Source organism: Desulfobacula phenolica, assembly GCF_900105645.1.
In the GTDB taxonomy this organism is placed as follows: domain Bacteria; phylum Desulfobacterota; class Desulfobacteria; order Desulfobacterales; family Desulfobacteraceae; genus Desulfobacula; species Desulfobacula toluolica.
Map to the genome: position 1 here is coordinate 57,672 of NZ_FNLL01000010.1, position 57,671 is coordinate 115,342.

Annotated in this window: 47 protein-coding genes and 1 tRNA gene (2 of these 48 cut by a window edge); 23 read left to right on the forward strand and 25 right to left on the reverse strand. The window is 42.9% G+C overall.

The genetic code is table 11. The features are described 5' to 3' along the window. The 3 genes from BLT94_RS16000 to BLT94_RS16010 form a co-directional block, all read left to right on the forward strand. Positions 1-506: the 3' portion of a radical SAM protein gene (locus BLT94_RS16000; RefSeq protein ID WP_092236309.1), read on the forward strand. 364 nt of this gene lie to the left of the window's left edge; the window shows 506 of its 870 coding nt (coding positions 365-870); its start codon lies off the left edge, out of view; its stop codon occupies positions 504-506. 30 nt (positions 507-536) lie between these two features. Continuing rightward, complete coding sequence (gene tkt / locus BLT94_RS16005; RefSeq protein WP_092236312.1) at positions 537-2,540, forward strand: transketolase; 2,004 nt, start codon at positions 537-539, stop codon at positions 2,538-2,540. Positions 2,541-2,635: 95 nt separating this feature from the next. Next, a complete protein-coding gene (locus tag BLT94_RS16010; RefSeq protein ID WP_092236315.1) occupies positions 2,636-3,022 on the forward strand; it encodes a secondary thiamine-phosphate synthase enzyme YjbQ in 387 nt (128 codons plus the stop codon). Positions 3,023-3,116: 94 nt separating this feature from the next. On the opposite strand, the gene BLT94_RS16015 is transcribed toward BLT94_RS16010, so the two are convergent. After that, positions 3,117-3,365: a type II toxin-antitoxin system ParD family antitoxin gene (locus tag BLT94_RS16015; protein ID WP_092236318.1), complete on the reverse strand. Its 249-nt coding sequence runs from the start codon at positions 3,363-3,365 to the stop codon at positions 3,117-3,119. 236 nt (positions 3,366-3,601) lie between these two features. Between BLT94_RS16015 and BLT94_RS16020 the strand changes: the two genes are divergently transcribed. Both BLT94_RS16020 and BLT94_RS16025 read left to right on the forward strand, forming a co-directional pair. Continuing rightward, a complete protein-coding gene (locus tag BLT94_RS16020; RefSeq protein ID WP_092236321.1) occupies positions 3,602-3,853 on the forward strand; it encodes a type II toxin-antitoxin system Phd/YefM family antitoxin in 252 nt (83 codons plus the stop codon). Further along, positions 3,850-4,104, forward strand: coding sequence for a Txe/YoeB family addiction module toxin (locus tag BLT94_RS16025; RefSeq protein WP_092236323.1), 255 nt, complete (start codon positions 3,850-3,852; stop codon positions 4,102-4,104). The genes BLT94_RS16020 and BLT94_RS16025 overlap by 4 nt, the downstream gene beginning before the upstream one ends. A gap of 65 nt (positions 4,105-4,169) precedes the next feature. On the opposite strand, the gene BLT94_RS16030 is transcribed toward BLT94_RS16025, so the two are convergent. The 11 genes from BLT94_RS16030 to BLT94_RS16080 all read right to left on the reverse strand — a co-directional run bounded on the left by BLT94_RS16030 (position 4,170) and on the right by BLT94_RS16080 (position 15,665). After that, positions 4,170-4,868: a type II secretion system protein gene (locus tag BLT94_RS16030; RefSeq protein ID WP_175530380.1), complete on the reverse strand. Its 699-nt coding sequence runs from the start codon at positions 4,866-4,868 to the stop codon at positions 4,170-4,172. Positions 4,869-5,021: 153 nt separating this feature from the next. Then, complete coding sequence (locus BLT94_RS16035; protein ID WP_092236329.1) at positions 5,022-5,756, reverse strand: type II secretion system protein; 735 nt, start codon at positions 5,754-5,756, stop codon at positions 5,022-5,024. A 126-nt stretch (positions 5,757-5,882) separates the two neighbouring features. Next, the gene (locus tag BLT94_RS16040; RefSeq protein WP_092236332.1) at positions 5,883-6,512 is read right to left on the reverse strand and encodes a pilus assembly FimT family protein; all 630 of its coding nucleotides are present in this window, start codon (positions 6,510-6,512) and stop codon (positions 5,883-5,885) included. Then, positions 6,513-7,751, reverse strand: coding sequence for a type II secretion system F family protein (locus tag BLT94_RS16045; protein ID WP_139169051.1), 1,239 nt, complete (start codon positions 7,749-7,751; stop codon positions 6,513-6,515). Between the two features lie 31 nt (positions 7,752-7,782). After that, entirely contained in the window at positions 7,783-9,438 is a 1,656-nt protein-coding gene (locus BLT94_RS16050; protein ID WP_092236337.1) for a GspE/PulE family protein, read from the reverse strand. An 18-nt stretch (positions 9,439-9,456) separates the two neighbouring features. Continuing rightward, positions 9,457-9,942, reverse strand: a complete 486-nt coding sequence (locus BLT94_RS16055; RefSeq protein ID WP_092236340.1) for a hypothetical protein — start codon at positions 9,940-9,942, stop codon at positions 9,457-9,459. Continuing rightward, entirely contained in the window at positions 9,939-11,291 is a 1,353-nt protein-coding gene (locus BLT94_RS16060; RefSeq protein WP_092236343.1) for a tetratricopeptide repeat protein, read from the reverse strand. The genes BLT94_RS16055 and BLT94_RS16060 overlap by 4 nt, the downstream gene beginning before the upstream one ends. 2 nt (positions 11,292-11,293) lie before the next feature. Then, on the reverse strand, positions 11,294-12,916 hold the full coding sequence (locus BLT94_RS16065; RefSeq protein ID WP_092236346.1) for a hypothetical protein: 1,623 nt from the start codon (positions 12,914-12,916) through the stop codon (positions 11,294-11,296). A 23-nt stretch (positions 12,917-12,939) separates the two neighbouring features. Then, entirely contained in the window at positions 12,940-13,650 is a 711-nt protein-coding gene (locus BLT94_RS16070; RefSeq protein ID WP_092236349.1) for a hypothetical protein, read from the reverse strand. Next, positions 13,647-14,228 carry a hypothetical protein gene (locus tag BLT94_RS16075; protein ID WP_092236352.1) on the reverse strand — a complete coding sequence of 194 codons (582 nt, stop codon included), beginning with the start codon at positions 14,226-14,228 and terminating at the stop codon, positions 13,647-13,649. Before BLT94_RS16075 ends, BLT94_RS16070 begins: the two co-directional genes overlap by 4 nt. 12 nt (positions 14,229-14,240) lie before the next feature. Beyond that, positions 14,241-15,665: a hypothetical protein gene (locus tag BLT94_RS16080; protein ID WP_092236356.1), complete on the reverse strand. Its 1,425-nt coding sequence runs from the start codon at positions 15,663-15,665 to the stop codon at positions 14,241-14,243. Between the two features lie 744 nt (positions 15,666-16,409). Between BLT94_RS16080 and carA the strand changes: the two genes are divergently transcribed. The 4 genes from carA to BLT94_RS16100 are packed head-to-tail and all read left to right on the forward strand — an operon-like array spanning position 16,410 to position 23,190. Next, positions 16,410-17,552, forward strand: a complete 1,143-nt coding sequence (gene carA, locus BLT94_RS16085; protein WP_092236359.1) for a glutamine-hydrolyzing carbamoyl-phosphate synthase small subunit — start codon at positions 16,410-16,412, stop codon at positions 17,550-17,552. Then, positions 17,539-20,769 (forward strand): carbamoyl-phosphate synthase large subunit, encoded by a 3,231-nt coding sequence (gene carB / locus BLT94_RS16090; protein WP_092236362.1) that lies wholly within the window; start codon positions 17,539-17,541, stop codon positions 20,767-20,769. Before carA ends, carB begins: the two co-directional genes overlap by 14 nt. 4 nt (positions 20,770-20,773) lie before the next feature. Further along, positions 20,774-22,189, forward strand: coding sequence for an amidophosphoribosyltransferase (purF, locus tag BLT94_RS16095; RefSeq protein WP_014959635.1), 1,416 nt, complete (start codon positions 20,774-20,776; stop codon positions 22,187-22,189). A gap of 5 nt (positions 22,190-22,194) precedes the next feature. Further along, positions 22,195-23,190, forward strand: coding sequence for a radical SAM protein (locus tag BLT94_RS16100; protein ID WP_092236364.1), 996 nt, complete (start codon positions 22,195-22,197; stop codon positions 23,188-23,190). 54 nt (positions 23,191-23,244) lie between these two features. Here BLT94_RS16100 and modC read toward each other — a convergent pair whose 3' ends face one another. Genes modC through modA form a run of 3 tightly spaced genes read right to left on the reverse strand, consistent with a single transcriptional unit; the run spans position 23,245 to position 25,461 of the window. Next, positions 23,245-23,958: a molybdenum ABC transporter ATP-binding protein gene (gene modC / locus BLT94_RS16105; protein WP_014959633.1), complete on the reverse strand. Its 714-nt coding sequence runs from the start codon at positions 23,956-23,958 to the stop codon at positions 23,245-23,247. A 7-nt stretch (positions 23,959-23,965) separates the two neighbouring features. Beyond that, on the reverse strand, positions 23,966-24,667 hold the full coding sequence (gene modB, locus BLT94_RS16110) for a molybdate ABC transporter permease subunit (RefSeq protein ID WP_092236367.1): 702 nt from the start codon (positions 24,665-24,667) through the stop codon (positions 23,966-23,968). Next, positions 24,667-25,461: a molybdate ABC transporter substrate-binding protein gene (gene modA / locus BLT94_RS16115; protein WP_092236370.1), complete on the reverse strand. Its 795-nt coding sequence runs from the start codon at positions 25,459-25,461 to the stop codon at positions 24,667-24,669. Before modA ends, modB begins: the two co-directional genes overlap by 1 nt. Positions 25,462-25,833: 372 nt before the next feature. On the opposite strand from modA, the gene BLT94_RS16125 reads away from it, so the two are divergent. Further along, entirely contained in the window at positions 25,834-26,952 is a 1,119-nt protein-coding gene (locus BLT94_RS16125) for a substrate-binding domain-containing protein (protein WP_092236598.1), read from the forward strand. Positions 26,953-26,968: 16 nt separating this feature from the next. Here the strand turns inward: BLT94_RS16125 and BLT94_RS16130 are convergent, their stop codons facing one another. Next, positions 26,969-28,204 carry a DEAD/DEAH box helicase gene (locus tag BLT94_RS16130; RefSeq protein WP_092236376.1) on the reverse strand — a complete coding sequence of 412 codons (1,236 nt, stop codon included), beginning with the start codon at positions 28,202-28,204 and terminating at the stop codon, positions 26,969-26,971. 109 nt (positions 28,205-28,313) lie between these two features. Beyond that, on the reverse strand, positions 28,314-30,512 hold the full coding sequence (locus BLT94_RS16135) for an acetate--CoA ligase family protein (RefSeq protein ID WP_092236379.1): 2,199 nt from the start codon (positions 30,510-30,512) through the stop codon (positions 28,314-28,316). A 236-nt stretch (positions 30,513-30,748) separates the two neighbouring features. Between BLT94_RS16135 and BLT94_RS16140 the strand changes: the two genes are divergently transcribed. Continuing rightward, positions 30,749-31,654 carry an NUDIX hydrolase gene (locus BLT94_RS16140; protein WP_092236382.1) on the forward strand — a complete coding sequence of 302 codons (906 nt, stop codon included), beginning with the start codon at positions 30,749-30,751 and terminating at the stop codon, positions 31,652-31,654. A gap of 55 nt (positions 31,655-31,709) precedes the next feature. Here BLT94_RS16140 and BLT94_RS16145 read toward each other — a convergent pair whose 3' ends face one another. From BLT94_RS16145 to BLT94_RS16165, 5 genes are read right to left on the reverse strand one after another with little or no spacing between them, the layout of a single operon-like run. Beyond that, the gene (locus tag BLT94_RS16145) at positions 31,710-32,783 is read right to left on the reverse strand and encodes a divergent polysaccharide deacetylase family protein (RefSeq protein WP_092236385.1); all 1,074 of its coding nucleotides are present in this window, start codon (positions 32,781-32,783) and stop codon (positions 31,710-31,712) included. After that, positions 32,773-34,143, reverse strand: coding sequence for a S41 family peptidase (locus BLT94_RS16150; protein WP_092236388.1), 1,371 nt, complete (start codon positions 34,141-34,143; stop codon positions 32,773-32,775). Before BLT94_RS16150 ends, BLT94_RS16145 begins: the two co-directional genes overlap by 11 nt. Before the next feature lie 2 nt (positions 34,144-34,145). Then, the gene (locus BLT94_RS16155) at positions 34,146-35,576 is read right to left on the reverse strand and encodes a peptidoglycan DD-metalloendopeptidase family protein (RefSeq protein WP_245743152.1); all 1,431 of its coding nucleotides are present in this window, start codon (positions 35,574-35,576) and stop codon (positions 34,146-34,148) included. Further along, positions 35,543-36,418, reverse strand: coding sequence for a permease-like cell division protein FtsX (gene ftsX, locus BLT94_RS16160; protein WP_092236391.1), 876 nt, complete (start codon positions 36,416-36,418; stop codon positions 35,543-35,545). The genes BLT94_RS16155 and ftsX overlap by 34 nt, the downstream gene beginning before the upstream one ends. Before the next feature lie 13 nt (positions 36,419-36,431). Further along, positions 36,432-37,127 (reverse strand): cell division ATP-binding protein FtsE, encoded by a 696-nt coding sequence (locus BLT94_RS16165; protein WP_092236394.1) that lies wholly within the window; start codon positions 37,125-37,127, stop codon positions 36,432-36,434. Positions 37,128-37,334: 207 nt separating this feature from the next. Between BLT94_RS16165 and BLT94_RS16170 the strand changes: the two genes are divergently transcribed. Next, positions 37,335-38,120, forward strand: a complete 786-nt coding sequence (locus BLT94_RS16170) for a TatD family hydrolase (RefSeq protein WP_092236397.1) — start codon at positions 37,335-37,337, stop codon at positions 38,118-38,120. Between the two features lie 84 nt (positions 38,121-38,204). Here BLT94_RS16170 and BLT94_RS16175 read toward each other — a convergent pair whose 3' ends face one another. Both BLT94_RS16175 and BLT94_RS16180 read right to left on the reverse strand, forming a co-directional pair. Next, entirely contained in the window at positions 38,205-39,398 is a 1,194-nt protein-coding gene (locus BLT94_RS16175; protein ID WP_014959620.1) for a vWA domain-containing protein, read from the reverse strand. A 13-nt stretch (positions 39,399-39,411) separates the two neighbouring features. Then, complete coding sequence (locus BLT94_RS16180) at positions 39,412-40,263, reverse strand: AAA family ATPase (protein ID WP_014959619.1); 852 nt, start codon at positions 40,261-40,263, stop codon at positions 39,412-39,414. Positions 40,264-40,498: 235 nt separating this feature from the next. On the opposite strand from BLT94_RS16180, the gene tatA reads away from it, so the two are divergent. From tatA to BLT94_RS16215, 7 genes are all read left to right on the forward strand, one after another. After that, positions 40,499-40,690 carry a twin-arginine translocase TatA/TatE family subunit gene (gene tatA, locus BLT94_RS16185; protein ID WP_014959618.1) on the forward strand — a complete coding sequence of 64 codons (192 nt, stop codon included), beginning with the start codon at positions 40,499-40,501 and terminating at the stop codon, positions 40,688-40,690. Positions 40,691-41,257: 567 nt separating this feature from the next. Further along, on the forward strand, positions 41,258-43,891 hold the full coding sequence (gene glnD, locus BLT94_RS16190; protein ID WP_092236400.1) for a [protein-PII] uridylyltransferase: 2,634 nt from the start codon (positions 41,258-41,260) through the stop codon (positions 43,889-43,891). Further along, positions 43,878-44,216: a P-II family nitrogen regulator gene (locus tag BLT94_RS16195; protein WP_014959616.1), complete on the forward strand. Its 339-nt coding sequence runs from the start codon at positions 43,878-43,880 to the stop codon at positions 44,214-44,216. Before glnD ends, BLT94_RS16195 begins: the two co-directional genes overlap by 14 nt. Before the next feature lie 35 nt (positions 44,217-44,251). Continuing rightward, a complete protein-coding gene (gene glnA, locus BLT94_RS16200) occupies positions 44,252-45,664 on the forward strand; it encodes a type I glutamate--ammonia ligase (protein ID WP_014959615.1) in 1,413 nt (470 codons plus the stop codon). A gap of 302 nt (positions 45,665-45,966) precedes the next feature. Continuing rightward, complete coding sequence (locus tag BLT94_RS16205; protein ID WP_245743153.1) at positions 45,967-46,839, forward strand: lytic murein transglycosylase; 873 nt, start codon at positions 45,967-45,969, stop codon at positions 46,837-46,839. Between the two features lie 11 nt (positions 46,840-46,850). After that, positions 46,851-47,057 (forward strand): PLDc N-terminal domain-containing protein, encoded by a 207-nt coding sequence (locus BLT94_RS16210; protein ID WP_092236403.1) that lies wholly within the window; start codon positions 46,851-46,853, stop codon positions 47,055-47,057. A 58-nt stretch (positions 47,058-47,115) separates the two neighbouring features. After that, positions 47,116-47,190 (forward strand) — tRNA-Glu (locus tag BLT94_RS16215). 608 nt (positions 47,191-47,798) lie between these two features. On the opposite strand, the gene BLT94_RS16225 is transcribed toward BLT94_RS16215, so the two are convergent. After that, entirely contained in the window at positions 47,799-48,308 is a 510-nt protein-coding gene (locus BLT94_RS16225) for a hypothetical protein (protein WP_092236409.1), read from the reverse strand. Positions 48,309-49,305: 997 nt separating this feature from the next. Here BLT94_RS16225 and BLT94_RS16230 point away from each other — a divergent pair. The 4 genes in view from BLT94_RS16230 to BLT94_RS16245 are tightly spaced (at most 11 nt apart) and all read left to right on the forward strand, a layout consistent with a single transcriptional unit that may run on beyond the window. After that, positions 49,306-51,021 (forward strand): hypothetical protein, encoded by a 1,716-nt coding sequence (locus BLT94_RS16230; protein ID WP_139169052.1) that lies wholly within the window; start codon positions 49,306-49,308, stop codon positions 51,019-51,021. Further along, positions 51,022-52,578: a DISARM anti-phage system protein DrmE domain-containing protein gene (locus tag BLT94_RS16235; RefSeq protein ID WP_092236415.1), complete on the forward strand. Its 1,557-nt coding sequence runs from the start codon at positions 51,022-51,024 to the stop codon at positions 52,576-52,578. Between the two features lie 11 nt (positions 52,579-52,589). Next, entirely contained in the window at positions 52,590-54,317 is a 1,728-nt protein-coding gene (locus BLT94_RS16240) for a nuclease-related domain-containing DEAD/DEAH box helicase (RefSeq protein ID WP_092236418.1), read from the forward strand. A 2-nt stretch (positions 54,318-54,319) separates the two neighbouring features. Further along, positions 54,320-57,671: the 5' portion of a helicase-related protein gene (locus BLT94_RS16245; RefSeq protein WP_175530381.1), read on the forward strand. The gene runs 95 nt beyond the window's last position; 3,352 of the gene's 3,447 nt are visible here — the first part of the coding sequence; it begins with the start codon at positions 54,320-54,322; the stop codon falls past the right edge of the window.

The window sequence follows — 57,671 nt, forward strand, 5'->3', positions numbered from 1 at the left end:
GAGTAAAAATCGCTTATATGGGGCTTGAATCAGGGGATGACCAGGTCTTAAAGGATATAGTAAAAGGTGCGGATTCCGCTAAAATGATCAAAATGGGAAAACGGGTTAAAGCATCCGGCATTAAATTGTCCGTCACTGTTATTATTGGTATCGGGGGCAAAAAAAGATCTGAAATCCATGCCGGCGAAACCGGAAGGGTCCTGTCTGCAATTGATCCTGATTTTGTGGGGGCGTTAAGCCTTATGCTGACTCCCGGCACTGAACTTTATGATCAGTATGAAAGAGGTGAATTTGAACTTATCACCCCAAAGCAAATGCTTGAAGAACTGGGTCTGATGTTTGCTTCAACCCATCTTTCAAACGGATTTTTCCATGCAAATCATGCTTCCAACTATCTTCCCATCCGGGCGAAACTGCCCGAAGAAAAAGAACAAACCCTTGAACTGATTTCACAGGCCCTTAATGGAAAACTGGCACTTAGACCGGAACACATGAGAGCTTTGTAACACCAAATTATTTTACAGGAGAAACACACGATGGCCCAAGCCGAAACAAATCTTGATCAGTTAACCGTAAACACTATCCGGACACTTTGCATGGATGCGGTTCAAAAAGCAAATTCCGGACATCCGGGCGCACCCATGGGCTTAGCGCCTTCGGCATATGTTTTGTTCAAACGCTTTTTAAAGCATAACCCCAAAAATCCCGCCTGGATTGACAGGGACCGCTTTGTGCTGTCCGGCGGTCATGCATCTTCTCTGCTTTACAGCCTTCTGTACCTGTTTGGTTACGGGCTTGAACTGGATGACCTGAAAAATTTCAGACAATGGAAATCCAGAACCCCGGGACATCCTGAATACGGCGACACTCCGGGGGTGGAAACCACAACAGGCCCTCTGGGTCAGGGAATTGCCAATGCCGTGGGCATGGCCATTGCCGAACGTCATCTTGCCGCACGATTTAATATGGAAGAAACAGAACTGATCAACCACCATACTTATGTGATGTGCGGTGACGGTGATTTGATGGAAGGGGTTGCCCTTGAATCCATTTCCCTTGCAGGACATCTGGGGCTTGGAAAACTGATTCTTTTGTATGATGACAATTCCATTACCATTGAAGGAAAAACCGACATTGCATTTACAGAAGATGTCGGAGCAAAATTCAAAAGCCAGAACTGGCATGTGGTTACGGTTGAAGACGGCAACGACCTGGATGAAATTCAAAAAGCCATTCAGGCCGGTAAAGACGCGGTTGCCCGCCCCACCCTTGTACAGATAAAAACCCACATTGCCTATGGCAGCCCGAGCAAACAGGACAGCTCGGATGCCCATGGCTCACCCCTTGGCGAAGAAGAAATAAAACTGGTCAAACTGTTTTACGGAGTGCCTGAAGACAAAAGCTTTTATGTCCCTGAAGAGGTTCTGGAAAACTGCAGAAAAGCCCTGAACTATGGAGAAGGGTTTGAACGAAGCTGGCAGGAAATTTTTGATGAATACAAAATTGAATACCCTGAGCAGACAACCGAGTTTGTAGACGCCATCAGTGGATTTTTAACCCAGGGATGGGATGCCAAGATTCCTCAGTTTAATCCTGAAGACGGCCCTGTTGCCACACGGGCTGCATCAGGCCAGGTGCTGAACGCCATTGCAGAAAATCTGCCAACATTAATGGGTGGATCTGCAGACCTTGCTCCTTCAAACAAAACCTATCTTAACTGCTCAACCGATTTTCAAAAACAAGCCCGGGACGGTCGTAACATCCGGTTCGGCGTTCGTGAACATGCCATGGGCGGCATTATGTCCGGCATGTATCTTCATTCCGGCATCCGGCCCTTTGGCGGAACCTTTCTGGTGTTTGCAGACTATATGCGCCCGGCCATCCGTGTGGCCACCTTGATGAACCTGCCGCTGATTTATGTGTTTACCCATGACAGCGTGGCTGTAGGAGAAGACGGCCCCACCCACCAGCCGGTTGAACATGTGGCATCATTACGGGCCATCCCGGGCCTTACCGTTGTCAGACCGGCAGATGCCAATGAAACCGCCTTTGCCTGGAAAAAGGCCCTGGAAACGCTTGACTCGCCAACTGCATTGATCCTGAGCCGTCAAAAGCTGCCGACCCTGGATGTATCCCAGCGGGACGGTGAATTTCAGTACGGGGCATATACGGTAAAAGCCATATCAGATCCTGAAATGATTCTCATTGCCACAGGATCTGAAGTCCACATTTGTGTGGAGGCCGCCCAAATTCTTGAAGAAACTCACAACATCAAAGCAGCCGTGGTATCCATGCCGTCCTGGGAATTGTTTGAAAAAGCACCTGCCGCCTACAGGGAAAGAATTCTGCCTTCAGGTGTGACAAAAAGAATCGCTGTTGAAGCCGGTATTTCCATGGGATGGGAAAAATATACGGGCACGGAAGGAACAATCATCGGGATTAATAAATTCGGGGCATCCGCACCCGGTTCAACAGTCCTGCATGCCTATGGATTTTCTCCGGAAAATATCGTTAAAAACGCTCTTGACCTGTTAAAATAATCCGCGTTCAAGAATTATCCTGTTAAATGATTACCCCGGCCCGGTGATGAAACCTGGTTTCAACATCGGGCCGGGATCGCAAAAGGAGGTTGATGATGCAGATCAGCGTCAAAACAAATGCCCGAACCCAGATGGTTGACATTACGTCCCAGGTTCGGGATGCGGTAACAGAATCCGGGATAAAAGACGGCCTTGTCCATGTGTTTTCCATGCATACGACAGGTGCTGTGACCATCAATGAAAATGCAGACCCTGCCGTTGAAACTGATATTTTAAATACCATCAACAAGGTGATTCCCTGGGATGACCATTTCAAACACATGGAAGGCAATTCTGCGGCACACATAAAGGTCAGCCTGTTCGGGCCGTCGGAAATCATCCCACTGGAAAACGGCTCACTTGTCCTTGGAACCTGGCAGGGGATCTATTTTTGTGAATTTGACGGCCCGAGAAACCGGAAGGTGAATATCAAAATCATCTGATGATCATACAGATGCCTTGTTTTTGCCCCAGACTTCAACGGTGTAATTCCAGATTTTCAGTAAATCTTCTTTTGCCGCCGGTGTAAGGCGGTATTTAATCATTCCCGGCCTCGGCAATAATATCACTTACGGATTGATCGACAAACCTGCCCTGTTCAGCTTGATCTGCCCCGATTGCCAGGCGGTTTCGCAAAGTTTCAAGTTTAATGTATTGTACCAGCTTTTCATTGGCTTCCCAAAATCGTAACGCATCCCGGACCACCTCACTGGCATTGTTGTAATAACCTGATTTTACTTTTTGCCTGATACCGGCCTCAAGTTCCGGTGTTAATGAGATATGCATATCATGCCTCCTTTTTTTACGGTAATGATAACACACCTACAAAGATTATCAATCTTTGTAAAAAGGCAAAAAATAACTCTTGAAATAATCCACATCGCCAGGTCCATGTTCAAAGAATCCCTGCGCAGCAGGATTTTCCGACAACTCCAACTGTTTGCCGGATAGCTTTTGTCTTTTCGTTGGGGTCTTGACATATTTCGAACAGGCTGTACAATAAACTGTACAGGAGGTGTCATATGGACGCAATAACGTATACTGCAGCAAGGCAAAACTTTGCAAAAACAATCGATAAGGTCTGCACGGATCATGTGCCGATCATTATAACCCGGAAATCATCCAAGGCTGTGGTTATAATGTCATTAGAATACTATGAAGCCCTTGAAGAGACGGCTTATCTTTTGAGATCGCCTGAAAATATGAAAAGGCTGATTGAGTCGATTGCACAATTGGAAACCGGCGGAGGAGACGAAAGGAACCTCATAGATTGAATCTAATCTTTTCAGATCATGCGTGGGAGGACTACCTTTATTGGCAAAGAACGGATAAAAAAATTATGCGTCGAATCAATACCATAATAAAGGATATCAAAAGGACTCCCTTTGATGGAATTGGTAAGCCTGAACCACTAAAACACGCCTTATCAGGCTATTGGTCACGCAGAATCAATAATGAACACAGAATAGTCTACAAAATAAAAAATGAATCAATTTTGATCGCTCAGCTTCGTTATCACTATTAGAGCCCTGACCTACCGGATAAAATTTTTGTTCGTTTTTCACACGATTCATTCTTTTTGACGAAGTCTTATTCGTGCCGGGGGGCGGGCAGTCTTGCCACGAACATGCCGTTTCTGATGCCGTTTAAACTGTCGGTTCCCATCTGTCCGTGCCAGGCATTTTCCGTTCCTGTATAGATGAAATAGAACTCGATAAAGGCCGACAAAGGGGCTTTGGCAGCAGCAGGAGATGAGTTTTGATCAGAAGAGGGGTCTTGAACGGTTTTGTTCTGTTGTTGTGAAATATTTTGCCGGTTAAGGTTTTGTCGGAAAAGATCTGCGGAAGAGACCAGATAGAGAAGGCCGGGCTTTTCACTCGGAATTTTTGAATCATCGTTTTCTTCATCAAAATAAGAAGTTTTGTTAAAGGGGTTTGACAGGGTTGAACTCAAAGATATGTTCTGTTTCACTCCCTGGAAAACCGGGTTCCCGGTGTAGTGGTTCACAAGGGAAGCACTGGCCGGACCTGTTTGATCATACAGGGTAGGGTACAGCAGGTAGGAGGCGGGTGTATATGAACTTGCATCGGCTTTGCCTGAACTCATGTTCTGGGCATATTCAATTGTATAACTGCCGATTTCAGTGGCAGCCTGGCGGACCAGGCTGATTTTTGCCGCATTAAATGTCCGCTGGGTCCGGGGCAGAATCAGCAGCATCATGCCCCCGATGATAGCGACCACCAGGATGAGTTCCAGAAAGGTAAATCCTTTGTTTCCAAGCCTATGCATTGTTTGATTCCAGTTTTGCCAAGTCATTAAATACGGGTTGGTGAAGAAATCCGGTACGCATCCCTGAAGCATTTTTTCAGATGCATGGGATGCGTACCGGATTGATTAAAACTATACACAACTAAATTTTATTACTATGCTGTTCTCGGTTAATTAGTTAGCATCAGCATATCTAGCCACAAAAATACCGTTTCTCAGGCCTTCAAGATCGTCATGATTCATGTTTCCATGAAAGGCTCTTGTACCTTTTGTCGCTGCTGTCAAATCGTATGTTTGAGCATCAGTTCCCTGGAAGAGGAGAGCATAATAATTAAAATTTGCGTTGCCGGTTTCCCCTATATATCCCATGGCCAGGGCACCGGGTACGGGAAGACCACCCGTAGCAGGATAATTTTCGGTTGCAAACACGGAGAGCTGGTTGAACGGATTCCTGGGTATTTTATCAATCGGCACAAAATTCTTTGCCGCAATTGAAGGGGGTAGAGGTGATACAGTATCAACTATTCGTCCGGTAATATCAACAGCATTATTAACCCAGCTTGTATTTGCAGCAGTATCATCTGCCACCCAAGCAGTATTGCCAGCAGCAGCAGCAGCAACGTCTCCACATAGATACGCCAGGTAGTCTGCGGTAGTCGCTGTGGATCCCACAATTGCAGGACTAGCATTGGCATCAGTATATGCATCCTGAGACTGGACTTCCGATTCCGCCCATTCAACGGCCCAGGAGGCCAGTTCCGAGCCGATCTGCCGGACATTACCGTACTTTGCATCCACATTGGCACGCATGGCCCGTGGGACAATCACCGCAAGCATGAGCCCTATGATGACAACCACCAGCAGGAGTTCGATCAGAGTAAAACCTTTACTGTTTCTTAATTGTTTCATGAATCTTCCTTCCTTCTTTTTTTTCTTTAATGGTTAAAATACATTTTGCCGTACAAACAATTTTTTTAGGTATCACCTCCTTGTTAATAAACAAATATTAGTATTTATATTTTCCTGTCTTTAATATTAAGGACGAAGCCGGTTAATATACACTCCGGACCGAAGACCCTCCAACGAAGTTCCCATGTTGGCATAAAAATCCGTCACGCTTGTGGCATCAGTACCCTGAAAAATAAGGGCGTAATAATTGTATACACCATCTGCTACATAGGCACAGCCCAGGGCTCCTGGAAAAATATTGGTGCCTGATGGCAGGTTGTTGCCGGAAAACATGTAAAGGCCGTTAAAGGGATTTTTTATCACTTTGTCCTGGGGCATGATGTCTTTCACCGTGGTTGAAGGCACGTCATTCGGTGCGCTTCCCCTGGTGGGTATTTTTTCCGGGGTTCCCTGCCAGTTGCTGGTATTATCACTTGCGGCAATCCAGTCCACGGAACCGCTGTCTCCCAGAGTCTGCATGTAATCATTCAAAGTGCTGACAGCTGTCTCAGGCTGAAGCGTAATTTCCCGCCGTGCCCATTCATTGGCCCAGGCGGCAATCTCGGTTGCGCCCTGGCGGACCAGCTGGTATTTGGTGTCCACGGATGCCCGCATCGCTCTTGGCAAAACCATGGCAAGGATAAGGCCCACAATGAAAACGACCACCATGACCTCAATCAGGGTAAATCCGGTTTGGCTGTTTTGCTTGAATTTCATTTACATTCCTCCTGCACCGATGCCCGAGGAAATAGTGGACACCATGTTGTAAAGGGGTAGCAGAACGCCCATGATAAGCGTCAGGGCCAGGGCTGCCATGGTTACGACCATAACGGGTTCCAGCATGGCCAGGGCCGTGGCAAGGCGTCTGTCCAGCTCGTCATTATAGATGTTGGCCATGTACTCCATCTGTTCGGGCAGGCGGCCCGAGGTTTCTCCCACGGACACCATGCGAAGCACCATGTTGGGAATAAAATCAATGCGCCGAAACGCATTGGAAAGAGTGGAGCCTTCTGTGATCCTCTCCCGGCAGTCGGCCATTTTTTCCATGACAACACTGTTGTTTAAAGATTCGCCGGACAGCTTGAGTCCCCTGAGGATATCCACCCCGGATGTCAGCATCAGGGCAAGATAGCGCAGAAAAAAGGTCATGTGAACCTGGATGAAAACCCTTTTTAAAACAGGGATGTGAAGCTCGGCCCAGTCAAACCAGTACCGGGTGGGTTTGTATTTTCTCAACACAACAATCAGGATGGCAAACACGATAAGGCCTGCCAGGATAAGCCACCAATAAAGTTTAAGTGCGTTTGAAACCCCCATGACAATTCTGGTGACCATGGGCAGTTCCACCTTGAACTCTTCGAGCAGCTGAAACAGGGGCGGAAACACCATGGTCAAGAAAATCAGGGTGGTTGAGATCAGGGCGCACAAAACAAAAAACGGGTAAAGCATGGCTTTTCTGACATTTTTGATCAATTGGTCTATGCGCTTGTAGTATTCAGCGCAATTTAAAAATACTTGACTCAAATGACCGGTTTCCTCACCGATTCCCACAAGATTGACAAACAGATTGGAAAAATCCGCCGGACGCTTTGAAACGGCATTTTTGAGGGTGTCCCCGTCATTGAGGTTGTCCAGAACACTGCCCAGCACTTTTTTAACATACCTGGACTCGGCATCTTCACGGATCTCTTCCAAAGCCGTGACCAGGGGAACACCTGCATCCAGCATCACTCCGATGTTGTTGCAAAGTTCAATCAGCTGCCGGCGGCTGAGGCCGCCGGGCTGGGTTTCCTTCAAGGCCTCAAGCAATGCAAAACCGCCTCCCTGGCGGACTCCGAGCAGGTAATGGCCGGTTTGTTTCAGGTAATTGCGCAAGTCTGAAATATTATTGGCAAATTTAAGACCCGTATGAATTCTACCTGCGGCATCTGATGCTTTATATGAATAATTCGGCATAATTATTTTTTCCCTGTTTGCAGAGTCACCGTTACAGGGTAACCCTGGCAATTTCTTCAAGGGTGGTAAATCCTTGACTTACCTTTTCCAATCCTGATTCCCGAAGCGTTGTCATGCCGTTGGACCGTGCAATTTTTTCAAGTTCATCCGGCGTCAGTTTTTTGGAAATCGCCTGGTTAATGGCAGGTGTGATTTCCATGATTTCAAAAATACCGGAACGTCCCAGGTATCCCGTATGGTTGCATTTTTCACATCCTTTGGCCCGGAAGACGGGTTTTCCCGCGTTTTTCCAGTCGGTCAGGTCATATCTTGCAAGTTCTTCTTTGTCCGGAATGTATTCCTCGCGGCAGACCCGGCAGAGTTGCCGGATGAGGCGCTGGGCAATTATGGCCCGCACTGTGCTGGGGATATAGTAAAGCTCGACCCCCAGATCCAGGAGCCGGGCAACCGTTGCTGCCGCACTGTTTGTATGGATGGTGGAAAAGACCAGATGACCGGTCATGGCGGCCTGGAAAGCAGCCCTGGATGTTTCAAGATCACGGATCTCACCCACCAGGAGGATATCCGGGTCCATTCGCAGAAAATGACGGATGGCTTTGTCAAAGGTCAGGCCGACCTGGGGATTCAGGTGGGTCTGCTTGATGACGGGCAGTTCGTATTCCACTGGATCTTCAATGGTCATGATGTTTTTTTCAAGGGCATTGATGCCTTTTAAAATGGAATACAATGTGGTGGTTTTACCGGAACCCGTGGGCCCTGCCATCAAAACCATGCCATAGGGAAGGCGTGACAGGCGGTTGAGCAGATCCTGTTCGTTTTTGTTCAGCCCGAGGCGGTTGAATTCCAGGGCAACATTTCCCCTGTCCAAGATACGCAGTGCAATATTTTCACCGTGAATCCCCGGGGAGACTGCCGCACGGATATCCACATTTCTTCCCAGAAATTCAAAGCTCATGCCCCCGTCCTGGGGAAGGCGCTGTTCGGCAATGTCCATGCCTGTCATTATTTTTATGCGCGTGAGCAAGGAGATGTGCAGCTGACTGGGAAGAATGCTGTCGCTTTGAAGGATGCCGTCCACCCTGTAACTGACCCGGACGGATTTTTTTTCCGCTGAAATATGAATGTCAGTGGCTGATTTTTGAAGGCCCTTGGTTAAAAAAAGATCCACAAGGCGGCTGATGGGGGTCTCAATCACCAGATCCCCGTCCATACCGCCGTTTAAAGCGGCTGAAACATTCCGGTCGATCTCTTCATCAAGGGTGGCTCCCACGTCATAATAAAATTCAATGGCATCAAGTATGTCAAGCCTGTCTGAGGCATAACAGTCCACGTCAAGGCCTGTGGCCCGTATGATTGTATCCACGGCTGTGACATCGTTTGGATTGTCCATGACCACATGCAGGCTGTCATTGACCAGGGACAGGGGCATAAAGGTAAACTGCCTGGCAAGCTTGCCGTCGATCAGCTGCACTGCGGCAGGGTCAATCTGGGTCTGCTTCAGGTCCACATATGGAATGTCGGAATTTTGTGCAATGATCCGGGACAGCTTTTTTTCCGAAAGAATGCCCAGGCGGACAAGTACGTTGCCCAGGAGTTCTTTGGTCCGTTTTTGTTCCCTGAGGGCAACGTCCAGCTGCTGTTCACTGACCCCGCCTTCTTTGAGTAATATTTCACCAAGGAGTGCCATAAGATTTGGTCCCTTTTTTTATTTTTCCAATACGATATTAACAATAATCGGGTTCACGCCCGGATATTCGAGCAGGGAATCCCCGATTTTTTCATTTAAACGTATTGTTCTCGGATCATACAGACCCTTGTCATCAATAAAGCTCAGCCAGATATCGTTACTGTCACCCGGCTCAAAGGTCAGGTAATACTGTCCGTCACTGTCCGTATTTGTCACATGATTCTGTTTGACTGTTTTTTTGACAGGCCCCTTATTGGATACGTTGACATCTCTTTTGATCAGAAAAACCATGCAGCCCTGAACAGTCCGGCCGGCTTGATCAAGAACCTGGCCGGTAACGGAATAGCTTTTCAGGTGGGTGACACTGGTTGCTGACACGGTGTGCGTTGCAGGTCCGTTAAGGGTGTTCATATTGGGACTCAAGCAACCGCAAACAAAACCGGCAGTCATCAATATCAACGAAAAATAAATAAAAGTGTGGTTGCTCAGTTTAACTTGTCTCATGATTTGCTCTCCATTCGTTGGTCAATATTTATTTGAATTCTTTGAAGTAAGTTGATTCTGGTTTGAATTTTTAGTTTAAAAGCTTCCGATTGCCTGGCCATGCCTGTGTTCAGCGCCTTGGCATAATACTTCAGCGCGTCTGAAAATTTTTTCTGCTGCTCAAGTATGGATGCGGCAGCAAGAATGGCTTTGGTATTATCCGGATCAAGTACAGAACTCCTTTTATACAGATTCAGCGCAGGTTCAAGGCGGTTTTGAACCTGGTTCAGATAGGCCAGGTTGAACAGTGCCTTGGGGTTGTCACCCCTGATTTCAAGGTTTTTTTCAATCAGGGTTTTTGCTTTGTCATATTCTTTTTGACGGATATGCAAAATACCCAGGTTTAACATGACATCCGGGTTTCCCGGCTCCCTGGCATGCAGTTTTTCCAGGATAGCTGTGGCCCGTTTTGTGTTTCCCCGTTTTATATGGATTGCCGAAAGATTGAGCAGGGCGCGGGTATAATTGGGATCAAGCAGCAGGGCTTTTCTGTAGAAATCCATTGCCAGATTAAGGTTATCGGCTTTCTGGGCTGACTGGCCAAGATTGAAATAATCTTCAGGATCAATCCGGCCGGATACATTGTTTTTGACCGGGGCTGCTTTTTTCGGTGCAAAAAACTGTGCCTGCCGGGAAACGGAAGATTTTTCCGGCTTGGCAATTGCAGTGTCAGGGGCAGTATCGGGACGGGACTGCGCTTTTGCAAGCAAAGCCTGCCCGGCCGGTTTTTGTTGTCTGACAGCTGGTTTCATGACAGCCGGTTCCATGACGACCGGTTCCATGACGGTAACCGGTTGTTGAACCGGGTTGTGGACCGGTTGTTGAACCGACCGGTGGACCGGTTGTTTCAGTATGGGTTGTTTTTGTGCTGTCTGCTCTTGAATGGATTCTCGCCGCAGTTGCTTAAGTTCCCTATCATCCCGTTGCTCTTGAACAAATTGCTCTTGGCTAACTTGCTCGTTGGTATGGGGTGCAGGTGAATTTTGTTTTTGCTCTATTATTATCAATGGTGTTTCATCATCTTTTCGGGAGAAGGATGTTATCTGCCCAGTTTTTTTTTCGTTCAAATCATCCTGTATTTTTTGGGGAACCTGTGCAGGGGCTGGCGCAGCCACAAGATTCTGACCCGACCTTTTTAATGAATACCCTGAAACAGATAAAACCGCGCAAAAAACCAGCACCAGGGGAAGATACCGCCTTGCCCTGGTTTTTTCTTTTTTTTCCCGGCACAGCATGGGAGGCACCTGGGAACCCTGGATCTTTTCAGTCCCGGGGCTTGTTTTATCAAGATAGTCTTGAATCAGGCTCATGATTATCTTTTTACAATTCTCGGAGTCAGTAAAATCACAAGTTCAACTTTTGAGTTTTCCTTGCTCTGGTTGCCGAACAGGAAATTACCAACTACCGGTAGATTGCCTAAAAGGGGAACACGGGTTCTGTTGTCTGTTGTCACATCCTGAATCATTCCGCCCAGTACAATGGTCTCTCCATCCATGGCGCTGATAATTGTCGATGCCGTCCGGGTATCCAGAACCGGAACGGTCCAGCTTGTACCCTGATAAGTAAAAGCTTCACTGCCTACTTGATCCGTAACAACAGGAACAATACTCAAGGTGATGATACCGTCTTCACCGATCTGGGGCGTAATGCCCAGGCTTACACCAGCCTGTGCCCTTTGAACGGTTGGGACCGCTTCATAGGAAACCGTGTCTCCGGCAGTCACAGTCTGGATTTCAAAATCAAGATACGGAATGGTCCTGCCTATACTGATGGTTGCAGATTGATTGTTGATCACATTGAGGCGCGGAGAGGAGATGGTGTTCACATCGCCCTGGGTTGCAATGGCATCGATCATTGCCGAATAAGTCCACTTGTCTGCAAGATTTGTCATGGCCAGTTGAAATGTGCCGGTGCCTGCGTTCAGGTTGCCGGCCATGCCGGAAGAAAGGTCAAGTCCAAGTGTGTTGCCGGCACGGATGGCAGACCAGTCAACCCCGTATTGGTGACCGTGGTTCAACTGAACTTCCATGATTTTGGCTTCGATAATGACCTGGCGCTTCAGGGATTTGTTCATCTGTGCCAATACATTTTCGACCCTGTCCAGAATATCGGGTCTGTCTGTTACAACTATTGTGCCTGATGCGGAATCCACCGTGGCAGAACCCATTTCAGAAAGCATGCCTGTTATTTCACCGTCTGATGTGCCTGCACTGCCGCCTTCCTGGCTTCCCTGCTCCGGCCTGGGGGTCAGCATGCCTTTCACCTGTTTCCAGACGTTAAGGCTTTCATCATCTTCTATTTCGGTCTCAACGGTAAATTCAGCGCTTATATCACTGCCTCCGTCTTCTCCGCCGGAAGAACCAAGCATGTCCCCGCCCACGGATGAAGTGGACGTGGAATAAATCAGCGGATAATCAAAATGCATAACACGGGTTTCCACGGATTTAATTCTGAGAATATTACCGTTTATTGTATAGGAATACTCAAAGGTCTGAAGAATTTCCTCCAAAGCCTGGCGCAGGGGAAGATTGTCAAATTCCACGGAAACCGATTCCGCTCCGTTAACATTCGTACCCAAAACAAGGTTCAGTTTTGCCTGCTTGGCAAGGCCCATGAAAACATCACGCAACGGCGTATTTCTCACGGAAAAAGAAAACAGCTGGCTGTCAAAAGGCCTTGTTTCGTCCATGACCGGATCAGGGGAGAATTCCAGCAGTGCGGGCAATTCCCCGGCTGTAAATTGCACGGCTTCCTGTGCAGGGCTTTGACTTTTGCTCTGTATGACAGGCTTGTCAATTGTTACAGGAGGGGCGGGTTCCGGAACAATGGAACAGGAAAAAAGAGTGGATAGCATTATGGAAATGGCTATTTTGAAAAAAAGGGCTGTGTTTCGCTTTAGTTTCAATTTTGATCTTGTTTCAACAGTTTTCAGCATTTCTTATACCACCTCATATTTAATCAATTAATACGCATATTTGGATTTAAAATTGAATCGACATTCATCATGTTATAGTCTTTGAGTACTTTTTTGAGCGGAGCCTGATAATCATATGATCCTTTGTTTGCGGATCTTGTGCTTTTTTCTTGTTTTTTTGAACACAATTTTTGAAGCGGGGTATTTGCAGGCGACAGGCTTAAAGATTTTCTGTCACCGCCACTTGCAAGCATGATGGAGTTGGGAGATATTTTGAGGACATCATAGCCTGATATCCTGCTTCCTTCAGATACAAACTGATTGTTAACAAGAGCAATGTTTTTTTTGTCTCCTACGATAACCATGGAAAGGCTGAACTCGGGTGCCTCGGGTTTTGGCGGGGTGGCGTCTGACAGGCCGTTTTCAACAGTCGCGCTTGTGTTTTTCGCACCTGCAATTGCAGCATCCGCATTGGTGGCTATGCCTGCGAATTTTTCAGGCCATAAAAAGGGGTTGCGTTTAACAGCCGACAAAAGCATGTCCTGCCGCTCTTTTTCCGACTTGATTTTTTCCATTGTAATGGCAAAAAGATCCGAAGAAAAGGCTGTTTGTTTGTTTTGGGCGATCCTGGTTGTTTCAAGCTCCGGGATGTCCAACATGGCTTTGCTGCCGAAAAAATAATGATAGGCATATCCGGTTGAAGCAATCATAACCACAATAAAAACAAGGAAAATTACAAGCTGTTTTTGGTTCATAGCACCCCCATCTCTTCAAGGTCGTTCTGGGTCAATGTTAAAAGACTTGCCGGTAACAGCAAATCAAGGGAAATGGTGCCGTTTGCCCGCCTGTCTGTTCCTTTGTTAAAATTGGCTGAATTTACCCGTAAGGGGTAGTCGTGCTGCAAAAGCAATGCATTGAGAAAAGATTCGGCTTCATGGGGATATGAAAAATTAAAATTAATTTGAAAACCGGTTTTCTGCAATGGAATCGGCGTTTTTTCAAATGACCGTTGATGGTTCATTGCAATTGTTGAATTGACATCTTTTAACAGCTTGGGTGCCAGAAAATCCAGGAACTTGACCAATCCTTTCTCGGGATCATCGAATTGCATCCTGCTGTCCATCCAGGGCTTCAGGGTCAGGGCAGATGCGGTAAGCTGTTTGAGTGTTTGCTCTGCCTGTGTTTTTTGCGATTGCAGGGTGCGGATACGGCTGTCAAAAGAGGTTTCTTTTTGTTGGTAGAGGGCAACCGTATCCTGCTGACTGCTGCAATGAAATATCAATAATGCTATAACTAATATTCCCAGAAAAAGATTGATGTGTCTGATTTGCATGATAAATCCCTTTTATTTTAGTCCCAGTACCATTTGAAAGGTAAAGAACTTGGTTTTTGCATCAAGGGTCTGAGGCATGTAATTTACACTGTTCACCGCAAAATACGGGGATGTGTCAATGTTTGCACCAAACACTCTCAGCTCTTCAAGCCCGATCTCCCAGGAAGGTGCCTGGATCTGCCCGGAAACATTTCCCTTCCAGTTGTTTTGGGCATCAGGAACCATCAGTAAAGAATCCAGGACAATATTTGAAGGGGTCTGACGTCCGAGATCGGAAAGGATTTTATCCCAGGCCACTTTGTTTTTAAACGTCTGATCGTAAAATGTTTTCCATCCCCGGAGAGGTTTGAGTCTGTTGACTTTGTTTTCAAGCTCTTCCACGTTTTTCTGTAAATTCAGAGCGACATTGTATTTTTCAGTCACCTTGGTTTTTTCTTGATCAATCTGCCCTTGCAGCTGGAAACTCCATATCGCAAGCACAACGCATGTGGTAAAGATTACGGCATATACGGGGTAGTAAATTTTTTTGTCTTTTTTGCGTGCAGATATTGATTTTGGCAAAAAATTAAAATGTTTATCTGAAAAAAGGCTGCTGAAAACATGAAACAGTTCAGCCTCACGGTCAGGCGTGTAATTGTTGATCAGTGAAGATGTTAATTGAAAAAAATAGTCGGCTCCCGGAACCGTCAGGGGGTTTGTTCTGAAAATGCGCTCAATGTCCGGATTTCCGAAAATATATACGTTTTTAGGTTCGGATTCCCTGAAATTTTGTTTGAAAAAATTGACTGTTCGATTCAATTCCTTATCAATTCTCTGGGAAAATGCCTGCAATGTTTCCGGGCTGTCAAGGTCTGCCTCTTTTATGCCGAACGGAAAATTTCTTGCCATTTTGACGGACCCGTTAAGCGCTGCAATAACAATCACGGATTCTTTATCCCCGATCCAGGTGACAATATAAGTTGCGTTCGGAGATTCTGACGCTGCAACGGTTGAGGCAAGGCTTGCCGGTAATGAGGTGATGCTTTTGATTTTTTTTGTATGGTCTTTAAACAAGTTCCATATTTCAAGGATTTTTGCATCTTCAACTGCAATATAGGAGATTGCCTGCTGGTTACCATCCCCGGCAGGCGCTTCCGCCTCAATTTTAAATGCAATGTTCGGATCCGCCTGGGATTCGAATTTTTCCAGCGCATCCTGGTAAAGAAGGTTGGAAAGGTGTTTGGATGGGACTTTAGGAAAATTATTCCATACATAGGTGGCGGACAGGAAAGAATCATTGATATGGATTTCATCTATGGAACGGCAAGTAGAACCAAGCGCCTCGCGGGAAGAAAGGTCAATCGGTTCTCCGGCAAAATAGCCGCCTTTTTTTTTCTCGATAATGATCCCGCTGAGGCGATCCTGCTGCCTGCTTACAGATAGATATTTTTTTTTCATTTTTACAACCATTTCCTGTAATCAGCCCAATGCATACGGGAGATCATAAGTTAGTAAATGAAAGATACGCAACAAACACATATCAAAGTAAAATTAACGACAGGCCAATAAAGTTATTGTTATTTTTTATAAAGTGGCCTTTTTTCAAAGGACTTGCGGATTTAATCACACTTGAAACGAATCGGCTTGATACCTCTAATCAAGCCGCCTAATGTTTCAATTTGGCAATTAATTAAATCTTGCGTCCTAAGAGACTTACATTAAAACGCTTTATTTACTTAAGGAAGCATTTAACGCTTGTCAAGAAAAAAATTAAGATCTTTGTATTTTTAATATAAGATCACCAATTTTTCAGTATTCTTTTTGGTCGGCCCATCACTAAAGTATAGTAATAACGATGTTAAAACCTTTAATACATGACGTGTTGGGAATTAAGCATATTTTTATATGACAATATTGTTTTGTCTGAACTTCAGCAGGATATAAAGTAAATGGTTGTGCTATGATGCAAATATTTTTTTCGTGTAACGCGATTTAAAATTTCAGGTGCTGCTCCCTTTTTATCAAATGTCCGGTCAAATGTCTGTCCTGTCAAATATCCGGCCTGAAAAGAACTAACTTGCCAAAATTACACAAATTATGTTATCTAAACAGGTTGAATTTACAAAGGCAGGATGCAACGATGATCCGGGTTCGGCCCGGATCATTTATATCAATACATAAGGTTAACAGGTGTAAATTTTTATGAAAGCATTATTAGCCCTTGAAGACGGCAGAATTTTTCCCTGCAGAAGTTTTACCGGACCTGGTGAAGCAACAGGAGAAGTTGTTTTCAATACCAGCATGACAGGATACCAGGAAATCCTGACCGACCCCTCCTACCATGGCCAAATGGTCACCATGACTTATCCGTTGATTGGAAATTACGGTGTCTGCCCAGAGGATATTGAATCCGACAGGATTCAGGCGGCGGCATTTATTGTAAAAGAATACCAGGATTTTCCCAGCAATTTCAGATCCAGAGGAACCCTGGCAGATTATCTGATCAAAGGCCATGTGCTGGGTATCCACGATCTGGACACAAGGGCCCTGGTGAGGCACATCAGAAAATCCGGGGCCATGCGTGCTATTATCTCCACCTCGGATTTTGATCCAGCTTCCCTGGTTCAAAAGGCCGTTCAGATACCTTCCATGCAGGGCAGCGATCTTGTGGAAAAAGTCACCACAAAAAAACCCTATTTCTGGAAATATAACCAGCCGGATTATATTGATACCAATAAATTGAATGACCCTTTAATCTGGCGGTTCAGGGGCAAGAAACATTGTGTTGTGGCCCTTGATTTCGGCATAAAATACAATATTATCCGGTGTCTGGAAAAAGCAGGATGTGAAGTCCTTGTGGTTCCTGCCAGGACTAATGCAGATATCATCAAGAGTCTCAGGCCCGAAGGTGTTTTTCTGTCCAATGGTCCCGGAGACCCCGAACCTGTGACTTATGCTGTTGACACCATAAAGGCACTTCTTGGATTTGTTCCCATATTTGGAATCTGTCTGGGCATGCAGCTTTTAGGCATTGCCATGGGCGGAAAAACCATGAAGATCAAATTCGGTCACAGAGGGGGTAACCAGCCTGTTAAAAATCTTTCCACCAACAAGGTTGAAATCACCTCCCAGAATCATGGCTTTGCCGTGGATTTAAAGACAATCGGCAAGGATCATTCCGTCATGACCCATATTAATTTGAATGAAGATTCCCTTGAGGGTCTGAGCAATGACACCATCAAGGCGTTTGCCGTACAATATCATCCAGAAGCATCCCCCGGCCCTCATGATTCAGCCTATCTTTTTAACCAATTTGCAAAAGTGATTGAAGATGCCAAAGCGTGAAGACATTAAAAAAATCCTGATTATTGGTGCAGGCCCGATTATTATCAGCCAGGCCTGCGAGTTTGATTACTCCGGCACCCAGGCCTGCAAAGCCCTGAAAGAGGAAGGGTATGAAGTCATACTGATCAATTCAAACCCTGCCACCATCATGACCGACCCCGAAACTGCCGACCGGGTCTATATTGAACCTGTCACACCTGAAACCGTTGCCAAGGTCATTGAAAAGGAACGGCCCGACGCCCTTTTGCCAACCCTGGGCGGCCAGACCGGTTTGAATACGGCCATTGAAGCTGCCAAAGCAGGTGTTCTTGAAAAATATAATGTGGAGATGATCGGGGCGTCCGAAGATGCCATTAACAAAGCCGAAGACCGGGAATTGTTCCGGGATGCCATGAATAAAATCGGCTTGAGAATCCCCAAAAGCGGTTTTGCCACCAATATGCATGAAGTGGAAACCGTTTCCAGGCGTATCGGCTTTCCCATCATTGTCAGGCCCAGTTTTACTCTTGGCGGAACCGGCGGAGGGGTGGCTTATAACATGGAAGAGGTTCTCAGTCTTTCAAAGTCCGGCCTTGACGCAAGTCTAATCACCCAGGTGATGCTGGAAGAATCCGTTCTTGGCTGGAAAGAGTATGAGCTGGAAGTGATGAGGGATCATGCCGATAATGTGGTGATCATCTGTTCCATTGAAAACGTGGATGCCATGGGTGTACACACGGGTGATTCCATAACCGTGGCCCCGGCCCAGACCCTTTCGGACAAGGAATACCAGAAGCTTCGGGATGCCTCCATCGCCATTATCAGAGAGATCGGCGTGGATACGGGCGGGTCAAATGTCCAGTTTGCCGTTAATCCGGAAAACGGGGATATTATTGTGGTGGAGATGAACCCGAGGGTGTCCAGAAGTTCGGCTCTTGCTTCCAAAGCCACGGGATTTCCCATTGCGAAAATTGCCGCCAAACTGGCTGTCGGATATACTCTGGATGAAATTACCAATGATATCACCGGAGAAACCATGGCCTGTTTTGAACCGTCCATTGACTATTGCGTGGTGAAAATTCCCAGGTGGACTTTTGAGAAATTTCCTGAAACCGAAGATGTTTTGACCACTGCCATGAAATCTGTGGGTGAAACCATGGCTATTGGCAGAACATTCAAGGAAGCCCTTCAAAAAGGGATACGGTCCCTTGAAATAGGTCGGGCCGGTTTTGGCGGAGATGGAAAAGATCCGCTGCCCGGAAGTGTTGCGGGCAATGAACTGGAATACAAGCTGTCCACGCCCAATTCCCAGCGTCTGTTCTACCTGAAATATGCCATTGAACACGATATGCCCATTACCATGATCTATGAAATGACCGGCATTGACCCCTGGTTTCTCAACCAGATGAAGCAGATCGTGGATCTTGAAAAACAGATTCTGCTTGCCGGCAAAGACCTTCCCAGGGATTTGTTTGAAAAAGCGAAAAAATACGGGTTCTCGGATGTGCAGCTGGCATACCTGACAAAGCTGACGGACAAACAGATTGAGCAGACCCGAAAAGACCTTGGCATCGTTCCGGTGTACAAACTTGTGGATACCTGTGCCGCAGAATTCAGGGCTGCCACGCCCTATTATTATTCAACCTATGAGACAGAATGTGAAGCCAGGGTGTCTGACAATAAAAAAGTCATTATCCTGGGCGGCGGACCCAACCGGATAGGGCAGGGCATTGAATTTGACTATTGTTGTGTTCACGCCTCTTTTGCCCTTAGAGAAGAAGGCGTGGAGTCTATCATGGTCAACTCCAATCCTGAGACTGTTTCCACTGACTATGACACTTCTGACAAGCTCTATTTTGAACCCCTGACCCGTGAAGACGTGCTGCACATTGTTGAAAAGGAAAAACCATACGGCGTTATTGTCCAGTTTGGCGGCCAGACTCCCCTGAATCTTGCTTCGGATCTTCAAAAAGCCGGTGTTCCAATCATCGGGACCAGCCCGGACAGCATTGACCGGGCCGAAGACCGGGATCTTTTTCAGGAGATGCTCAACAAACTGGGACTGCGGCAGCCTGAAAACGGAATTGCCTTCAGCTATGAAGATGCACAGCGCGTGGCAAGGGATATCGGTTATCCGGTCATGGTTAGGCCTTCATTTGTTCTGGGCGGCCGTGCCATGAAAATTGTATATGATGAGAGCGATCTTGAAGAATATTTTGATCTGGCGGTCCAGGCGTCTCCTGACAAGCCGGTTCTCATTGATAAATTTCTTGAAGAAGCTTTTGAGCTGGATGTGGATGTGATCTCGGACGGCGAAAAAACCGTTATCGGCGGCATGATGGAGCATATTGAAGAGGCTGGTATTCATTCGGGCGATTCTGCCTGTGTGCTGCCGCCCTATTCAATTTCCCAAACCCATATTGATGAAATGGCAGATGCTGCGCGGGCCATTGCCAAAGAACTCAATGTCAGGGGCCTGATGAACATCCAGTTCGGTATTATGAATGACACGGTCTATATTATTGAGGTCAACCCGAGGGCTTCGCGAACCATTCCCTTTGTCTCCAAAGCCATTGGCGTTCCTCTGGCCAAGCTTGCCACAAAAGTCATGCTGGGAAAAACCCTTGATGAACTGGGCATTACCAAAGAAGTGATTCCTCACTATTATTGTGTCAAGGAAGCTGTTATGCCTTTTGATCGGTTTGACAATGTTGATCCGGTGCTTGGGCCTGAAATGAAATCCACGGGTGAAGTGATGGGGATTGACAAAGATCTGGGTGCTGCCGTTGCCAAAGCCCAGCTTGCAGCAGGACAAAAGCTTCCCACTGAAGGCACGGTTTTTATCAGTGTTCAGGACAAGGATAAGGCTGCGGCCCTGCCGGTTGCCAGAAGTTTTCATGAAATGGGATTCACCATCATGGCCACAAGGGGAACGTCAAGCTTTCTTGAAGAGAACAATGTTCCCGCAAAGCTGATCAAAAAAGTATCGGCAGGCCGTCCCCATGTTGTGGATGCCGTTAAAAATAATGAAATTCAGTTGATTTTAAACACCGGTGCATCCAGCCAGACCAAACAGGACGGATATGAAATCAGGCGGGCCGCCATCAAGTATAAGATTCCTTATGCCACGACAACGGACGGAACTAAGGCCATTTGCAGTGCCATTGAGGCCCTGAAAAAAGAAGGCCTGTCTGTCAAGCCCATTCAAGATTATCACCTGGAAAACAAGCATGCATGATTTAATGATAAAACAAGAAAGACCCAAAGATGAATGTGGAGTATTCGGGTTGTATAAACATCCCGAAGCGGCCAAAATAACCTATTTCGGCCTGTATGCCCTGCAGCACAGGGGGCAGGAGAGTGCAGGCATCTCAGTTAACCGGGGGGTTGATGATGCGATTTTTTCTCATAAGGGCATGGGCCTTGTGCCTGAAATATTCAACATGGAGGATCTGGAAAGAATTGAAGGCGGCTCTGCCATAGGCCATGTCCGGTATTCCACCACAGGGGATTCAGTATTGACCAATGCCCAGCCCTTTGTGGCAAACCACAGGCACAGATCCTATGCCGTGGCACATAACGGGAACCTGGTGAATGCCCATATTCTTAAAGAAGAACTGGAAGAGCAGGGGTCTATCTTCCAGACCACCATGGATTCTGAGGTTTTTTTGCACCTGTTTATCAAGAACCTGATCAAAGGGGATTATGAGAGTGCGATTTTAAAGGCGGTTTCAAAAATTGAAGGGGCCTATTCCATGGTCCTTTTAACCTGCAAGGGTGAAATCATCGGCATAAAAGACCCCAACGGATTCAGGCCCCTGGCCCTTGGAAAACTCAACGGCCATTATGTGTTGGCCTCAGAGACCTGTGCCTTTGATTTGATCCAGGCCGAATTCATCCGGGAGCTTGATCCCGGAGAAATTGTCATCATTAATGAAGACGGTATCAGAAGCATCAGACATCCCAAGGCTGCCGAGCATAAATCTTTGTGCATCTTTGAATATATTTATTTTGCCAGACCCGACTCCACTATTGACGGAAAAAATGTCTATGAGATGAGAAAAGCCCACGGCAGGCGGCTGGCCCAGGAAGCACCTGTAGAGGCCGATCTTGTCATGCCGTTCCCGGATTCGGGCAATTACGCGGCTATAGGGTATGCAAAAGAATCGGGCATTCCCTTTGAAATGGGCATGATTCGCAACCATTATGTGGGGCGAAGTTTTATCCAGCCCACCCAGTCCATGCGGGATTTTGCCGTCCGGGTGAAACTCAACCCGGTCAGGGAATTGATCAAAGGCAAGGATATTATTATTATTGAAGATTCCATTATTCGCGGCACCACTGCAAAGACCCGGGTTAAAGCACTGCGGGAGCTTGGGGTAAAAAAGGTTCATATGCGCATCTCCTGTCCTCCTCATAAATTTCCCTGTTATTACGGCATTGATTTTTCTTCCAAAGGAGAATTGATTGCCGCCCAAAAATCCGTGGAAGAACTTCGGGACTACCTGGGTCTTGATTCTCTGCACTACCTTTCCATTGAGGGCATGCTGGAAGCATCCGGGGTGAAAAACCCGGAGCAAAATTTTTGCAAAGCCTGTTTTGACGGAAACTACCCGGTTGCCTTTGATCCGAATTTTACCAAGCAGTGTATGGGGTAGATAATATGCAAAAACAAACCGTGGCATTTTCAAAAGATTCTTCCAACCTTTTCTTTCATATCCTGACCAGGTGCAACCTGTCTTGTACACATTGTTATATCAACAGGGAACAGCACGGGGACAACACCCTTGAGATTGATACCATCAGGGACTGGCTGGCGCTTTTTTCAAAAAAAGCCGCCCAGACCAATATTATTTTCTTAGGGGGCGAACCTACTCTTCACCCGGATCTTCATCTGGCTGTCAAATCGGCAAAAGGCCTTGGATTTAAATCCATTACCATTGATACCAACGGATACCTGTTCCATGATATCCTGGATAAAATTTGCTGCGACGATATTGATTTTCTGTCGTTTTCTCTGGATGGTGCCACAAAACAGACCAATGACGCCATTCGGGGAGAAGGAACCTATGATAAGGTTATGGAGGGTATTCAAAAAGCACGGGCCAGAAATTTTTCATGCTCCATGATATATACAGTGTCGGATCAAAATATTCATGAACTTGAGCTTATGCCGGATATTGTCAGGGGACTGGACATTGACCGCTTTTTTATCCAGGTGATCGGCATCAGGGGCAAATCCTCAAAAACGGATGGAAAGCTTCAGGTCTCAAAAGAAACCTGGCTGAACATTATTCCCGGGGTGGCGGAAACAATCGCGGCCCAGGGTATTATTGTGACCTATCCAAAGGTGTTTCTTGATGAGGATGAAACTTTTCAATGCGCCGGTCATGTGGCGGATAATTATTTTGTCTTTCCCAACGGCAGGGTATACCAATGCCCCATCTGCGAAGATTTTCCTTTGCATTCTTATGAAATCAAACATAACAAATTGCTTGCCACACCAAAAATCAATGAAAAAGATTTGTTTGATCTTACCATTCCCGAAGGCTGTGTCATGAACAAAATGATCCAGCCCCAGAACCTTGCATATAATGAATCAGGTGATCCTGAACATAAGATTGCCTGCTGCATGCTCAAAGAGGAAATTTCCATTTAACGGCAGATAAAATTAACGATACAATCAAGCGACACAATCAAATAAATTGTATCGTTAATTTTTCAAGGCCATTGCCCCTGTTATTTCCTGGAAATAATCCATACTTAAAATATCCCTGGTTTTTCCGGCGGCCTTGAGGCTGCCATGGCTTAACACAAGAATTTTTTTGGCAATCATTAAGATTTCATCCATGCTGTGGGTTACATACAGAACCGGTATGGACAAATTGGTTGAAAGTCTTTTGATAAACGGAAGCACTTCGTTTTTTCTTGCTTCATCAAGCGAGGCTAAAGGTTCATCCATGAGCAGGAGATAAGGGCTTGTCAGAAGGGCTCTGCCCATTGCCACCCGCTGCTTTTCACCCCCGGATAATTTTGCGGGCCTGCGGTTGAGAAGGCTTGAAAGGTCTAACAGGTCAACCACCTGGTCAATCTCTATATATCGCTCATCCACAGGCACTAATTTCATCCCATAGGTCAGGTTGGACATCACGGACAAATGCGGAAAAAGTCTTCCTTCCTGGAAAACATACCCGAACCGTCTTTTTTCAGGTGCAATATGAATTTTTTTGCCGGAATCGTAGACACATCGGTCATTTATAATAATGTGCCCGTTGTCAGGCCTGGTTAACCCGGCTATCATATTGATAACCGAAGTCTTGCCGGAGCCTGATCGTCCTAAGAGTGCTGTAATACCGATATCCGGGCATGAATACCTGACCTTGATTTCAAACTCTTTGTATTGTTTTGCAAGATTGATGTCAATCATGGGTTGACTAATCTCCTTTAACTATTTTGGATAGTTTTTGTGACAGATAATCTGATGCCATGAGGGCAAAAAATGCCGTTACAACGGAAATGATACACAGCCTCATGGCACCTGAGTCTCCATCCGGCATCTGGGTCATGGTATACAAAGCCAGTGGCAGGGTGCGGGTCTCACCAGGTATGTTTGATACAAAGGTGATGGTTGCACCGAATTCACTTAAACTTCTTGCAAAGGCCAGGATCATGCCGGTTAAAATTCCCGGAACGATCAATGGAAGGGTGATGGTGAAAAAAATTTTTATTTTGCCTGCGCCAAGTGTTTGGGCTGCATCTTCAAGGCCGGCATCAATGCCTTCCATTGAGAGTCTCACCGCCCGGACAAACAAGGGAAAGGCCATCACAGCAGATGCAAGGGCAGCCCCTTTCCAGTTAAAGGCAAAGCTGATCCCCGTAAGGTTAAAGAGTGCCTCACCCAGAACTCCTTTGCGGCCCATGCAGACAAGGAGAAAATATCCGGTTACCACAGGGGGAAGAACAAGGGGAATATGAATCAAACTGTCAAACAGGGCTTTTCCTGGAAATTTTTTTTTGGCAAGCAGCCATGCAGCAGCGATACCGGGACCAAAAGAAATAAACACAGCCCAGAAAGAGACCTTGAGACTCAGCAGCAAAGCCTCTATTTCAAAGGGTGTCAGTTTTAAAAAGGACATTATTTGACAAAAAATCCATATTTATTAAAAATTGCTTTTGCTTCAGAAGATTCCATAAAGTTGTAAAATGCCCGGGCGGTTTTGGTATCATTGCCCTTTACAATTGCGGCCTGGTAAGTCACAGGCGGATGGGAGTTTTCAGGAAAAATCCCCGCGACTTTAACCTTGTCTGTTATTGCAGCATCAGTGGCATAGACTATTCCCAGGGGGACCTCCTGACGTTCAACAAACACAAGGGCCGTGCGAACATCCTTTGCTCTCACAACTTTCGGGGCAATTTTATCCCACACTCCAAGATTCATTAGAGCCTGTTTGCCATAAATGCCGGCAGGAACATGATCCGGGTCACCCATGGCTAATTTTTCTGTGCCTATTATCGGCAAAAGATCAAAACCAGGATGAATATCAATTTTTATGTTGCTTGCCGCAGGTGCAATCAAAACAATCCTGTTGCCAAGCAGATCCCGGCGTGTTCCCTTTTCAATCAGGTGTTTATCATCAAGAAATGTCATCCATTTGGGATTTGCAGAGATATAAACATTTGCCGGAGCACCTGAAGCGATTTGCTTTGCAAGGGTTGAGGACGATGCAAATGACGGCACAAACCTGCCGTATTCTTTTTGGGAAAACAACTGCCCTATTTCATCAACGGCATTGGTGGTTGATGCTGCTGCAAAAACCAGAATTTTGTTTGATTCTTTGGCAGTTGCCGGATGAAAAAATCCAAGGCTGATAATCATTATCAAAAGAAAAATAGCGGGAAAATTTTTGTTGGCCGGTTTTGAAAAAATCATTTTTATACCATCCTTCAATGTTATGAAATTTAAAAAAAACGTTCTAATGTTTTATGTGAAAGTCTTGAAAAATTCACACAGAGACTTTCAATATTTGCCGTGGGTGAACCTGAACGAAAAATCAAGTCTGCCCATGGCGGTTGTTAAAAGCTTCTTTATAATAATCATGTCTGCACACGTCAAGATATAATTTAAAACTACATTTCATTTTTATTTTTTTAATATATATATTGTGGTATATTGAGTCTGGTTTGGGAAGAACAGGATAACAGCCTGAAAAAAATCAATTTTATCAGCCATAACAGCAAGCAATTAAACATAAAAGCTAAGGAATCAAAAAAAATCAGGAATCAAAAAATTCAGGATAAAAACATGAAATCAGTCAAATCCCCGGATATTATCTGCAGGTTAAAAGAAATTCGAAATAAAAAAAAATTTACACAGACACAACTGGCAGATCTTGTGGGACTGAAAAGACAGGCCATATATGATATGGAAGCGGGCCGATATTTGCCCAACACATCTGTGGCACTTAGGCTTGCAAGGGTTCTGGATACCAGTGTGGAAGATATTTTTTATGAAAAACTCCAGGAACATCAACCCGTTGCCCTGGTTGATGAGCAGACCATAACCGACCCCCGGGTCAGTATTGCAAAGATACGCGACAAGCTTTATGCTTATTCTCTTTCCGGTAAAAATTCCATTATGGAGGAAATGAAGGCAGCCGACGGCCTTCTGGAGCCCGGCAACAACAGGGTGATGATTTTAAAATCCAATGAACAGCTGGAAAACACAGCACTGCTGCTGGGGTGTGACCCTGCTTTTTCAATCCTTGGACACCACGTTCATAAAAACCGTACTGATGCAGCTCTTCATTGCCGCTTTGCATCAAGTAAAAAATCCATTTGTCAATTGGCTGACGGGTATACGCATATTGCAGGAATTCACATGCATGACACAGGTTCCATTGACGGCAATCAGGAATTTATCCGTAAAGGATTGAAAAATTTTAAAGGTCTTCTTGTGGCCTTTGCTTTTTTTGAAGAAGGGTTGATGGTTGCCAGGGGCAATCCCCTTAATATCAGAAAACCAAGTGACCTTGCACAAGATGGGATCTGTTTTGTAAACAGGGAAAAGGGCGCCGCACTCAGAACTCTTCTGGATGATTGTCTTTTAAAGTCAAATATCCCATTTTCCGCAATTCATGATTATAATGATATTGTTAACACTCATTCCCAGGGTGCCCTGAAAATAATACATGGAATTTGTGATGTTGCGCTTGGTCTGCGTGCTGTTGCCACCGCCTTTGATCTTGACTTTGTTCCCATCACCCGGGTCAGATGTGATCTTGTCATACCCCATGATTTTTTGATCCACACAGGTGTTAAAACAGCCCTTGATACGATGCAAAAGAGCAGTTTTCGAAACGAATTAAGCTGTCTTCCAGGTTATGATGCTTCGTGTACCGGAAAAATTATTGCCAAATTTTAAGATCACAAGAATTTTTTTATTTTTTCTTTCGTTTTTTCTTGTTTTTTTCCCACTCTTCTTGTTCCGCGATCAACTCCTTGATGCTTTGTCTTTCTCTGGAGACTTTGAGTGTTTCGGCATAATCTTTTTTGCCCATGGAAATGGTTTCTATTGGTTTGCTTAAAAACTGCTGAATGGCATCCAGGCGCTCTTTTTCTTCCGTGCTGCAAAAGGAGATGGCAATGCCTTTTTTAACGCCTCTGCCGGTTCTTCCCACCCTGTGGACATAATTTTCACTTTTTTCAGGAAGGTCATAGTTGATGACATACTTAACATCGGGGATATCAATGCCCCTGGCACTGACATCCGTGGCGATCAGGATGTTTATGCCGCCCTGCTTGAACAGGTTCATTACACTGGTTCTGTCTTTCTGGTCTTTTTCTCCGTGAAGGGTTGCAGATGTTATATTGTCCCTTTCAAGGGCTTTGGCCACCCTTTCGGCCCTGACTCTGGTTCTGACAAAAACAATGATTTTAGTTTTTGGATTGTCATGAACAAATCTTCGCAAGAAAAACCGTTTATCATCCATTTCAACAAATATAACAAAATGGGATACATTTTTAGAGACCGGATCATCCGGGGAAATTTGAATTCGGATGGCAGACGATTTTACCTGGGAAAAGGCAAGTTTTTTTATCTCTTTATTAATGGTGGCGGAAAAAAACAGGGTCTGGTGGCGCTGAATAAGCTTTTTTTTGACTGCGCTGATATCCTTTATAAATCCAAGGTCCAGCATCTGGTCTGCTTCATCAAGGACAAGCGTGTTAACATGTTTCAGGCTGATCGCTCCCTGGCTGATCAAGTCAAACATGCGTCCTGGCGTTGCCACAAGCACGTCTATTCCATTGCCAAGCTTTTTGATCTGGGGGTCCTGCTCAACCCCGCCGTAAACGGCATATGCTTTTACCTTGGTGTGTTTTGAAAGTTCGTCAAATACATTGCCGATCTGGGCGGCCAGTTCTCTTGTGGGCACCATGATAATGCATTTGATTCCCCAGGATCGCCTGGAGCTTTTTGCCCTGTGGATGTTGTCAATTATGGGAATGGCAAATGCCGCTGTTTTTCCGGTGCCGGTCTGGGCAATTGCCAGTACATCTTCTCCTTTCATGATGGAAGGAATGGCTTTGTACTGGATATCTGTAGGGCGTTTAAATCCGAGATCGGACAAATTTCTCTTTATGGCTGAGGATATATGGTATGTTTCAAATTTCATGGATTCTTTTCTGCGCTTGAGGTTAAATGCTTAAAATACAGGGTATTTAAAAAAAAAACAACCGCGGGTGTCAAATATGTTAACATGCTCATCTAAAAAAAAGCATGCGTCAGGGCTGTAAGTGGGCACATCGCCAGTCATTATACCTGCACATTCCCCAAAGTGCCTTTACCGCTCTTTCAGGAGAAGGGAAAAACACACTTTTATACTCATATCCGTCAAGCCTGTAAAGGGTTCTGCTGATTTCATCTGTCAAAAGACTCACCCCCAGAATTGGTTTTCCATATTTTTGCGTTAATTTAATTACATGCTTTGTATAGGCATCTTCAACCTGCAGTAAGTCATTTTTAATTGATTGTGCCAGGGCTTTATCAAAGTCAGGATCTGCTTTGCACACCGAGTCAATCATATTGTTGGCATGCACCCGTTTTCCATGAATACCCAGGTGAATGAGCGCATCACACCCGTCCCATTTGAGCATTTCTTCCATACAGGTTCTGGGAATATCAGGATCACTTTCTCCCACAATATCAACAGGATTTGCGTGGCTCCAGAAGGATGGCAGAATCTTGTTGAGCCGTTTAATGATATCCTGTGATAATTCCGGAACCTCAAGCCCTTGTTCCGCACACAAATCTGCCGTGATAACGCCCCAGCCGCCTCCAAGGGTCATGATGGCCACCCGGTTTCCACGGGGCAGAGGCAAAGATGAAAACACGGCAGACAGATCCAGAAGTTCAATGGGTTGATTCACCTGGATAATTCCTGACTGTCTGCATGCCGCGTCAAAAACTTTTATGTCTGACGCCATGGCCCCGGTGTGGCTGGATGCTGCTTTTTCACCTGTTTTTGTTTTGCCGCCCTTGAGTACGACCACAGGCTTTTGCCGGGATACCCTTGCCGCGCTTTTAAAAAACCGTGAACCGTCCTTTACACTCTCAATATAAAGCACAACTGTTCTTGTCAGATCGTCAATTTCAAAGGCCTCCATATAATCTTCGATAGTGGCCATGGCCTCATTGCCCGACCCTGAAAATGCACGGATTCCGATATCCTGCTGCTCTGCAAAGGCCAAAAGCTGGATACCCATGTTTCCCGACTGGCAGACAAGAGCGGTGGAACCCGGCAGAGGGTAAGCATGGGCGGCACAACAATAAAAATCCATATGGGGATTGCATATCCCCATTGTGTTGGGTCCAAGAATCAATATTCCTGCATCATGGGCCGCTCTCACCAGTTGTTCTTCCAAGATTATCCCGGCGGCTCCTACTTCCCTGAACCCTGAAGTAATTAACAAGATTCCTTTGACATGTTTCTTTTTCAAATCCGGTATCAGGTCTATCACTTTATTTGCCGGGATGGTCACAACAGCCAGCTCAATATCCGCTTCAATTTCCATCACTGATTTATACACATGCCGACCGATTATTTTTCCGCCTTTGGGATTCACAAAATAAACCTCTCCTTTATAGTCTCGGGACAAGGTGTTGGTCAGCAGCATATGCCCCCATTTTCCCGGAGTGGCTGATGCCCCGATAAAAACTATGGACTTTGGATAAAAACAGGACCCCAATACATTTAAATCAATGTCACAGACCTTGTGTTTTTTCTTTCTGATCTCTTCCAGCACAATCAATCCGTCCACGGCAACAGGAGACCCGTCCGGCTGTATGATCAGAGGATTGATATCCATCTCTTTGATATTCGGGTAGGCTATGGACATATCTGATAATCCCTTGAGGATTTTTTTAAGAGTCTGTTTGTTAACGGCTTTTTCACCCCTGAAAGCATTTAAAAGTTTTTTTGAAGATATTTGTTCAAACATGTCTTCCATATCCGCATCATTTAACGGCGCAATTTTAAAGACAATATCCTTTAATGCCTCGGTATATATCCCGCCCAGGCCAAACACAATGACCGGTCCAAACTGGGGATCTTTGAACATGCCTGCTACAAATTCTCTTTTGCCGGATATCACAGGCTGGATCAAGAAGGCATCTATAGTCTCTTGGGCAGAAAGTTTCATCTCTTTGACCGCATCAATAACTTGTTCTTCCGTGTTCAGTCCGACGCGCACAAGGCCTGATTCTGTTTTGTGCAGAATGGTTTTTCCAATGCCTTTTAACACCACTGGAAATCCTGTTTTTTTGCAAGCATCCAGTATCCGTGGCAGATCTGTTTCCCGCTGTTCTTTCACAACCGGGATATCAAATACGGTAAATATTTTTTTTGCCTCATCTTCTGCTATGCAGTTGGCAAGAGATTTTAATTTTGCATCAATCAGTTCTTGAATATCTGTTTGTTTCATTTGTCATTTTGCTCCACTGAATACAATATTGAAAATACCGGTTGATACCGAATCCATATCAACTGTTTTACCAAAATATTTTTCTCGGGACAGACATGCTCAATGGTTCCTGATATCACTTTTTGTGCGGATGTCAAGGCCGGGATTGAAAAATATCGCGCTTAACCATTGACACTTGATAATATGGGTCGATATACTCTGTTCGGTTTAAAAAATAACTGTAAACAGGAAATAAAATGACTGATAAAAAAACTGCACCGCCACCGTTAAGAAAAGCATCCACTGTAATTCTTGTAAGAGAAAACAATCAAGAGCTTGAGGTTTATCTTTTAAGAAGAAGTACAAAATCAGGATTTATGGGTGGATTATATGTTTTCCCCGGCGGAGTGGTAGACCCGGAAGACAATGGTTTTGATTCCTGGTCCCCTCACATAGATATGGTTCCCGATCAAATTGAAAAACAACTTGGAGGGCATTTGTTTTCAAATGAAGATGCTCTTGGATTCAGTGTCGCCGCCATCAGGGAAACCCTTGAAGAAGCCGGTGTTTTTATTGCATCCGTCAATAATAAGACTCAAAAAGATATTGAAGATATCTGTAAGTTTAGATTAAAAAAAGGGCTTCCAAAATCCTGGTTCCGAACAAAAATGATGGATGAAAACTGGACCTTGTCCTTTTCAAGTCTTGGAAAATGGTCACACTGGATTACACCCGAATTAATGAAAAAAAGATTTGATACCCGGTTTTTCATTGCTTTTATGCCTGAAAACCAAATCTGCATACCTGATAATATGGAAACCAAACACGGCATCTGGGTTACGCCTAAAATCGCACTTGAAAAAAATCTTGAAGCTCAAATTCCATTGAGTCCGCCAACAGTCGTAACATTGACCCAGTTGTTAAAATTCAAGAATCTTGATGACCTCAAACAGGAGATTCAAACCCGTTCCTGGGGCGAGCCTGTTTCACCCCGTCTTGTGCAGTCTTCAAACGGTCCTGTGATTCTGGAACCCTGGGATACTGAGTGTCATAATGATTGTAAAATTGACACATCCGATTTATCAGAAAAAGTATTGCCGGCAGGATCATGGTTTTCAAGAATCTGGTGTGACAAAGGGGTATGGAAACCGGTTGGCATATAGCAGGAAAAAAGTGCTTGATCAAAATATCAGCCCATGAACCCATTTGGCGGCAACATTATCCTGGAACAGTTGTCAAAGAACCGGCACGAACAATTTGTACCTTGTTTTTAAGCTTTGGCAGTTCAATTGAAAGAGCCTGCAGAGTGGCTTTATAAGGGTGACCGATACCAATTGCCGATCCATGCTTTTTCGCCAGATCCACAAGTTCATTAAATTGTCCTGTGATATATGTGGTATTCTGAAAGTTATCCAGAAAAACATCTCTTTGTGCAAACTTGAGCTTAAAAAGCCTTGCTGAAGCCTTGCACTGGGATATTGGTGAGGTCCGAGAATCGACAAAAAATAAATTTTCTTTTTTTAAAACAGTGAAGATCTGGTTCATCTGGTCTGAATGGGAAGTCAACTTTGATCCCATATGGTTGTTTGCCCCGACAATATAGGGAACATCCTTAATGTTTTTTCTCAGTTGATCCAAAAGGATGTCAGGCGGCATGCCGGATAAAATAGCACCCGGTCCGGGATTAACATGGGGATATTCAACCGGTTCCATGGGCAGATGAAGCATTAATTGCGCCCCCTTTGAATTCAGTGTTTCAGAAATATACTTGCCAAATGGTGCAAAGGGTAATACTGAAAAGGTAATATTTGAATCCAAATCACACAAGGCCAATGCTATTTTTCTATCATATCCGATATCATCAATAATAATAGCTATTTTGGGTATCTGATTCTTTGCCTGTACTCTTGGCTTTTCTATGATTTTTTCATCAACATCTTCAAATATTTCGTATTTTATCGGCTTGTCTGATTTGTTTTTCAGACCTGTCAGTATTTTTTTGTTTTTTACCTCAGAGATATTTTTCTGAACGGGTTTTTTTTGGGGTTTGTCTGATTGTGGTATAACATCCTTAGTTTGTTTTTCAATACGGTCGGGCTGAAAAAAAAGATCGGCTATCATTGCTAAGGTTAGGCACACTGAGATAAGAACAGCAATCCCCACACAAATTTTTTTAAATTCATTACGGATAACAAATTTTTTATTTTTCCGATGGTTTGTTTGCTTCTTAGATACGACTTTTTTCTTAGCTGTAACTTTTTTTGGGGCGGTAACCTTTTTTTTAGCTGCCATTTAGTTTACTAAAGACTCCATAGCTTATCAAAATATCAAGGGCTCTTTTAATTTGTGCATCATGCTGAAGCTGATCCTTATCAAGAAGTCTTTGATCTTTTCCGTTTTGTTTTTTGGTTTGTTCCGGTTGCTTTGTCTTTTTAGATTTTTTGTTTTGTTCCGGTTTTTTTATTTTTTCAGGTTTTAAACTGTTTTTTAAATCTTTCTCTTTTATCATTCTGTCAAATGTAGACGACTTTTTTTCTTTTTTTTCAAGAATTTCATATTCCACTTCGATATCAGGCTCAATTCCTTTGGCCTGTATGGATCTTCCATTGGGAGTATAATATCTGGCAATGGTATATTTGATGCCAAACCCTTCCTTTAGCGGCCGAACCGTTTGAACCGAGCCTTTTCCAAAGGAGGTTGTCCCTAAAATCAATGCCCTAGAGTGGTCTTGAAGCGCACCTGCAACAATTTCCGAAGCAGAAGCCGATCCGCCGTTAATCAGAACGACAATAGGATAATCACGGTCTTCATCACTTGGGTATGCCTTAAAAACCTGTGTGTTGCTTTCCTGCCGTCCTTTAATGGAGACAATATTTCCCTGGGAAAGAAACAAATCGCTTACTTGAACCGCCTGATCCAGAAGTCCCCCCGGATTATCCCTTAAATCCATAACAAGTCCTTTTAATCCACTATCTTTAGACTCCAGCTCCTCCATATGATTTTTTATATCGTCCAGAGTACTCATTCTGAAATTGGTAATCCGAAGGTATCCATATCCCGGTTCCAGCATCACACTTCTGACACTTTCCATGGGGATCAAGTCCCTTTTAAGTGAAAATTCAATGGATTTAGGTTCATCTTGCCTGATAACAGTTATCATAACGGTTTTATGTCTGGGACCGCGCATCATATTAACGGCCTCCCACAGGGCCATGCCTTTTGTTGACTTGTCATCAATCTTGATAATGATATCCCCGGCCTGGATACCGGCTTTATATGCAGGTGTTCCTTCAATGGGGGAGACCACGGTTAAGATCGAGTCTTTCATGGTGATCACGATACCAATCCCGGAAAATTCTCCCTTTGTATCATCCTGGAGTTCATCAAAGGCCTCGGGAGGCATAAAGCTTGAATGCGGATCAAGATTTTCTACCATGCCTTTAATGGCATTGTGGATCAATTCTTCAGAGTTTACATCATCCACATAGTTTTTTTCCAGCTCTTCCAGCACATCCGTAAACAGTTTTAATGATTTATAGGTATTGTCATCAGCCTGCAAACTGGGATTAAAGCCTGTAATGGATATCAGTATACAGGCGGCAATTGCCACGGAAAATCCAAACTTGAATATCTTGTAAGATCTGGTTTTCATCTTTACGCTCCTTTTCTTAACCACTTCATAGGATTTACGGGTTTGCCGTGGTGCCTTAGTTCAAAATGCAGACACATCCCTTTTATTGATCCTGTATCACCTGCCGTGGCAATCACTTCACCGGTTTCAACGGTTTCACCTTTTTTTTTAAAAATCTCTTCAACATGGGCATACAGGGTGTAATAATTATCACCATGATTGATAATCAGTAAATTTCCATAGCCGCTGAGCCATTGGGCAAACATGACTTTTCCCTTGAACACGGATTTTACAGGTTCGCCCCTTTCCACCTTTATATCAATTCCTTTTTGAAAAGTGAAGGACTTGTAATTTTCAGCCCCTGAAGTACCAAAGTTTGAAACAATTTCACCCCTTGCCGGAATGATTAGCCTCCCTTTATAGTTTAAAAATGAACCGTCCCCCGAAGGCAGGGCAGAACTTTTTTGCAAACAGTTTATCCGGTTATCCAATTGAAGCGCTGCCTGTTTTAAAGCATCAACCGCAGCAAGGGATAATTTTTTTTTTTGACGAATCTGTTTTAAAATCAATTCCTTTTTCAGGGTTTCGCTTTTATTCATCCGTATTTGATCGTTGAGTTCTGTTTCAAGGCCGGTTTTTGTCCTGATCTCTTTTTGAAGCTCTTGTTCAAGTATTTCAAGCTTTTCAAGGGCCATATTCTGTTTTTCAAGGAGATCATAATCCGATGAAATGATCCTCTTCATTGAATGCTGTTCCAGGAAAAAATCAAATATGGAGCTTGGCATTCCAGCAATATTCAGCCTGCCGATCATCTTCATTTTATAAAGCGCTTTTAACCTTTCTCCGGCATATTCACGGTTAATTTCAATATCTTTGGACAAGACCTCCCTGTCCTGGTTGAGTTGCAATATCCTCTCTTCCAGGTGCATGATTTCCTTGGACAAAGCCAGGGCTTTTGCCCGGGCTTTGTTCAATGCATAATCAATTGCATTTAATCCTTCTATGATTTCAATTTCTTTTTGGGAAAAAGTTGCAACTATTTTTTCCTGGGTTTGAATTTTTTCCTGGATCTTCTGGTTTTCCTTGTTCTTTATTTCTTTCAGAGGCTTTTTTCGTTTCTCCGGTTGTTTAACCAATTGTTTCTTTGTGACCGGGATCAGTTGAATATACTGGGGGCGATTGCGGATATAGCCTTTACTCCCTTTATAAACTATGGTCAGCCATCCTCCGATATCTCCTTGCAGTTGAATCACATCAATTGTCTCACCTTTTTCAACAACATTAACAACCCTGGAATTATTTGAAGGGGTTTCCCGGATATTCAATTTGAATGTATTCACAAGGCCCTTATACAGTACCCTGTTTTGAGTGGCAAACCCGGCACTTGATATGACCAAGACAAAATACCCGATAAAAAAAATTATTTTAATATTTGTTTTAAGGACAGATAACATCCAAACCAACCTAAAAATGTACTTCCGGTAATAATTAAGATGATGAGTTTAACGGACAGGAACCTTATATCAAAATAAACATAGGCCGCAAGGCTTTGCATAATTCCCGATGAAGCCGTCAGGTAAATAATCAAAAGGGCTGCCAGTCCAAAAATACCGCCTAAAAATCCCTGGACAAGACTTTCCACATAAAAAGGCGTTTTTATGAAGGTTTCCGTAGCCCCCACAAGACGCATGATTTCGATTTCTAATTTGCGGGAGTAAAACGCCAGCCGAACGGTATTTGCAGTTATAAACAAGGCAATCAAAAAAAAGAGGCTGCACATGGCATACCCTGTGATTTTGAACAGATTAAAAATTTTTAAAAATTTATCAAGCCAGTTCCGGCCATATTCAACATCTTCAACAATGTTAATGGCTTTTATGTTTTGAGCAAAAGTTTGAATTTTTTCAAACTGCTTATAGGGTTTCATTCTTATTTCAAGGGCATCCGGAAGAGGATTTTTTTTCAAGGTCTTTAAAAAAGCGCTTTTGGATGACATCTCTTTTTTAAGCTTATCAAGGGCCTGGGTCTTTGAGATATAGATTATCTCATCAATTCCACCCAGGGCATTGATCTTTGCTGTTAACTCGGGCAGCATTTCCGGGCGGAACTCTTTTTTCAGGTAAATCATGGCCCTTCCACCTTGGTTCCAGGATTCAATAACCCGGCCGGCATTTTCAAAAAAAAGTAAAAAAACGCTGACCACCAGAATTGAAAGGGAAATCGTCATAATCGTAATCAGGTTCAGGAAACTATTTGATCGAATATCTGCAACCGCTTTTTTTAAAAAATGAGTCATCGTTTTTTTTGTCCTAGAGCATGGTTGCGGTCCGTTTTATCGTGCCTTCACTGATTTCAATGTTTCTGCCTTTAATAGTACTGTCCAGAAGATTTAAATTGTGGCTGACAATCAATACAGTACTCCCTTTTTTATGGTATTCCATTAAAAAATCAAATATTATCTGGGCTGATTTTGAATCCAGACTTCCCGTAGGTTCGTCGGCAAGAATGATGGACGGTTCTCCGACAACTGCCCTGGCAACTGCAACCCTCTGCTGCTCACCTCCTGAAAGTGTCGGAGGAAAGGCTTTAAACTTTTTTTCCATGCCGGTGGTTCTCAACACCTGCATAACTTTTTTTTTGATGTAAGAAGATTTTTCACCGGCAGCTTCTAAAACAAGAGCCACATTTTCATAAACCGTTCGGTTGGGGATCAATTTAAAATCCTGAAATACCATGCCAAACCGCCGCCGGAAAAAAGGAAGCTTTGATGAAGAGATTCTGGAAAGATTCATGCCGTCAATCAGAATTTGTCCTTCTGATGCCTTTTCAGCCAGGCACAATATTTTCAGGAGGGTGGATTTACCTGCGCCTGAAGGCCCTGAAATAAAAACAAATTCACCTTTTTCTATATCAAGGGTAATGTCCTTTAAGGCAAGCACTCCTCCAAATCGTTTGCTGACATTAAACAGCCGTATAATTAAATTTTTAGTATCCTTGTTGTTCATATCTTTGCATTCACGTTCCCTGCATCGCCCTTAATTGACTGAAATTGAATTTACTGTTATAAATTGTATGTGTCAAGGAGTGCTGAAAACAGTTTTCCTAACATTTAAGCCTTCACTGTTACCGTAAAACGGCTTCTTCCATTCAGTGAAGGCTTAATATTGTTAAAATGATGGTAGAACCCATTGAAATAAGGTAAAAAAACAAAAATGATATTATTTGATTCTCATTGTCATATTGATGACAATTGCTATGATAAAGACCGAACAGATGTTATTGGTCGGGCGGAAGCTGAAAATATTCAGGGCATCATGATTGTCGGCATTGATATCGAAACCTCTTTGAAGGCCATTAAAATAGCCCGTGAAAATGACCATATCATCACATCGGTAGGCATTCATCCCCATGATGCAAAACAATGTTCAGCAGATACCATGAATGCCTTAATCCGGCTTGCTATGGAAAATTCTTGTGTAAAGGCCTGGGGGGAGATCGGTCTTGATTATAACCGGATGTTTTCACCGGAGAAAGATCAGGAAGACTGTTTTAAAACCCAGCTTGAAGCTGCCGACAACCTTGACCTGCCCTTGATTTTCCATGAGCGCGATTCCAAGGGAAGATTTTATGATATTTTAAAATCCGACGGTCCGAAAAGCCGTAAAGGTGTCATACACTGTTTTTCCGGCACAAAAGAAGAGCTTTTTAAATATCTTGACCTGGGATACTATATTGGAATTACCGGGATATTGACCCTGCAAAAAAGGGGGGAATATTTAAGAACTCTTGCACCGCTTATTCCTGAAGACCGTATCTTGATTGAAACCGATGCCCCGTATCTTACACCTGCACCTCAAAAAAATAAGAATCGCCGAAATGAGCCGGTATTTGTAAAATCAGTTCTGCTGAAGCTTGCAGAAATTCGAAAGTCTGATCCAAAAGCACTTGCACAAACCATCTTTAACAACACCAGAACTCTTTATAATGTTGATTTATGACCATGATTAAGCAACGGGTTTCAATAGCAAAATTCTATCGGCACCCGTGCTTATTCGTTTGATACATATCATGATATAGACCTATTAATTTCTGCTCATGAGTTTTGTCACTGCTTTTTCAAGGCCATCCAGGGATAATTCATACATTGAAAAAATTTTCGATATAGCCATAATGGTGTGTGTGTATCCCCACATATTTTCTGAAACCGGGTTCAGCCAGACAGCATGGGGAAATGTTTTGGCCATAAAATTGAGCTGCTCAATACTTGGTTTGCCGCTTCTTTCCGAAATATGGATGGAGCCGTCATGGGACAAAAGTTCATATGGAGACATGCTGGCATCGCCGACAATGACCAGCCGTGTCTCAGTATCCAGCCGTGAAAACTCAATGATTTTCTTGGGCTTCTTATACCGGGCCGTGTCTTCCCAGACATGATCATAAATGGTGTTATGGAAAAAATAGGTCTTAACTTCCTTGAACTGGGATCTGGCGTAATCAAACAGGGTTTGCACTACCCTTATATAGGGATCCATGGACCAGCCCCCGTTATCAATAAGCAGTATTACCTTGAGCCTGTCCTTTAACGCTCTGTCAAACACCATTTCGATTTCACCGGCATTTCTCATGGTTTCCTTGATGGTGTCATCAATATTAAGGGTGTCTCTGGGTCCGGACGGGATCATGTTTCTCAGCCGTTTCAAGGCTTCACCGATTTTTGCCTGGGTCAAAGGACCGGCAGTTGAATAATCTTTATACCGCCGCTCATTGGCAACTTTTACAGCAGATTTGTTGCCGGATCGTCCGCCGACCCTCATGCCACCGGGATTGTACCCGGAATGACCTACCGGAGAATATCCGCCGGTGCCGATCCATTTATAGCCGCCGTGGTGTTCGCCTTCCTGATCTTTGAGCCGTTCTTTGAAATATTCAATCAATTCTTCAGGCGACATTTTTTTGAGCTGTTCTTCATCAACGCCCAAAGCATCTGCCATTCTTTTAGGGTCTTTGAGCCATTCATCCAGCATGCCCCTGGCAATTTCATCAATTTCAAACCCGTCGTTTTCAGGCAGAGGAACCCCTTCAAAATGGTGAGCAAACACCTGATCATACAGATCAAAATATTTCTCACTTTTAACAAGGATGGATCTAGCACAGGTATAAAAATCATCCAGGCTGCTGATAATCCCCTGGTTAAGAGCTTTTTGAAGTGTGAGAAAAGAGGTGGGAGAAACGGGTATCCCGATCTCTTTTAAGGTATAGAAAAATTTTACAAACATACAGCACCTTAAATTAAAACATTCGTCTTCGTGACGCTATATTCCTTGCTCTTTCATAGTCAGGACTCTTTTTAAACAGGACGCCCAGAAACGGAAGCTTGCCTTTAACAAGATCTTTTGCCCTGAAATCAGGATCTGCATTCAAAGCCCTCATCCAGTTGATTAATTCTCTTGTGGCCGGTTTTTTCTCAATGGAATCAATCTCCCGCATACTGTAAAACGCATCAATTGCATTTTGCGCCAGTTTTGAATCAATATTCTCGAAATGAACCTCTATGATTTTTCTCATCATTTTGGGATCGGGAAAAGCAATGTGATGAAAATTGCACCTGCCTAAAAAAGGATCGGAAAGATCTTTTTTTGCATTGGAGGTAATAATTATAACCGGCCTGTTTTTGGCTTTTATGGTTTTATCGGTTTCAATGATATCAAATTGCATCTGGTCCAGAACATCCAGCATATCATCCTGGAAATCCGTATCTGCTTTATCAATTTCATCAATCAACAGAACGGTTTTTTCTTCGGCACAAAATGCCTGGCCGATTTTTCCCATCTTGATATACTCATCAATGTCGCTCACATTTCTTTGTGAATCACCAAATCTGGAATCATTTAACCGGGTGAGCGTATCATATTGATACAATGCTTCTACCAGCTTCATGCTGGATTTTACATTCAAAACGATTAACGGCATGTTTAGGCTTTCGGTAATGGCATGGGCCAGCATGGTTTTGCCGGTTCCAGGCTCTCCTTTGAGAAGCAGCGGCATTTCAAGCTTCATTGATATATTAACGATTGAGGCAAGTTCCTGATCCAGGACATATTTTTTTGCACCCTGAAATTCATTGGTCGGTTCCTGATACATACAACGTCTCCATATATAATTTTTAGTTTTCACAATTTAAGTTTAGAGGTTAATTTTAATCACAAAATAGCTTTTCACAAGCTTTTTATTAAAAAATGTTTATCACAAAAAATATATTACAAAATTGTAACTCCTCGGTTTGAGGTGGAAATTCTAAAATATTGACACGTTAAGCGCTTAATGTTAATACTTTTTATTAAACTTAACAACACAATGAAGTGAATAGGAGTGTGCTATGATTGGTGGGATTGGAATGCCGGAATTAATAATTATTCTTGTGATTATCCTCATTATATTCGGGGCTGGAAAGCTTCCTGAAATCGGTGCCGGTTTGGGCAAGGGAATTAAAAACTTCAAAAAAGCAACCCGGGAGCCCAAGATTGAGGACAAAGAAGAAGACGAACCGGAAAAAATTGAAAAAGACTGATAAAACAACATATTTCATATCCTTCACTGCAGCTGCCTTTCGATAAAATAGTGGCTGCATCACGCCTTTTCATAGATCTATATTTTCTTTATACTTTTGTATGAAAGTCTTAAAAAAATCTGAACAGTTCCTTTTCATATTTTGTTGTGGTTGTTTAAATTGCCACGGGAGTTATGGCAGCCATACTATTTGCGTGTCATAGCACTATTTAAACAAATTACAAAAATGAAACTTAATTAATGGATTTTATAACATTTTTGTGATAAAAACTTGCGTTCCAATAATTTTCTGCTCATATTTCTGGTATTTATTAGAGAAAGCCAGGCCAGACATGCCTTGGCACGTTCATTGCTAATTCATTGCTATATGTTAAACCAAAAACATTTTTAATAACGGCCATGGCAGATTGGTCTGCCACAACAAGAAATAAAAGATATATTATTTCAAGAGGTTAAAAAAAATTGCATATAACTGCCACGGGCAGGCCTGGTCTGTCACCTTGGTTTGCCCACAACAAGGATTGAAAGTCACTGTTTGAATTTTTAAAGACTTTCACATAAAAAAATTATGGATACATCAAAAACAGACATATTAATCAAAAAACGAGAAGCACTGATAGAGCGCTTTCTCAGTGGGGATGAACCTGAATTTATTGAAAAGCATGCAGTTGTCATAGATGAATACATTTTTACGGTATTTGAACAAAGCATTGCGGCAAGGAAAATGACGATTTCGGGAACCCCCTTTGCCATAATCGCTCTGGGAGGCTATGGCAGAAAAGAGCAGTGCATCCATTCGGACATAGATCTTTTGATCCTGTTTAAAGATACGATTCCCCCGGAAGTTGAAGCATTTGTGCAGGAACTGCTTTACCCGCTGTGGGATGCCCGTTTTGAGGTCGGATATGCCATTCGAAATATCAGCGAATGTCTCCAGATGGCCTTTGAGCGGTTTGATATTTTAACCACTATTCTGGATGCCAGATTTATTTGCGGCGCATCCTTGATTTATACTTCCTTTATGGAAAGATTCAGGTCGGATTTAGCGGCCAAGCACCTGAAAAACACATTAAACTATTTGTTCGAACATGGAGAAAAAAGACATTTTGATTTTGGCGACTCAACCTATCTGATCGCTCCGAATTTAAAATCCGGATTTGGCGGACTTCGGGATTATCATACTCTTTTATGGTACGCAAAAATAAAATCCGATATCAAGACCAGAAGAGATTTGGAATATTATGGATTTTTATCCTATTTTGAATATTTATCACTCAAAGAGGCTTTGACGGATGTTTGGAAAATCAGAAATTTTTTGCATTACATCACAAAAAGAAAATGCGACACCCTTCATTTTGATTACCAGACTGAACTAGCAGTTCTGTTAGGATATCGCTCAAAAAAACAACAGCCTGATGTTGAAAGATTTTTAGGTGATCTTCATAACCGGATGGATTTTTTAAAACAGATCAACCAAATTACTTTTGAAGATCTTTTTGCCAATCGCCGCATCAAAAAAGGAACCACTGAGCCTTATCCCACAAAAACCCATGGTTTGATTATTAAAAAACGAAGACTCAATTTTGCCAACACCATTGTTATCCTGCAAAAACCGGATCTTCTGCTTAGAATATTCCTTGAAAGCGGCAAAAGGAAAATTCCTTTATCCATTGAAGCCAGGAGAATTGTCAGTGAATTCTTACATCTTGTGGATGATGAACTCAAAACAAATCCTGCCTGTATTAAAATATTCAAACAAATCCTGTCCATGTCCTACTGGGAATTCAATGTCCTTAATGTCATGCTGGCAACAGGCATCCTGGAAAATTTTATTCCGGAATTTTCCGCTATTGTGAACAAGATTCAATATAACCATTACCATCTGTTTCCAGTGGACAAACACTCTATTCGATGTGTCCAGATTATCAACAGCTTTAAAGAACGTGCCGAACCAATGGCATATACGCTGTATTATTCAATATTTAAGGAAGTCAGGAATAAAAATGTTCTGCTTTTTGCAGCCCTGCTCCATGATATCGGCAAATCAAATCCTGCAAAAGAACACTCAAAAACAGGAGCAAGAATAGCAAAATCGATTCTGGAACGATTTAAATTCAATTCAACTGAAATTCAGGATGCTGTTTTTTTGATTGAAAATCATCTGATTCTTGCAAAAACTGCAACCCGAAGAGATATATCTGATGAAGAAACAGCGGTTTACATGGCAAACAAAATTGGAAAAATCAGATTATTAAGAATGCTTTACCTGCTGACTGTGGCAGATTCAAAAGCAACCGGACCCAAAGCCTGGAACGACTGGACTGAAAATCTTTTAAAAGATTTGTTTTTAAAAACAATGGGTATTCTTAAAAAAGGAGAGCTGGCATCCAGGAAAGCCCGGCACCTCATTGATAAAAAGAAAAAAGATGTTCTACAGTTATTAAAAAAACGATGGCAAGAGGACGAAATAAACAAGCAGCTTGACTCTATGTCCAGAAGATACCTTGTCTATGTTCCTGTTCAAAATATTGTTGACCACATCAATCTTTACCGGCATCTTGGTGATAAAAATTTTATCTGGCAAATATCTAAAGAGAATGGATCGGATATTCGTACAGTATCCATTTGCGGAAAGGACAAACCAGGGCTGTATTCAAAAATCGCAGGGGTTTTCTTTGTTAATAAGCTTGATATCGTTGCATCCCAGGCGTATTCTCTTGGGGAAGAACATGTGCTGGATATTTTCAAAGTCACCCCGCCCAAAGACAGGATTTTTGAAAAAGAAAAATGGGAAAAGGCGGAAAACGATTTGATACGCGCCATTGAAGACGATCATTTTCTGGATAACGAATTCAAAAAAATACCCCGGATGATCCGGGTTTCATCCGGCCAAAATCCAGAACCCAACAACGTCCGGATCGACAATGAAACATCCAGTTTTTTTACTATCATTGAGGTTTTTACCTATGATTTTCCAGGACTTTTATTTTCCATTACAAATGCATTGTATAGAAGTAATGTTAATGTCAATGTTGCCATGGTCTCCACAAAGGTGGATCAGGTAGTGGATGTATTTTATGTTAAAAGCATTGAAAATGATGCAAAGATTGAAACAAAACAAGGACTTGAGCAGATTAAAAATGCTATTTTAAAAAGTCTTCCACAAATAGCTGCAAAGGAGGTTAGCAATGAAAAAAATTGAAGCCATCATAAAACCGTTTAAACTGGATGATGTAAAGGAAGCATTGAGTGAAATCGGGATCTATGGGATGACGGTTACGGAAGTTAACGGCTATGGCCGACAAAAGGGGCACAAGGAGATATACAGGGGTGCAGAATATGTTGTTGACTTTGTACCCAAAATAAAAATTGAAATTGTTGTCAGCGATGAAAGGCTGGATGAAGCTGTTGAAACTGTAAGGAATGCGGCCAATACCGGAAAAATAGGTGACGGAAAAATTTTTATCCTGCCGGTTGAACAGGTTGTCCGGGTCAGAACCGGTGAGACGGGTACAGAAGCACTTTAACATATATTAACATCGTGTTAAGAAAGGAATTAGACATGACACCAAAAGATGTAATCGCAATGGCGAAAGAAAACAAAGCAAAAATCGTTGACATCAGATACATGGATTTCATCGGAACATGGCAGCACTTTTCCGTTCCGCTTGGAGAATTTGGAGAATCCGCATTTGAGGACGGGTTTGGATTTGACGGATCCAGCATGCGGGCATGGCAGGCCATTGATAACTCTGATATGCTGGTTATTCCTGAAGCCGGAACCGCTAAAATGGATCCCTTTTTCAAGGTGCCTACCCTTGCCATTATCGGAAATATTCATGATCCCATCACCCAGGAAGCTTACAGCCGCGACCCAAGAGGCATTGCCAAAAAAGTAGAACAATACATAAAAAGCACTGGGCTTGGAGATACCATCTATGTCGGCCCTGAACCTGAATTTTTTATCTTCAGCAATATCAGGTATGCTTCAGAACCTCATGCCTCCTTTTTTGAGATTGATTCCCCGGAAGCCCATTGGAACACCGGTGCTGATGAAATGCCAAACCTTGGATACAAAATCCGCTCCAAGCAGGGATATTTTCCTCTCCCTCCCAATGACCAATACCAGGACATGAGAACAGAGATGATGCTCACAATGGAAGATCTTGGGATTACCATGGAATGTCAGCATCATGAAGTCGGCACAGCAGGTCAGTCTGAAATCGACCTTCGGTTTGATTCCCTGTTAAAAATGGGCGACAATCTTGCATGGTTCAAATATGTCCTTAAAAATGTGGCTGCCAAATATGATCATACCGTCACTTTTATGCCCAAACCTTTATATGGTGACAATGGAAGCGGCATGCACACCCATATGAGTTTCTGGAAAGACGGGAACCCTTTGTTTGCAGGCAACAAGTATGCGGGAATGTCTGATGAGGCACTTTACGCCATTGGTGGTATCATGAAACATTGCAAAGCCCTGTGTGCCATAACAAACCCCACAACCAACTCTTATAAAAGGTTGGTTCCCGGATTTGAAGCACCTATTAATCTTGCATATTCCAGCAGAAATAGAAGTGCTGCCATCCGTTTACCCATGTATTCTGGATCTCCCAAGGCCAAGCGCATTGAATTTCGTACCCCTGATCCCTCATGCAACGGATATATGGCCTTTTCAGCCATTGCAATGGCCATGATAGACGGCATCCAGAACAAAATTGATCCGGGCGATCCAATGGATAAAAATATTTATGACCTGCCCCCTGAAGAGCTTGCTGAAATGGAATCCGCACCCGGTTCTCTGGAAGAAGCATTGGTTGCGTTAAAAGAAGACCATGACTTTTTGCTGAAAGGTGATGTGTTTACCAAAGATGTTATTGAATACTGGATTGACTATAAAATGAAAAATGAAGTCAATCCGGTTATCAGTCGTCCTCATCCCCATGAATTTTATCTTTATTATGACATTTAATCTTTTTTGTCATGCCTAAACCCTGCAACCACCCGGTTCACCTATCGTAACCGGGTGGTTTGTTTTTAGTGTATAATCTCTAAGTTTCCTGTTGCTTTGGCAAGAAAATCAGAAAACCTGTCTGGTTCAGGCTTGTCCGGATTATAAAAAGCCTTCTGCCGTTTCCGGTTATATTTTTTTAATGCAATCCTAAAAAATATAAGATATAAGATATAAATTGTGATCCTATGATGATAATCTCGGATCGCTGTATTCGGGTAAAAAACAAAAGGGGAGCAGACAAAATATCCATGGATATAAAGATGCCGTCATTACAAACAAAGCTGATTAAATGTTTGATTTTCATTCTTTTTTTCATTTTATCATCCCCTTTATCCGGGCAGGAAATAAAGAAAGGCAATGAGTTTGACAAATTGGTACGGCAGCTTATCCATGATGGGTTTAAAAAAGAAAAGATGGATGCTTTGTTTTCCAGGGAAAGTGTGTTTTTTGATCCGGATGGTGTCTCACTTTTTTTTGTCCATTCTGAGTCAAGCCTTGATTATAACCAGTTTACATCAAAAAAATCCATTAAGAATGCGTTGAAATATATAACCGAACATAAAATAACACTTGAACAGGCACAAAAAATATACGGGGTTGATAAAACTATTATCACCGCTATTTTACTTGTTGAAACACGGCTTGGAACATATCTTGGGAAACGAATCGTGATGAATACGCTTGCCACAATGGCTGCTTTGACAGATAAACGGTTAAGGGAAAGAATTTGGAATGCCATCCCTGACAAAAAAAAGCCCAAAAAAGCAACCTTTATCAAAAAAGCTGAACAGCGATCCCAATGGGGGTATGAAGAACTCAAAGCGCTCATCAAATATTCAGAACAAGAAAAAATTTCGCCTGAAAAAATAAGGGGTTCATATGCCGGAGCTATGGGGATTTCCCAGTTTATGCCTTCCAATGCGCTGAAGCTTGCAAAAGATGGAAATAATGACGGAAAAATAAATCTGTTCAGCCATGCAGATGCCATTTTCAGTGTAGCCAATTACCTGAAACATCATGGCTGGAAACCGGGAATTGCAAGACAAAAACAGCATAAGGTCTTGTTTCGGTACAACCACAGCAATTATTATGTGGATACATTATTAAAAATATCAGACAAATTAAAAGGGTAACTATTTTATATATGGACCAAACCATTCTTTATATCCTGCTTATTTGTGCCATATCTTTCGGTCTGACCATGCTGGCCTTGATTGATATTATCCTTAAGGATTTCGGGTCAATAAAAGCAAAAATTATCTGGCATTTCATTGCCATTATACCAATCTTTGGTTGGCTGATTTATCTTATCTTCGGATTTAAAAAAGGCAAAAAAAAGAAACTTGTATAAGATGGTAATTTTATTTGACAATAAAGTCAGTTTGATATAGATATAGATACTTTTTTGTGGTCCCATCGTCTAGCGGTCAGGACGCTGGCCTCTCACGCCGGAAACCGGGGTTCGATTCCCCGTGGGATCACCACTTAGACTATCAAGGCTTTCAGCGTTTTGTTGAGAGCTTTTTTTGTTTTGGTAAAAATGCAATCCCCCACCGTATCCCCCACAAACTTGAATGTTTTCAGAAGATATTGACTATTTGAAACCCTATCCACAATATCAACAAAAAAAAACAATATTATTTTAGCCAAGAAAAACCCGGCCAGAATATGACCGGGTTGATTTGCCCTCACGTTGCATGAAATTTTTTTCCAATACACCGTCAAACTCATCTACAAAGTCTGTATACCCTTTTCATCACCACTCCTTGTTGGCTTTATCGTTCTTTCATTTCGCGGTTTCTAATGTTTATCAGCTTGAGCCGCAGCTTATCCAAAGCAAGGTTTAATTCATGTCTGTTCCTGTTCGGATCTAATGTGTCGGCATCATGACCCAGTAAAATTTTGTCTATACGCCCGGTGTGTTTTTTGGCAATTTATTGATCATGACTATAGCCAGAAGTGCTCAGTAAATTTTTTATATGATAGAGTTTATTTTAGAAAAAAAATTGAAATAAATTTGTCAGAAAATATAGTTGAATTTAACCTCAATGTATTTTTAAACATGTTAATTTAGTCATTTCATCATCGTTGATTATCGGCCCAGTGCTGACTTAATTTCTTCAAATTTTTCAGATGGAAATTCGATACGAATTTGTTCAACTTCAAATGGACTTGCATCTCCATTAAGGCCTGCCAAGAAACGTGAAATAAATTTCTTTGGCCTGGAGAATTCTACTACCACCCAATCTCCTTGGTACCCCTTGTAACAAGGTATTAAATATTCTTTTTTGATATTCAGTTTTTCTTTCACTTCCAAAGATTCAGTTGAGCTATGGTGATTATGCTTTTTTGCTTTGAATGAAACAATATCTTGTAATGGTATTATAGTAACTTTATGACCGGCATTATATACACCTGTTTGGATAGGAAGAAAAAGTCTGTTATTTTTGATAACTATCCTTACAATACTATTCGCATGTGATACCAAGGCTAAAAATAATAATACGGGTATAACAAAAAATAAAAACGGACCTGTGTAACACCGTATGTACAGATGAAATAACCCACCTGAGTAATGCGGCATGTGGGGAACTAATTTCATAACTTCCTTCACTGCGATAGGTAGGAGTAGTAGGCAAGGGATGGCAAAAAACAAAAGATATCTTTGCAGTAAAATTGAAAATGATGGTGAAATGGTTTCTTTGTATTGAAGCATAATCAAATATATTTTACGACATTATTAGAAAACATGTCGTACCCATTTATTGTCAGGTTAAGGCTAATTATTGTTGGCCATCTGGCTCAAATCGATTGTTCTAAGACCCAATGATACAGATATCCAGACGTTGAGTCAGTATCAGTATTTTTTTTGCTTGTAAAAATATCTCACCGATCAACTATTGTGAATATATAATTGATTAAAGAAAATTTTTCCAGATATATTTTATTGGAGATAAAAATTAACTGACATCCATTCTGCTATGGTGTTGACTTTGTTTATGTTCGATGTTTTTTTGAAAATTTGTTGATCCTGACTATAGACAGTAGTCCTCATTACTGTCGATCATAAAAAATTTTTAAAACTGTATTCAGAAAATTTTACTGGACTGAGAATTGAATTATTGAATTGGCTGAATTACTTCTTGAATAAAATTTTCATTTATGTAAAAAGAATTTCTGACAGAAGTGATTTTTCTTTCTTAAAAGGCTTCTGATTTTTTCAAGATGATATCAGATCCGGATAAAATGAAAATTGTAATGTTATCAGGCTATAATTTTATAAAATTGATCTGGATACCACCACCAAATTATTTATAGGATGAATGCTATTCAGATCAGCACATTTGCTTGTTTTTTAAATGAGATGGCTGAAAATAAAATGGCTTTAAAAATGCAAATATACATGGCCGCCAAAAAAACTTTGCTCCTCGTTTGTCCAGCTTATTAAGAAGGATTTTGGTAATGGTATTTCAGCATGCAATTTGAACCAGAGTGGAAAAATTCGAAAATAACACTTTGTCAGTTTCTCCAGTGGAATACAGGTTCTGACAATGGAAAGTGAGCATCAAATATCAGATTCTGAAGGAAACCTTCTTCATATGCAGAAGAGCGACATGCCAGCTTTTGAAAAATGTCTGTCAAACGGGCATAAAGAATTTATACAGCAATGCTCTTTTTCTTTGGCCGAAAATAAACCAAACTATCCCGTGAATGTCATAAATAACTTTTTATATGTTTTCAAATTTCTGAATGACCAATGGCATGTGACCGATAAACCGATCCGGACATTGAAAAAAGTCGTTTTGAAAGCTCTTTTTCTGATATTGATATCCAGAAAACCGGTTAACAACAAGACTGACATCATAGAAAAAACAGCAAAGATGATAGAAAAAACCTGGATTTTCTGCCTGTCTGATTTTCCTTTTCTTGAGAGAAATGAAGAGAAAGAAATAATCAGTCTGCTGCCTCCTCCTGTCCAGAAATCAATCGAATCTGAATTTGCAAACCTGAATTTCAAGGAAAAAATATCCTCCAACAGTTTTCTGCAGATTTATCCTGGTTTCGTTGAAAATTTAAAAAGGCAATATGATGTCTTCAGGAATAACACCGGAAAGTATAAGTTTCAGGACGACCTTTTGCTCAAAGTTATCTTTATCGGTCTTATTGAAAGAGGCATTTCAGAAAAATATCCTGGGGCCACTGTCCTGTTACCATTCAGCTGTCTACTGAAGGAAATAACAAAGATCAACAGCAATATTCTGGAACAATCATCGCCTCCGCCTGTCAGCAGGCGGGTTTTTTTCAATGTGTCAAAAGGATGTTACATTTCTGAAAAACTATTCATAAAAAAGATTTCTGAAGGATACAAACCACTGCCTGGCTGGGCTATATGGCTGTTCAAGGCTGGAGAAAAACTGGCAGCTGCAGGGCGGAAAAAGAAAAATATAGTGCTTGGACTTTCACTGCCCACCAGAGCATACGCAGCACTGTTTTTCCTGCTTGGTTATGAAACCCGGAATGCTCTACAGGGCATGAAAAATAATAATAATGACAGTAAATATTTTCATAACATAACCCGAATGGAAAAGAATACACCACTTCTCATCTGGGAAAAAGAAAGGTGGAAAAGATGTTATGCCAAGGGTGTTAAAACTGTTCAAGGGCAGGAAATGTTTTCAGTAAGTGTCCCTGGTACAGACAATACAAGGCATGACATGTACATCCCAAAGGGACAGATATTCAGACTTCGCGAAGCTGTTGATCCTGAAAGAGAGGTTGGTGACCATCAGCTGGGGTATTCCATGCGGGGATTTGATTTTTTCAGGAATTATTACGGGCAAAAGGATGAAAATCTGTTGAAACATCTAATATCGTGCCAGTCCAGGTTTACTGTAGTAGGGAATAAAACTCTTTTGAAAAATGAAGGTGACAGGCTGGCTATCAGTATAAAAATGATTAGAAAAAGTAAAAAAAATTGGCTGGCTGGTTCCCTGCTGGATATAGTACGATTTGAACCCTTTCTACTGTCTGAATTTGATCTGTCGCGGGGAACTGTTCTCAGCCCTGAAGCCGTTAACGAATACAATGCTCACCCAAACCTGCTGGTTTTTGATGGTTCACTGTCGTTCCTGAATCATTATGATGATCTGGAAGCGGATATGAAAGTCATATTCCTGGACCGCAGTGAACCCCATTTTTCAGAAGCATGCAGGGTAATGCTGGAGCAGAATTATTCAGACAGAGAAAATGATGATGACATGTTACTGTACGACACACTTCCTGAAACCATTGAAGCAGTGATATTTGAGGAGTAAATGAAACTTCAGACACTTGAGTACATAACTGACTTATATGAAAATTATGCAGAGCTGCACCTTATCAGATTTGACAACCGGAACCTGTCTGTACTGTCATCCTCAGTTTCAAAATTGATCTCCAGTCTTGGAGAGCAGAAAAATCTGACTTTCTGGCCTATCCTGATTTCAGCATTGAAAAGGTTCCGGTTTGAACTTGCCACAACTCCCCTGCCTTTCACATCTCCGGTATTATTATCAGATGAACTGAGAGCATCGCTGAATGAAGCTCTTGAATCATCCGTACAGTTTCCAGAATATATTGACCATCTGAAATTAATAAATGACCTGATTAATGATCTGCCCGATGAAGAACACCCTTTCATGAAGTGGCTCAAATCAGAATATTCAGACGGGGAAAAAGAGGGGGCTTCAGCCATATGTCTGCCGAATACAAAAAACCTGTATGCCGTAGAGCAGTTTATCGAGCAGAACAATTTACTTCCAGATGTCAATTATGAAATTGTAAATCCGAGGCAGCTGAAAAAGTATATATTTTATGACCGGATAACTTTCTGCGGTTCCGTACATCTCTTTTCAGAAAATCAATATACGGATTATGAATATGTATGGCGTTCACCAAGGGCGAAAAAGCTCTGTTTCCTGTCCTTCTCCTGGATCAAAGAAGAATTTAACCCCGGCCCGGCTTTCGATGTGAGTCCAAACAGACTGCCTTTAAATATATATACTGAAACCATACCAGAGAAACCAGATGTTGAAAAAAAAGTTGAAAACCAGCCGCAACCTGCAACAGCATTTGAGGATTTGAATTTTTCACCGTTATCTTTTCTGGACAGCGGGTTGAATAAATCCTCACGTGATTATCATTCAGGAATAGCAGATTGCGAATGCAGTGCTGTTCTTCTTGATGACGGATCTTTCCTTTATAAAGATATCGACAGTTATTCTCATATCGTACGTTTTGATCCTGAAACAGAAGTTGATAAAATCCCGAACAAGGATTTAAAGCAGGGGATGCCCCTGATCGTCAGAACAGAAGGAAGTGATGATTCCATATCAGCCGTAGCAGACATGCTTTTTGGTAACAGAGCAGCTTCTGTGCGTAAAATGCAGGATGACTGGAAAATATGTTTCAGGAGAAAAGTATTCTCTTTTGAGTATTTGGCCGATGTCCAGAAAGAATTGATCCGGTTGGGATCGAAAATAGCGAATGAAATCAATATAAGAAACTGGATTAGAAATGAAACCATCAAGCCGAAAGATTTCGAAGAATTCAAGGCAATAATGAAGTTTTCAGGTATCCCGGAAAAAACAGAAGTGTACTGGAATAATGCAAAACAGATTTTTACGATGCACATCAGAGCCGGAAAAGAGATCAGTAATCTGCTGAGATCGCAGATAACAAAAACTGACATGAACGATTTTGCAAGATACGGCAAAATTGAAGTTAATCTTCCCAGCATATCCGGAAAGCTGTCAGTTATCCATATCGAAGCGGTTTCACCTGAAAAATATACTGTGCGTGCCGGTCTCGCTGATAAGCTGCAATACAACTGAAGGAAAAAATAATGACCACTATCATTCCTCCCGTTATATCAGATTACAGATATGATGGTGAGCGTGAGGTTGCACTGAAAATAAAGCAGGACCCAAAGACCAGTGACTGGATCGTACTTCATTCGCTTGATGTCTCAAAACATACTTCCCAAGTTATAGGAGAGTGTGATTTTGTGATGATAATACCCAGGAAAGGGGTATTATGTCTGGAGGTGAAGGGGTGCAGGTCCCTGTCAGTGGAAAATGGAACCTGGTATTATGGAAAAAGACCTGTCGGAGATAAAAGAGGCCCCTTCAAACAGGCTGCTGATAATATGCACAGCATCAGGGTGTATCTTTCCAGCCGGAATCCGGATCTGGGGAAGCTTATTTTCTGGTCTGCGGTAATCTTTCCGTTCATACCTTTTAAAAAGACATCACTTGAGTGGAATGATTGGCAGGTTATCGATCGTGACAGTTTTAACTCCAGGCCTGTATCCCAGCTGTTTTCAAATGTACTGGATCAGGCGGAAAAACTTTTGTCGAAAAAAACAGGGCTGAAGTGGTTTGAAAAGTCATCGGATGCACCGAAGCCGGAACTTTGCCAGGAAATTCTTAAAATTCTCCGACCGGAATTTGAATTTTATCAATCGCCATTCCACAGAAGAAAAAAACTTTCTGATAATCTGAAGAAATACACTTCTGAACAGTACACTGCCCTGGATGCCATGCAGACGAATCCCAGGGTTATCTTTAACGGACCTGCAGGTACAGGCAAAACAATCCTGGCGATCGAAACTGCCCGGCGGATGATGATCCAAAAAAAGCGGGTCCTGTTTCTATGTTTTAATAAAAATATATCCGTATGGATAAAGGATCAGTTCGAAGAAGAGGATCTGAAATACATCACGGTATCCACTCTTCATGCCTTGATGTTGAAAACAGCTGATATAAAGATTGAAAAAGGAGCTTCATCAGATTTCTGGACTGAAACACTGCCTTCAGCAGCCATTGAGAAACTGATTCGCGCAGAGAAAGCTGAATGCTGGGAATATGACTATTTAGTCATGGATGAAGCCCAGGATATGCTCAGAGAAAATTATATAGATTTCCTGGATCTACTGTTGCAAAACGGATTGAAAAACGGAACATGGAATTTTTTTGGTGATTTTGAAAATCAGCGAATATATTCGGCCTCAAAAATGGATCTGGACGGTTTCATCAGCAGGAATTGCCGGAATACATCTGTTTATACACTGGGGATCAACTGCAGGAATACCCCGAGAATAGCAGCATATGCCCACCTCCTCGGTGGCCTTGATCCTGATTACAAATCGGTTTTACGTCCGGATGATAACATCAGGCCGGAACTGAAATTCTATGAAAGCGTGGAACAGCAGACTCAAATCCTTTCTGACCTGCTTGAAAAGATCAGATCCAGAGAAAAATATAAAAATCATGAAATTGTTATTCTTTCACCGGTCGCTGACCAGTGCTGTGCCAGAAGGATTGGTTCACCATGGAAACAGAGACTGGCTCCATATTCCCCTGTGAAGACTGACTCGTATATCAGTTACTGCACTGTCCATGCTTATAAAGGGCTGGAAGCACCTGTGGTAATTGTTACAGACATCGAAGAGATCAGGAAGGGCGAATCCATTAACCTGTTATATATATCGATTACAAGAGCACTTTCAAGACTTGTGATTCTGTTGAATAAGACCGCTCAGAATGATCTGAAGAAAATACTTGGAGTATGACCATGAATATGAAATCTGAATCTTCTCATATACCGAACCGTGAACGACTGGTTCAATTCCTCAAATCAGAGATTATGGGGCCATGTATTAAAGGAGAAAAACTTGACTGTTCAGGCATCATTCATTTCGAAAATTGGGAAGATGCGTTGAAGCCATGGATACAGAAAGGCACTCGGGATGAAATCATAAAAAGAGAAACTCCAGTCAACCGTTACGGCATAGGAGTGTTATATCCGCCGCGTGTCAGGCATGATGAAATACAGTCTTCTGATATCAGTGCTGATCCCGAGATGGTGGAAGAAGATACCACTGCTGATTCCGTCAAAATGGAAGCCGTTGGGAAATCTGAAAATATAGCAAGCGATTCTGACGATTTCGATCTTTCCCTTACAAATACTGTCCAGCCCTCAAGCATGGGGGTGAGTTTTCTGGCAGAATTACCTGAGAATTCGAAAATCATCATTAATATAAATGCCGGAAGATATCTGCCGGGGCAGGTTGGAATCGGTGAGGTGAACAGGACCTGGTTTTTCAGGGAAGCTGTTTCTCTACCAGGTATTTCATTCAGCAGTGAACAGGTTAAAGGGGGTGGTTCTGGTAAACCTTTCGAAAAATCATATGATAACGGTTTGAAACTGTCTATTGAATGTTTCTCCCGCCCGGATATTTACTCTGATGAAAAAGATCGCCCTGAGAGGCGTTTGATTACAGTCTGTCTTGTTAACAGAACCCGTCGTCAAGCCTCAACCGCATCAATGCAGAGTGAACTGACACTGTTTCAATCCAGTTTCACAGTAACAGTTCAAGACGGCAGAATCCTGCCTTATCCTGAAGGGGAAATGGCGGCAGATATTGAAAATGACAGTGAAAGAGCTTCCTTCAGGCTTCTGTATACTGAAAAAAGAACTTTTGCTGTTGGTCATGGCTGTGCTGCCTGCTGGGATGACAGTTCCGGGGATTTCCCGGAAACGATCACAGCTGATCCTCTTCCCCAGTATGAAATTCCGAGTATAACCCCGGATGCGGTGAACGCGGAAAATCAACCGCTGAGAATATCAATGGAAGTTCTGGCCGGTTTTAAAGAAGGAAGGTCTGATTTGCTGAAGACTTTCATTTCTGAATATCGATCCTGGATCTCTGTGAGAACTGAAGAGATTCAGTCAGTTGAAAGCAGCCTGCAGGAAACAGCGGGTATTCATATGGAAAAGGCAGACATATGTGCCGGACGAATGGAAGATGGACTTGCTTTCCTGATGGAAGATGAAATGGCTGAAAAAGCTTTCTTGCTTGCAAACAAGGCAGTTCTTCTGCAGCAGGCTGTGGGTGGTCAGAAACGCCTCTTCGATTATGACATAAAAGGGCGGAGAAATATTTTCAACCCGCCTTATGAAGAGGTTGGCCTGAAAAAACTTCCAGAGCACATGGGACATTGGCGGGCATTTCAGATTGCTTTTATTTTGATGTCCCTGCGTTCATCAGTACTGGACTGTGAGGAAAGAGATGAAGTTGAATTGATATGGTTTCCAACGGGTGGCGGTAAAACAGAAGCCTATCTGGGGCTGGCCGCATTTGCAATGTTCTACAGGAGATTAAAAGATCCTTCAGATGACGGTGTCCAGGTACTTATGCGCTACACGCTTCGTCTGCTGACGACACAGCAGTTCCAGAGGGCCAGCAGATTGATCTGTGCCATGGAAAAAATACGGCAGGATGAAGGAGGAATGGGAAACCGTCCTTTTTCCATAGGAATCTGGGTTGGAAGTGCAAATACACCCAATAAAAGAGCTGCTGCAAAAACCGCCTTAAAGAAGCTGCAGACCAATCGATACGCTGAAAATCCCTTTATCCTGAGACAGTGCCCATGGTGTGGTGCAGAGATGGGAAAAACGATTATTAAAAATAAGATTCACGTTCCCGGCTATAAAGCAAAAGGAGGTACTGTAGTATTTAAATGTCCTGATAAGAAATGCCTCTTTCATAAAAATCTTCCGATACATGTTATTGATGAAGAGATCTATGAAGCCAGGCCGTCGCTGATTATCGGTACAGTTGATAAATTCGCCATGCTATCATGGGTGCCTGCATCAAGCTCGATTTTCGGGATTGATCTGAACGGAGCCAGAGTAAAGAAACCACCCGGATTGATCATACAGGATGAACTTCATTTGATATCAGGTCCTCTTGGAACAATGGTCGGCTTATATGAAACGATTATTGAAGAATTCTGTACAGGCCGGGAAAATGATAAGGTTTTTAAACCGAAGATTGTATGCTCAACGGCAACGATCCGAAGATACAAGGACCAGGTCAGATCACTGTTTGCCCGTGAGAAAACAAATCTTTTTCCACCATCAGGTCTTGATGCCGGTGATTCTTTTTTTGCAAGATATGCAGTTGATGAAAACGGCATGCTTCTTCCAGGTCGCAGATATATGGGAATTTATGCACCGGGTCTGCCTTCCATGCAGACACTGCAGGTCAGAGTCTATTCAGCATTACTGATGGGAAGCATCCTGTTTGACGGCATCGGTAAAAGAGATCCCTGGTGGACACTGCTTGTTTTCTTCAACAGTATCAGAGAACTGGGAGGTGCTTTATCGCTTTTCCAGACGGATATTCCAGGTGCCTTAAAAGGAATTGCCGCCAGACACGGTTTCAGGGAAAGGCGGTTTTTGAACAGAGTTCTTGAACTGACAAGCAGGATGACAAATGAAGAAGTTCCCAAAGCACTGGAGGAGTTGGCAAAAGAATATTCAGGCAAAGGAGCCCGTTCCATAGATGTCTGCCTTGCTTCGAGCATCATTGAAGTAGGCATTGACGTTGATCGGCTCGCACTGATGTCAATTGTGGGACAGCCGAAAACAATGGCTCAGTATATCCAGGTTTCAGGACGGGTCGGCAGAAAATGGTGGGAACGTCCGGGTCTGGTCACAACACTTTTCAGCAGCAGTAAACCGAGGGACAGATCTCATTTTGAAAAATTTCAGAGCGCACACAGTCAGATGTATGCACAGGTGGAGCCTACCAGTGTCACTCCTTTTGCACCACCCGTAATCGATCGGGCTCTGCATGCACTTTTTGCTGTTTATCTGAGGCTGATGGGGAGCAGAAGTGCATCAGACAGGCCTTCAGATGTTGATCCAGCCCTGTTTGAACAGCTCAGAGAAATTATTGAAAAAAGGGTGAAATTCATTGACGAGAATGAGTATCCTTCGGTAATGAGGAAATTTGAAAAGAGATTGCGGCAGTTTAACAGATGGGAAAGAACTTGGTGGGAAAAACGTCAGGAACAATCTGACAGCCTGCTGCGCAGATATGAAACTTGGGTGACGGAAGATATGGAAAGAACATCTT

Bases quoted from the DNA above. Each gene is read 5' to 3' on its own strand.
- tkt (WP_092236312.1), top strand. From the start codon at position 537: ATGGCCCAAGCCGAAACAAATCTTGATCAGTTAACCGTAAACACTATC.
- BLT94_RS16010 (WP_092236315.1), top strand. From the start codon at position 2,636: ATGCAGATCAGCGTCAAAACAAATGCCCGAACCCAGATGGTTGACATT.
- BLT94_RS16015 (WP_092236318.1), bottom strand. From the start codon at position 3,365: ATGCATATCTCATTAACACCGGAACTTGAGGCCGGTATCAGGCAAAAA.
- BLT94_RS16020 (WP_092236321.1), top strand. From the start codon at position 3,602: ATGGACGCAATAACGTATACTGCAGCAAGGCAAAACTTTGCAAAAACA.
- BLT94_RS16030 (WP_175530380.1), bottom strand. From the start codon at position 4,868: ATGCATAGGCTTGGAAACAAAGGATTTACCTTTCTGGAACTCATCCTG.
- BLT94_RS16035 (WP_092236329.1), bottom strand. From the start codon at position 5,756: ATGAAACAATTAAGAAACAGTAAAGGTTTTACTCTGATCGAACTCCTG.
- BLT94_RS16040 (WP_092236332.1), bottom strand. From the start codon at position 6,512: ATGAAATTCAAGCAAAACAGCCAAACCGGATTTACCCTGATTGAGGTC.
- BLT94_RS16045 (WP_139169051.1), bottom strand. From the start codon at position 7,751: ATGCCGAATTATTCATATAAAGCATCAGATGCCGCAGGTAGAATTCAT.
- BLT94_RS16050 (WP_092236337.1), bottom strand. From the start codon at position 9,438: ATGGCACTCCTTGGTGAAATATTACTCAAAGAAGGCGGGGTCAGTGAA.
- BLT94_RS16055 (WP_092236340.1), bottom strand. From the start codon at position 9,942: ATGAGACAAGTTAAACTGAGCAACCACACTTTTATTTATTTTTCGTTG.
- BLT94_RS16060 (WP_092236343.1), bottom strand. From the start codon at position 11,291: ATGAGCCTGATTCAAGACTATCTTGATAAAACAAGCCCCGGGACTGAA.
- BLT94_RS16065 (WP_092236346.1), bottom strand. From the start codon at position 12,916: ATGCTGAAAACTGTTGAAACAAGATCAAAATTGAAACTAAAGCGAAAC.
- BLT94_RS16070 (WP_092236349.1), bottom strand. From the start codon at position 13,650: ATGAACCAAAAACAGCTTGTAATTTTCCTTGTTTTTATTGTGGTTATG.
- BLT94_RS16075 (WP_092236352.1), bottom strand. From the start codon at position 14,228: ATGCAAATCAGACACATCAATCTTTTTCTGGGAATATTAGTTATAGCA.
- BLT94_RS16080 (WP_092236356.1), bottom strand. From the start codon at position 15,665: ATGAAAAAAAAATATCTATCTGTAAGCAGGCAGCAGGATCGCCTCAGC.
- carA (WP_092236359.1), top strand. From the start codon at position 16,410: ATGAAAGCATTATTAGCCCTTGAAGACGGCAGAATTTTTCCCTGCAGA.
- carB (WP_092236362.1), top strand. From the start codon at position 17,539: ATGCCAAAGCGTGAAGACATTAAAAAAATCCTGATTATTGGTGCAGGC.
- purF (WP_014959635.1), top strand. From the start codon at position 20,774: ATGATAAAACAAGAAAGACCCAAAGATGAATGTGGAGTATTCGGGTTG.
- BLT94_RS16100 (WP_092236364.1), top strand. From the start codon at position 22,195: ATGCAAAAACAAACCGTGGCATTTTCAAAAGATTCTTCCAACCTTTTC.
- modC (WP_014959633.1), bottom strand. From the start codon at position 23,958: ATGATTGACATCAATCTTGCAAAACAATACAAAGAGTTTGAAATCAAG.
- modB (WP_092236367.1), bottom strand. From the start codon at position 24,667: ATGTCCTTTTTAAAACTGACACCCTTTGAAATAGAGGCTTTGCTGCTG.
- modA (WP_092236370.1), bottom strand. From the start codon at position 25,461: ATGATTTTTTCAAAACCGGCCAACAAAAATTTTCCCGCTATTTTTCTT.
- BLT94_RS16125 (WP_092236598.1), top strand. From the start codon at position 25,834: ATGAAATCAGTCAAATCCCCGGATATTATCTGCAGGTTAAAAGAAATT.
- BLT94_RS16130 (WP_092236376.1), bottom strand. From the start codon at position 28,204: ATGAAATTTGAAACATACCATATATCCTCAGCCATAAAGAGAAATTTG.
- BLT94_RS16135 (WP_092236379.1), bottom strand. From the start codon at position 30,512: ATGAAACAAACAGATATTCAAGAACTGATTGATGCAAAATTAAAATCT.
- BLT94_RS16140 (WP_092236382.1), top strand. From the start codon at position 30,749: ATGACTGATAAAAAAACTGCACCGCCACCGTTAAGAAAAGCATCCACT.
- BLT94_RS16145 (WP_092236385.1), bottom strand. From the start codon at position 32,783: ATGGCAGCTAAAAAAAAGGTTACCGCCCCAAAAAAAGTTACAGCTAAG.
- BLT94_RS16150 (WP_092236388.1), bottom strand. From the start codon at position 34,143: ATGAAAACCAGATCTTACAAGATATTCAAGTTTGGATTTTCCGTGGCA.
- BLT94_RS16155 (WP_245743152.1), bottom strand. From the start codon at position 35,576: ATGTTATCTGTCCTTAAAACAAATATTAAAATAATTTTTTTTATCGGG.
- ftsX (WP_092236391.1), bottom strand. From the start codon at position 36,418: ATGACTCATTTTTTAAAAAAAGCGGTTGCAGATATTCGATCAAATAGT.
- BLT94_RS16165 (WP_092236394.1), bottom strand. From the start codon at position 37,127: ATGAACAACAAGGATACTAAAAATTTAATTATACGGCTGTTTAATGTC.
- BLT94_RS16170 (WP_092236397.1), top strand. From the start codon at position 37,335: ATGATATTATTTGATTCTCATTGTCATATTGATGACAATTGCTATGAT.
- BLT94_RS16175 (WP_014959620.1), bottom strand. From the start codon at position 39,398: ATGTTTGTAAAATTTTTCTATACCTTAAAAGAGATCGGGATACCCGTT.
- BLT94_RS16180 (WP_014959619.1), bottom strand. From the start codon at position 40,263: ATGTATCAGGAACCGACCAATGAATTTCAGGGTGCAAAAAAATATGTC.
- tatA (WP_014959618.1), top strand. From the start codon at position 40,499: ATGATTGGTGGGATTGGAATGCCGGAATTAATAATTATTCTTGTGATT.
- glnD (WP_092236400.1), top strand. From the start codon at position 41,258: ATGGATACATCAAAAACAGACATATTAATCAAAAAACGAGAAGCACTG.
- BLT94_RS16195 (WP_014959616.1), top strand. From the start codon at position 43,878: ATGAAAAAAATTGAAGCCATCATAAAACCGTTTAAACTGGATGATGTA.
- glnA (WP_014959615.1), top strand. From the start codon at position 44,252: ATGACACCAAAAGATGTAATCGCAATGGCGAAAGAAAACAAAGCAAAA.
- BLT94_RS16205 (WP_245743153.1), top strand. From the start codon at position 45,967: ATGCCGTCATTACAAACAAAGCTGATTAAATGTTTGATTTTCATTCTT.
- BLT94_RS16210 (WP_092236403.1), top strand. From the start codon at position 46,851: ATGGACCAAACCATTCTTTATATCCTGCTTATTTGTGCCATATCTTTC.
- BLT94_RS16225 (WP_092236409.1), bottom strand. From the start codon at position 48,308: ATGAAATTAGTTCCCCACATGCCGCATTACTCAGGTGGGTTATTTCAT.
- BLT94_RS16230 (WP_139169052.1), top strand. From the start codon at position 49,306: ATGCAGAAGAGCGACATGCCAGCTTTTGAAAAATGTCTGTCAAACGGG.
- BLT94_RS16235 (WP_092236415.1), top strand. From the start codon at position 51,022: ATGAAACTTCAGACACTTGAGTACATAACTGACTTATATGAAAATTAT.
- BLT94_RS16240 (WP_092236418.1), top strand. From the start codon at position 52,590: ATGACCACTATCATTCCTCCCGTTATATCAGATTACAGATATGATGGT.